Raw genomic sequence first — 57,671 nt, 5'->3', positions numbered from 1 at the left:
GTCGTGCTCAGGCACAGCCCGTTCGGCCCCGGCGACCAGGCGCACTGCGTGGCGGGACTCACCTCGCCGCGCCCGTGGCCCGGCGTTCCCGCGCCCGCGCTGCGCTCCCGGCTGGCCATGCTCGTCACCCGCCTCGCGGAGCGCACCGGAAGGCCCGCGACGGCGGTCGCCACCGAGTGGTTCCTGCGCTACCTCGACGCGGTCGTACGGCCGGTGCTGTGGCTCGACGGCGAGGCGGGCATCGCCCTGGAAGCGCATCAGCAGAACACTCTCGTCCTGCTCGACGCCTCCGGCTGGCCCTGCGGCGGGCGCTACCGAGACAACCAGGGGTACTACTTCCGCGAGTCGCACCGCGCGGAGCTGGAACGCCAGCAGCCGGGCATCGGGGCCGACAGCGACACCTTCGTCGCCGACGAGATCGCGGACGAGCGGATCGCCTACTACCTCGGCGTCAACAACGTCCTCGGCCTCATCGGCGCCTTCGGCTCCCAGCGGCTCGCGGACGAGCAGGTGCTGCTCGCCGCGTTCCGCCGCTTCCTGGCCGCCGCCGCGGGAGGCCCCAGCAGCCTTCCCGCCCGGCTGCTGGACGCCCCGGAACTGCGCAGCAAGGCCAATCTGCTGACCAGGCTGCACGGAATGGACGAACTCGTCGGACCGGTCGACACCCAGTCGGTCTACATCACCATGCCCAACCCGCTGACCGTCTGAGCGGACCGTCCGGCCGCGCGTCCGTCCCCGGTCCTCGCCCCCGGACCCGCACCGGATCCCCGCCGGGAACCGGCCCGGACTCCCGACGAGGATCGGACCCCGCTCAGGAGAGGAAGGAGCTTCCGTGACACCCGCCGACTCCAGCACCGAGGACACCCTCGACCTGAAGCTGCCGCCCGAGGTCCTGGCCCTCTTCGCCGCGACGGCGTTCGACGCCGCCGAACCGGATACCGATGACCCGGCGGGCGCCGCGAGGCCAGGACTCCTCGGCGCGGCCGCCTCCTGGCCGGCCGTCGAGACCCCCGCAGGCTCCTTCCGGCTGGTGCCGGTCCGCGTCGACCGCGACCTGCCGCTGCTCACCCGCTGGATGAACGACCCGGCCGTCGCCGAATTCTGGGAGCTGGCCGGCGACGAGCGCGTCACCGAGCGGCACCTGCGCGGCCAGACCGAGGGTGACGGACGCAGCGTGCCCTGCCTCGGCGTGCTGGACGGCACGCCGATGAGCTACTGGGAGATCTACCGCGCCGATCTGGACCCGGTCGCCCGTTTCTATCCGGCCCGGCCGCACGACATCGGCGTCCACCTGCTCATCGGCGGCGTCGCCGACCGGGCACGCGGCCTCGGCGGCACGCTGCTGCGCGCCGTGTGCGACATCGTTCTGGACCACCGCCCCGGCTGCCCACGAGTGATCGCGGAACCCGACCTGCGCAACACTCCCTCCGTCGCCGCCTTCCTCACCGCGGGCTTCCGCCTGTCCGCGGAACTCGAACTGCCCGGCAAGCGGGCGGCCCTCATGATCCGCGACCGTTCGCTGCGCCACCGGCTCTGAGCCCGGCCGGCAACGCCTGCGCCCCGACACCGCGTCCTTCGGGCGCTGCCTCGACGGCGGTTCCCCGAACCCTCCTCACCCCTGCCTTCCAGGTCACCAGGTCCCCACCGCAGGAGCCCCACTGTGCTCACCCCCTCCGTGTCCGACTCCGCCGCCTGGCAGCACGCGGCCAGGCGCCTGCTGGCCAAGATGCTCGCCGAGTTCGCGTACGAGGAGGTGATCGTCCCCGAACCGGAGCCCGCCGAGGGCCCGACCGCGTACCGGCTACGGCTCAGCCCGGACGTGACCTACCGCTTCCGCGCCCGGCGCGGCGCGTACGGCAGTTGGTACGTGGACGCGGACAGCGTCACGCCGACCGGTGACCCGCTGCACTTCCTGCTGCACGGCCACGAGAGCGTGCTCGGCCTGAGCGGCGACACCACAGGGCACCTGATCCAGGAACTCCTCGCGACGCTCCGCGCCGACGTGCGGCTCGACAGCACCGCGCTGACGGCGGCCGAACTCGCCGACCTGGACTACGCCGACCTCGAAGGCCACCAGACCGGCCACCCCTGGCTGGTCGCCAACAAGGGACGTATCGGCTTCTCCGCCGCCGACGCCGCCCGCTGGGCACCCGAGGCGCGCAAGCCGGAGCGCCTGCCCTGGATCGCCGTACACCGCGACCTCGCCCAATACCGCGGTATCTCCACGCTCGCCACCCCCGATCTCCTCTACGCCGAAGAACTCACCCCCGGCACCCTCGACACCTTCCGGCACACCATCGCCGACCGGAACCGCGACCCCGCCGACTACCTGCTGCTGCCCGTCCACCCCTGGCAGTGGGACCAGGTGATCGCGCCGCTCTTCGCCCCCGCGATCAGCGACGGATCCATCCTCCACCTCACCACTGACAACGACCTGCGGCTGCCCCAGCAGTCGATCCGCACCTTCCTCAACACCAGCCGCCCGCACCGGCGCACCGTCAAGCTCCCGCTGTCCGTCCTCAACACCCTGGTCTGGCGCGGCCTGCCCACCGAACGCACGCTGGCCGCCCCGGCCGTCACCGCCTGGGTGCGGGGACTGCGGGACGCCGACCCCTTCCTGCGGGACGAGACGCGGGTGATCCTGCTCGGCGAGGTCGCCTCCGTCACCGTCGAACACCCGCAGTACGACCGGCTGCCCACCGTCCCGTACCAGTACCGCGAACTGCTCGGCTGCATCTGGCGCGAGCCGCTGGCCGCCCATCTGGAACCGGGAGAACACGCCCGTACCCTCGCCGCGCTGCTGCACACCGACCCGAACGGGCGATCTTTCACTACCGAACTCGTCGACCGGTCCGGTCTCGCGCCCCGCGTCTGGCTGCGCCACCTCTTCGCGGCGCTGCTGCCGCCCCTCCTGCGTTTTCTCTACCAATACGGCACGGTTTTCTCCCCGCACGGCGAGAACACCATCGTGGTCTACGACGAGCACGACATCCCGGTACGCCTCGCGGTGAAGGACTTCGTCGACGACATCAACGTTTCCGCGGACCCACTTCCCGAACACGACGGCATGCCGGACGACGTACGCCAGGTGCTGCTCACCGAACGGCCCGAATTCCTTACCCAGTTCATCCACGCGGGCCTCTTCATCGGGGTCCTGCGCTATCTCGCGCCCCTGTGCGAGGCACAACTGGACGTGCCCGAAGCCGAATTCTGGACCCTGGTGCGGGACGAGATCGTCCGCCACCAGGAGCGCTTTCCCGAACTCAAGGAACGTTTCGCCGCCTTCGACCTCCTTACGCCCCGCATCGACCGGCTCTGCCTCAACCGCAATCGGCTGCACCTCGACGGCTACCGCGACCGGGCACAGCGCCCGCACGCCGCCGTGCACGGCACGGTCGCCAACCCCCTCCACCTTCCCCGTCCCTGAGGCGCGCCGCGGCCGAGCCGATACGATCCGAGCACGGGGACCCGGTACGGAATCCCGTACGGAACGCGTACGGGAATCACCGCGGAAAGGTGGGGGCGGCCATGCGGGAGGCAACGGGCGCCGAACCCTGCCCGGAGTGCGGTACGGCCGTGCGGCCGGGACAACTGCTCTGCCAGGGCTGCTTCGTGCCCTTCTCGCTGATGGCCGCGGCCCGCGCCGCGCAGACCCCGCCGCAGGGAGCCGCCCCCGAGGCATCCCCGGAACCGACCGCGCTGCTGCCGAGCGCCCACGGCGCCGACTCCGAACACACCCGAGTGATCAACGTGATCCCCGGAGCGCTGCCCCGACCCCTGGAGACGCGCAGGGACGCACCGCCGCGGGCGCTGCGACTGCGGTTCCCCAGCGGCGAGATCGTCGCGGTGGAGCCGGCCAACTCGATCCGGCTCGGCCGCGACCCGAAGCACTGCCCCGCCGTGCCCTTCCTCGCCGCGCACGACAATCTGTCCCGTATCCACGCCATGATCGGCGTCGAGCCCGACGGCTCCGCCTGGATCTCCGACGAGAGCTCCACGAACGGCACCTTCGTCCACGGCTACCGGCTCGCGCCCGGCGAGCGGGCACCCGTACGCCCCGGCGACACCCTCCGGCTCGCCGCCGACGTCACCGTCCGCGTACTGCTCTGACCTCCGCGTAGGCGGCGATGCAACGGGCCAGCGGGTGCTCGGGGCCCAGCGCCTGCGCGGCGTCGGCCGACAGCTCCTCGAAGCGGCGGACGACGGCGGTCGTGCCGTTCAGACCCTCCAGGGCCCGCGCCCGGCCGAAAAGCGCCGCAAATGGTGCGGCCTCGTTTTCCGCACCCTGGCGCGCGATGTGCTGGAGCGCCTGCCAGTAGCGCTCGTCCGCGTCGGTGAACCGGTCCGCGGCGAGCAGCCCCTCGGCGTCCTCCAGTAGCGCCCACAGCACATGGCCGGCGCTCTGGTCCAGCACCGTGGGACTGCGCCGTACGGGAGCGGGCCGCATCAGCGCGCGCAGCCGCTCGGCCACCTCCCCGGCGTCGGCGGGCCGGTCGTCCGGCTTCTTGGCGAGCATCCGGTGCACCAGGCGCGCGAGTCCGGCGGGCACCTCGGGGCGCCGCCGCTCGATGGGCTCCGGCGCCTCGTGGACGTGCATGTACGCGTATCCCACGGATGTCCCGGCCGAGAAGGGCGGTCCCTCGGCGAGCATCGCGTACAGCACACAGCCGAGCGAATAGAGGTCGGACCGCGCGGTCACCTCGGCGCCGCGCGCCTGCTCGGGCGAGAAGTACGGCGGCGAGCCCATGACCGCCCGCGGATCGGTGTACCGCGTGGCGCTGTCGTCGCGGTGCGCCACCAGGCCGAAGTCGCAGATCTTGACGACGCCGTCCGGGAGAAGCATCAGATTCTCCGGCTTGATGTCCCGGTGGACGAGCCCGCGCTCATGCGCGTGCCGCAGCCCGGCGCTGATCTGCGCGCCATAGGCGATGACATCGGCCACCGGCAGTCCGCCGCGGTCCAGCAGCACTTGGCGGAAGTCCGCGCCGCGCAGCAACTCCATGACGATGAACGGCCTGCCCCGGTGCTCGCCCGCGTCATGGACGGTGGCCACATTGGGATGGCTCAGCGCGGCGGCGGCCATCGCCTCCCTGCGGAACCGACCCTGGCGCTCGTCACGCTCGCCGTCGCCCCAATCGGCGCGCAGCGTCAGCACCTTCACCGCGACACGCCGCCCCAGACTCCGGTCGAGAGCCGCGTAGACCTGCCCGTACCCGCCGCCGCCCAGCGACTCCTCCAGGAGGTACCGGTCGCTGAGGACCGTACCGATCCCGATCTCCCCCGACACGTCGTCCTCGTCCCCGCTCGTTCGCCGTCGCGGCCCGGTTCACCCGGGCTCCTGCCCCGGCGGCCACGGTACGGCCATCATGGTGGGACCCGCCGCGTCCGCGCTCACCCGCGGTCCGACGGTACCTTCCGCCGGGTCCTCCTCGAAGACGAACTGACGGCCGCTGGGCAGCAGTTCCAGCCGTTCGTGCAGGACGACGGAATCCCCCTGGCGCAGATGCCACAGCGCGCCGTGCGGCAGCGGCACCAACTCGTCACCAGTGGGGCGGCGGCGCCGCACCCAGGTGCCGTTCGCACTGCGCTCGTCCACCACGCTCAGCCCTGTGCCGTCGTAACTGACCATCACATGGGTACGGCTCACCGACTCGACCTCGGTGTCGTCGATCCAGGCGCCGAGGACGACACCGCCGTCGGCGGGCGCCCGGCCGACCGCGAGCGGCTCGCCCGCCGTCACCATGAAGCGGCCCCGCACCGTCCCGTCCATGACCACCTTCACCTGCGCGCGGGACGGACGGGGACCCGCGTCCGCCAGGGGCAGCCCGTGCGTCGGGCAGAGAACCTGGGATTTCCGGCGGCGGGGGAGCGCGGTGCTCGGCCGGTCGGCGGCGCCGAACAGCGGGCAGTCGGCCTCGGGACAACGCCAGTCACGGCTGAGGACCGCCCGGTGCGCCGACCGGTCCCAGCGCCGGTACACGCCCGCCTCCAGGAGCAGCCCTTCCTCCTCCTTGCGGGAGACCTGCCACTCGGGAGGCACCGGCATGATCCGCGGCCGTACGCCGATCACGCCGTCCGGCTGGAGGAAGGGCCGCAGGAAACGGTCCCGGTTGCCGGGAATCCACGGATAGGCGCGGTGGAAGTCCAGGAAATTGTCCGCGCTGACCACCCGCAGCTCCAGCGCGTCGGCCAGCTCCAGGATGCGGTCGTCCGCCCTCGGCAGGACCTCCAGCAGCCCTTCGAGATACCAGCGGTCCAGGCGCTGCCGCTCCTCGGGCGTCAGACGGCCGTCGGTCAGCAGGGAACGGTCGGTGATCGCGTACACCTGGACGGCGGGATCGCGGGTGAATTCCGCCAGTGCGTCCAGCAGACCCGACAACCGGGCCAGATCCGCCGCCCGTTCCCCGCCGAGCGCCGGTTCACGCACCACATTCGCGACGTCGATCACATATTCCGCGGCGGAGGCATCCAGAGTCAGGCGGCGCTCGAACGGCATGTGTCCAGAAGCTATCACCGCCCGACTTGAACGGTCCGCCGAACGATCCGCGGCACCTGGCGCGGACGGCGATGTCAGTGCGGCCCTCTAGGCTTGCCTCCCTATGACTGCCACGCCCCCACCCGCGCTCACCGACCTGCTGCACGCCGCCGTCACCGCCGTCGGAGGTGTCGAGCGGGCCGGTCAGGTCACCATGGCCCAAGCCGTCGAGGCCGCCGTGGACGACCAGTCCCATCTGCTCGTCCAGGCCGGTACCGGCACCGGAAAATCGCTCGGCTATCTGGTGCCCGCGCTCGCCCACGGCGAGCGCGTGGTGGTGGCCACCGCCACCCTCGCGCTCCAGCGCCAGCTCGTCGAGCGCGACCTGCCGCGCACCGTCGACGCCCTGAAGCCGCTGCTGCGCCGTGAGCCGCAGTACGCGATGCTCAAGGGCCGATCCAACTACCTGTGCCTGCACCGCCTGCACGAGGGCGTGCCGCAGGACGAGGAGGACGGTCTCTTCGACCCCTTCGAGGCCGCCGCGCCGACCAGCAAGCTCGGCCAGGACCTGCTGCGGCTGCGCGACTGGGCCGACGAGACCGAGACCGGCGACCGGGACGGCCTCACCCCCGGCGTCTCCGACCGCGCCTGGAGCCAGGTGTCGGTCACCTCGCGCGAGTGTCTGGGCGCCACCAAGTGCGCCTACGGTGCCGAGTGCTTCGCCGAGGCCGCCCGTGAGCGCGCCAAACTGGCCGACGTGGTGGTCACCAACCACGCGCTGCTGGCGATCGACGCCATCGAGGGCGCCCCGGTGCTGCCGGGCCACGAGGTCCTGATCATCGACGAGGCGCACGAACTGGTCTCCCGCGTCACCGGGGTCGCCACCGGCGAGCTGTCCCCGGGCGCCGTCAACCGCGCGGTCAAGCGGGCGTCCCGGCTGGTCAATGAGAAGGCCGCGGACGCCCTGCTCACCGCCGCCGAGGGCTTCGAGCGCGTGATGGAGTTGGCCCTGCCGGGACGCCTGGAGGAGATCCCCGAGGATCTGGGGTACGTCCTCGCGGCGCTACGCGACGCCTGCCGCCAGGTCATCACCGCCATCGGCGACACCCGCGACAAGTCCGTGCAGGACGAGGACGCGGTCCGCAAGCAGGCACTCGCCGCGGTGGAGCACATCCACGGGGTCAGCGAGCGGCTGGTGCTCGGCTCCGAATTCGACGTGGTGTGGTGCGAGCGGCACGACCGGTACGGGGCCTCGCTGCGGGTCGCCCCCCTGAGCGTGTCCGGGCTGCTGCGCGAGAAGCTCTTCACCGAGCGCTCGGTGGTGCTCACCTCCGCCACCCTCAAGCTGGGCGGCGACTTCAACGGGGTGGCCGCCTCGCTCGGCCTGGCCCCCGAGGGCACCGAGGGCGAGGACGTCCCGCAGTGGAAGGGCATCGACGTCGGCTCGCCCTTCGACTACCGCAAGCAGGGCATCCTCTACGTCGCCAGGCACCTCAACCAGCCGGGCAGGGACAGCAACCGCGAGGACATGCTCGACGAACTCGCCGAGCTGATCGAGGCGGCCGGCGGCCGTACCCTCGGGCTGTTCTCGTCCATGCGCGGCGCCCAGGCCGCCGCGGAGGCCATGCGGGGCCGCCTGGACCACCCGGTGCTGCTCCAGGGCGAGGAGACGCTCGGTGAGCTGATCCGTACGTTCTCGCAGGACGCCAAGACGTGTCTGTTCGGGACGCTCTCGCTGTGGCAGGGCGTCGATGTGCCGGGTGTGAACTGCCAGTTGGTGGTGATGGACCGGATCCCGTTCCCGCGGCCCGACGACCCGCTCATGAGCGCCCGGCAGAAGTCGGTCGAGGAGCACGGCGGCAACGGCTTCATGGCCGTGGCCGCCACCCACGCGGCCCTGCTGATGGCACAGGGCGCGGGACGGCTGATCCGGGCGATGGGCGACCGCGGCGTGGTCGCCGTACTCGATCCACGGCTGGCCAACGCCCGCTACGGCAGCTTCCTGCGGTCCTCGATGCCCGACCTCTGGTACACGACCGACCGCAATCAGGTCCGGCGTTCTCTGGCGGCGATCGACGCGGCGGCGACGGCGGCGGTCGTCGGCTGACAGGACGGGGACAGGACGGGGACAGGGCAGGGACAGGACGGGGAAAGGGCCGACCGGAGCGGGGCTTCAGGCTGGCGGCTGACAGGGGAGTCGTACGGCTCAGTCGACAGGAGGACGGCCGCTCAGCGGGCATGGCGGGGCCCCGGAACCGGCGCAGAGGTCCCGGGGCCCGTTCGTTGGGGTCGGTCAGACCCGGCGGAGCACCGCCACCACTTTGCCGAGGATCGTCGCCTCGTCACCGGGGATGGGCTGGTACGCCGCATTGTGCGGAAGCAGCCACACATGGCCGTTGTCCCGCTTGAAGCGCTTCACCGTGGCTTCGCCGTCCAGCATCGCGGCGACGATGTCCCCGTTCTCCGCGACGGGCTGACGGCGTACCGTCACCCAGTCGCCGTCACAGATCGCCGCCTCGATCATCGAGTCGCCGACCACCTTGAGCACGAACAGCTCGCCGTCGCCGACCAGTTGGCGGGGGAGCGGGAAGACGTCCTCGACCGACTCCTCGGCGAGGATCGGGCCGCCCGCCGCGATCCGGCCGACGAGCGGCACATACGAGGCGGAGGGCTTGCCCGCCGTGTCGGTGGGCTGCGGGTGGCCGCCGTCGGAGCCGCGGACCTCGTACGCGCGGGGACGGTGCGGGTCGCGGCGCAGGAAGCCCTTGCGCTCCAGGGCCATGAGCTGGTGGGCCACCGAGGACGTGCTGGACAGGCCGACGGCCTGGCCGATCTCGCGCATGGACGGCGGATATCCGCGACGCTGCACGGAGTCCCTGATGACCTCGATGACGCGGCGCTGCCGCTCGGTGAGCCCGGAGCTGTCGGCACGAATACCGGGGGGCCGCCCGGGGAGCGATCGTGCGGGCTTCGGGCTGTTGTCTTCGCCTGTCACGTCCAACGGGCCGATCCGATCCTGGGAGCGGTCATGGGCGGTCAATGTGGCGCTGTCTGCGGTGGTGGTCACGGCGGCCCCTTTTCGATGTTCTCCCACCGCATGGACTGCGGCCGGCCCGCTTCGCAGTCGCGGGCAGTTAGTACAACGGTAGTGGGTTTCGAAAGGTTGCGCCAAACACACGTTCGAGTGAATCTGCGTAAATCCGCTGACGTGATCAAGGTATCGGGTGTATTGGTCGAATGGAAGTTCGATTATCCACGGCCTGCCGAGCGTCCCGGGGGCTCCGTGCGGCTCAGTCTGCCACCCGTGCCCCGGCGGCGGGCCGTCACGACACTTCCCCTAGGCTCGCCTCCGGCCGCAAGTGCGACACGCGGAGCGACGGTGTTTGCCCGCCGCCCCCAGATCTAGTGGTTGTATATGCACCAGCCACCACCCGTAGTGGTTTCGCGGGGGGCCGGCGGCCGCAAACTCCGCGGGATCGCCTATGCTTGGGACTGCTTCGAGGGGCCGGCAAGGCTCCCCGAAGGCCATTTTGTCGTGCGCTCACCGCGGGTTAGGAAGGGAGCCGGGAACCATGCACTGCCCCTTCTGCAAGCACCCCGACAGCCGCGTCGTCGACAGCCGCACCACCGATGACGGCACCTCGATCCGCCGCCGTCGGCAGTGCCCGGACTGCGGTCGCCGTTTCACCACGGTCGAGACCGCGTCACTGATGGTCATCAAGCGCAGCGGAGTGACCGAGCCCTTCAGTCGCAGCAAGGTGATCGCGGGCGTGCGCAAGGCATGCCAGGGCCGCCCCGTCACCGAGGACGCCCTCGCCCAGCTCGGGCAGCGCGTCGAGGAGGCGGTCAGGGCCACCGGCAGCGCCGAGCTGTCGACCCACGACGTGGGACTGGCCATACTCGGTCCGCTTCAGGACCTCGACCTGGTCGCGTATCTGCGCTTCGCCTCGGTCTACCGGGCGTTCGACTCGCTCGAGGACTTCGAGACGGCCATCACGGAGCTGCGCGAGCAGCTGCCACCCACCACTCCCGGCGGGCTCGACGAGGACCTCGGAGTCCCCGCGCCCGCAGTCGCCGCCGACTGAGCGGAACGGCGGGGACCCACAGATTTGCCGGAGCGCCAGGTGCGCCGAGGCGGCAGACATCACCGTGTTGCGGGAAGATCCGCGCACATTAGGGCGTTTTCGCCCGTATAGGGAGGCGGAATGACAGAGACGACGAGCGGCCCGGCACGCGGTTCCCGTACCAAGGGATCCAAGGCGAGCAAGGGTCTGCGCATCGAGCGCATCCACACCACCCCCGGCGTGCATCCGTACGACGAAGTGGTCTGGGAGCACCGTGACGTCGTCATGACCAATTGGCGCGACGGCTCGATCAACTTCGAGCAGCGTGGCGTCGAGTTCCCCGACTCCTGGTCGGTGAACGCGGTCAACATCGTCACCAGCAAGTACTTCCGCGGCGCGGTGGGCAGCCCCAAGCGCGAGAAGAGCCTGAAGCAGCTCATCGACCGAGTGGTGCTCACCTACCGCAAGGCGGGCGAGGACCACGGATACTTCGCCTCCCCCGCGGACGCCGAGATCTTCGAGCACGAGCTGACCTACGCGCTGCTGCACCAGGTGTTCAGCTTCAACTCCCCGGTGTGGTTCAACGTCGGCACCGCTCAGCCCCAGCAGGTCTCCGCCTGCTTCATCCTGTCCGTCGACGACTCCATGGAGTCGATTCTCGACTGGTACAAGGAAGAGGGCATGATCTTCAAGGGCGGCTCCGGCGCCGGCCTGAACCTCTCCCGGATCCGCTCCTCCAAGGAACTCCTCTCCTCCGGCGGCAACGCCTCGGGACCGGTCTCCTTCATGCGCGGCGCGGACGCCTCCGCGGGCACCATCAAGTCGGGCGGCGCCACCCGCCGCGCCGCCAAGATGGTCGTCCTGGACGTCGATCACCCCGACGTCGAGGCGTTCATCGAGACCAAGGTCAAGGAAGAAGAGAAGATCCGCGCCCTGCGCGACGCGGGCTTCGACATGGACCTGGGCGGCGACGACATCACGTCGGTGCAGTACCAGAACGCCAACAACTCCGTCCGTGTGAACGACGAGTTCATGAAGGCGTACGAGTCCGGCTCGAAGTTCGGGCTGCGCGCCCGGATGACCGGTGAGGTCATCGAGGAGGTCGACGCCAAGGCGCTCTTCCGCAAGCTCGCCGAGGCCGCGTGGGCCTGCGCCGACCCGGGCATCCAGTACGACGACACGATCAACCGCTGGCACACCTCGCCGGAGACGGGCCGGATCACCGCCTCGAACCCGTGCAGCGAGTACATGCACCTCGACAACTCGAGCTGCAACCTCGCCTCGCTCAACCTCATGAAGTTCCTGCGCGACGACGGCAAGGGCAACCAGTCCTTCGACGCCGAGAGCTTCGCCAAGGTCGTCGAGCTGGTCATCACCGCGATGGACATCTCCATCTGCTTCGCCGACTTCCCGACCCAGAAGATCGGCGAGACCACCCGAGCCTTCCGCCAGCTCGGCATCGGCTACGCCAACCTCGGCGCGCTGCTGATGGCGACCGGCCACGCGTACGACTCCGACGGCGGTCGCGGCCTCGCCGGCGCCATCACCTCGCTGATGACCGGCACTTCCTACAAGCGCTCCGCCGAACTGGCCTCCGTCGTCGGCGCGTACGAGGGCTACGCCCGCAACGCGGACGCCCACAAGCGCGTCATGAAGCAGCACTCCGACGCCAATGGCGCCGCCACCCGCGTGGACGACCTGGACACCCCCGTCTGGGCAGCGGCCACCGAGGCATGGCAGGACGTCGTCCGGCTGGGCGAGAAGAACGGTTTCCGTAACGCGCAGGCGTCGGTGCTCGCACCGACCGGCACCATCGGCCTGATGATGGACTGCGACACCACGGGCGTCGAGCCGGACCTGGCCCTGGTCAAGTTCAAGAAGCTCGTCGGCGGCGGCTCGATGCAGATCGTCAACAACACGGTGCCCGCGGCCCTCAAGCGGCTCGGATACCAGGCCGAGCAGGTCGAGGCGATCGTCGCCCACATCGCCGAGCAGGGCAATGTGATCGACGCCCCCGGTCTGAAGCCCGAGCACTACTCGGTCTTCGACTGCGCCATGGGTGAGCGCGCGATCTCCGCCATGGGTCACGTACGGATGATGGCCGCCGCCCAGCCGTTCCTGTCGGGCGCGATCTCCAAGACGGTCAACCTGCCGGAGACGGCGACCGTCGAAGAGGTCGAGGAGGTCTACTTCGAGGGCTGGAAGCTCGGCCTGAAGGCGCTCGCGATCTACCGCGACAACTGCAAGGTCGGCCAGCCCCTCTCGGCCAAGAAGAAGGACGAGAAGCCGGCCGAGGCCGCCGCCGAGGCGCCCGCCGCAGTCGAGAAGGTCGTCGAGTACCGTCCGGTCCGCAAGCGCCTGCCCAAGGGCCGTCCCGGCATCACCACGTCCTTCACGGTCGGCGGCGCCGAGGGCTACATGACGGCGAACTCGTACCCGGACGACGGCCTCGGCGAGGTCTTCCTCAAGATGTCCAAGCAGGGCTCCACCCTCGCGGGCATGATGGACGCCTTCTCCATCGCCGTCTCGGTGGGCATGCAGTACGGCGTCCCGCTGGAGACCTACGTCTCGAAGTTCACCAACATGCGCTTCGAGCCCGCCGGTCTCACCGACGACCCGGACGTACGGATGGCGCAGTCGATCGTCGACTACATCTTCCGTCGCCTGGCGCTGGACTTCCTGCCCTTCGAGACCCGCTCCGCGCTGGGCATCCACTCCGCGCCCGAGCGGCAGCGCCACCTGGACACCGGCTCCTACGAGGCCGCCGAGGAAGAGGTCGACGTCGAGGGCCTGGCGCAGTCCGCGCCGCGCGAGGTCCGCGAGGCAGAACCCCGTAAGCCGCTGGCCGTGGCCAAGCCCGAAGCGGGCGCGGCGGCGGTACCGGCGCCCAAGGAAGCGCACAACTCCACGGAACTGCTGGAGATCCAGCTCGGCCTCAACGCCGACGCGCCGCTGTGCTTCTCCTGCGGCACCAAGATGCGCCGCGCGGGGAGCTGCTACCTGTGCGAGGGCTGCGGATCGACGAGCGGTTGTAGCTGACATCCGGGCGCGGCCTGTTTGTTGAACTGACTGGTCAGGGCGGTGGGGGGGGGGGGGGGGGGGGGGGGGGGAGGCGCCGCCCCCCCCCCCCCCCCCCCCCCCCCCCCCCCCCCCCACCGCCCTTTTCCGGCCCTTCCGGTCCCTCACGCGATTGCCTCCCCCGCACAGGGACGATCTCCGGCGTCAACGCCACTACGATGGCGCGGTGTTGGTGAAGTGGATGCGCTGCGGGGTTGTGGATCAGGCGGGGTTCGACCGGGGGCAGCGCAGGTGGGCGGCGCTCAAGGACCAGCCCGGCTTCCGAGGGCAGGGCGGCGGCTGGAGCCGTGCCCAGCCCGGAATGGCGCATCTCTTCGCCTTCTGGGACAGCCGGCGGTCCTACGACGCCTTCATGGCCGGGCCGCACGACGGGATCGCCGCGTCGCAGGGCGACACCTACGAGATGCTCGCGGTGAATCTCTTCGAGCACCGGCTGGACGTCAAGGTCGGCTTCGAACCGACCTTCGCCGACGTCGATGTCCTGCGCGTCGCCCTGTGCAAAGTGCGGCCGGACCGTGTCGACCACTTCACATCGATGCAGCAACGGGTGTGGAATCCCGCCATGGCGGGTTCTCCCGGCATGCTGCGCGGCGTCTTCGGCCAGGGTCCGGGAAACGACTTCCTGGTGCTGTCCATGTGGAATTCGGCGACGGAGCGCGGTAAATACCGCGAAGGAGCGGTGACGCGGCTGTCGGAGCGCGCCGAACTCGACACCGATGTGGTGTCCGTGGCGGGTGACGTGGTGGATGTGGTGCAGGGGTGGACGGTCTGAGAGCGGATGGCTCGGGTGACACGGGTGGTGCCGACCGCGCGCCGGATATAGGCGGCGCTGTCACGGGTGGGGTGGAAGCCACCGCTGTGACAGCAGTGGCGGCCGACGATACGCAAGCCCTTTCCCCGCACCAGGTGCGGCTTTTCGGGGCCGCTTATCGGATGCTCGGATCGGCGTGCGCGGCGGACGAGGCCGTACGGCACGCGCTCACCCGTACGGCCGACACCGGCGCGGGCGACGCGCTGCCCGAGCTGGTCCGCGAGGTCTTCGGCGCGATACGGGCCGTGCCCGAGCAGGCGGCGCGACACCGGCGTGAAGCGCACGCGGGCTCCTGGCTGCCGGAACCGGTGCTCACCGAGGGCGGCGCCCTGGGCGCCCTGGGCGCCCTGGGCGCTCTGGAGACGGTCGAGAGCCGGGAATCGGTGTCCATGGCGCGGCTGGTCGCGCTGGAACGCCTGTCGTCGGCCGAGCGGGCCGCGTACGTCCTGCGGGAGACCTTCGGCTACGGGTCGGCGGAAACCGCCGTCGTCCTCGGACTGCCCGAAGTGCAGTGCCGCGCCCTGCGGCGCCGGGCACGGCAACGGGTGCGGGAGTCCGCCACCGGCGTTGACCTGCCCTGGCCGCAGCGGCGGCAGCTGGCCGAGGACCTGATGCGGGCCGCTTCGCACGCGGACCAGCAGGCGCTGGCGGAACTGCTCGCCGACGACGTGGTGGCCTGGTCGGACGGCGGCGGTGTCCCCGGGACGGCCCGGCGTCCCGCCCTGGGAGCCGCCAAAGTGGCCCGTTTCCTGGCCGGACTGATCAGCCAGGCACCGGCGGGAACGCGCGGCCAGATCGTCGAGATCAACGGCGACGCGGCGGTGCTGGCGACGACCGGGGATGTCGTGGTGGCCGTCGTGGCACCGGAGTTCGGGCCGCAGGGGCTGGTCGGCATCCGCACGGTGGCCGATCCGGGACGACTGGTGTTCCTCAACCGACAGTGGGCGCGGCGGGGGTTGCGGCGCTGACCGGTGCCTGCTCTTTCGCCTGCGCGCTCACCTGCTCGTTCGCCGATGAGGCCGCGCCTGTGCTCGCGTCTACGCTTGTGGTCGCCCGTGCCCCGGTGGGTCCGTCCGGCCTCAGCAGCTTTGCCAGGGCGGTGGTGATCTGTTCCCCCAGACTCGCGTCCACCGGCGCGTGGTGGCTGATCAGCCGGTACCACATGGCGCCGAAGGCGAAGTCGACCGCGAGGTCCAGCGTCCGGTCCTCCCCGGCCAGTTCACCGCGCTCTACCCCGCGGGCCAGGAGCGCGCGGAGCGCCTGCCGCCGGGGCCCGATCACCGTGGACTGGAGTCGCTGTGAGAGGTCCGGGTCGTGCTGGGCATCGGCCATCAGTCCGACCAGGGCCTTGCCGGTGAGTTTGCGGGTGAGCACGAAGGTGGCGTCGAGCAGCGTACGGACGTCGCGCAGCGTGTCGCCGCTGTCGGGGTCCAGGTGCTCCGCCTTGCGCAGACCCAGGTCGCGCAGGGCGTCGAGCAGGACGTCCTGCTTGGCGGGCCACCAGCGGTACACGGTCTGGCGGCCGACCCCCGCGTTCTCCGCGATGCCCTTCATGGTCAGGGCCTGATAACCGCCGTCCTGGCAGAGCCGCAGGGCCGCGTCGAGCACGGCGCGGCGGGCGGTCTCACTGCGGGGTCTGCCCCGCGCGGGTGTCTCGTCCACGAATCCACTTTACAAGGCATGGTGTCTCGCATACTCTTAACGAGTCAGCATGTCTCGTAAATGGAGCTCGCAATGAACGAACGCGTTGTCGGCGGCCGGGGGGAGCGCCCCGAGGGCAAGGCCGAAACCGACTCCCGGCGGACGATCCTGATCACCGGTTCCACCGACGGCCTGGGTCGCTGGCTCGCCATACGCCTCGCGACCGACGGAGCCCGTGTGCTGATCCATGGCCGCGACGCCCGCCGGGCCGAGGAGGTTCGCGACGCCATACGGGAGGCGACGGGTGAGGACCGCGCGGAGGTGCTGCTCGCCGACGTCTCCGATCTCGGGCAGGTCGACCGGCTCGCCGACGAGGTGCTGGCCCGTGCCGACCGGCTGGACGTGCTGGTCAACAACGCGGGAATCGGGACCGCCTCGCCGGGCGGAGCGCGGGAGGCGGACGAGCACGGCGTGGAGCGGCGGTTCGCGGTGAACTACCTGGCGGGGTACCGGCTCACGCACCGGCTCCTGCCCCTGCTGACGGCGTCGGCGCCGTCCCGCATCGTCAACGTCGCCTCCGCGGGTCAGCAGGCGATCGACTTCGGCGACCCGATGCTGACCAAGGACTACGACGGCGGGCGGGCGTACACGCAGAGCAAGCTCGCACAGGTCATGTTCACCTTCGACCTGGCCGAGGCGTTGAAAGGCACCGGTGTGACGGTGAACGCGCTGCATCCGGCCACGTACATGGACACCACCATGGTCAGAGAGGGAGGCATAGCGCCGTGGAGCTCGGTGGAGGAGGGCGGGGAGGCGACCTTGCGGCTCATCGAAGGCACCGATGTCGGCACCGGCCGGTACTTCAACGGCACCCGGGAAGCCAGGGCCGACCGGCAGGCGTACGACGGGGACGCCCGACGTCGGCTGCGGGAGCTGTCGGAGGAGCTGACGGCGCGACTGTGAGGCGGATGACCCCCGGATCAGCGCGCCGGACCGACAGTCGCGCAATAGGCTGATCGTCATGGGACGCCCTCGCCGCATTGTGCTCATCCGGCACGGCGAGTCCCAGGGAAACAGGGACGACACCATTTACGAGCGGGTGCCGGACCACGCCCTGGAACTCACCGCCACCGGCCTTCAACAGGCGAGGGAGGCGGGAGCGGGCTTGCGTGAGCTGTTCGGCGAGGAACGGGTTCAGGCATTCGTCTCTCCGTACCGCCGCACCTGGCACACTTTCCGGGCACTGGGGCTCGACCCCCGGCTGACCCGGGCCAAGGAGGAGCCGCGCCTGCGGGAACAGGACTGGGGAAACTGGCAGGACGTCGAGGACATCCAGCGGCAGCGCAAAGCCCGCGACGCCTACGGCCACTTCTTCTACCGCTTCGCGATGGGGGAGAGCGGCGCGGACGTCTACGACCGGGTTGGGGCCTTCCTGGAGACGCTGTACCGCGCCTTCGACAAGGAGGACTTCCCGCCGAACGTGCTGGTGGTCACCCACGGGCTGACGATGCGGTTGTTCTGCATGCGCTGGTTCCACTGGACGGTGGAGGAGTTCGAGGCGCTGTCCAACCCCGACAACGCCGAGACCCGCACACTCCTGCTCGGCCCCTCCGGCGGCTATACCCTGGACCGGCCGTTCGCGCGGTGGCGGACGCCCGGCCCGCCTGGCGGCGGGGAGTGGTGAAGTCGGCCGGTGACTTTGGGCACACGGAGATTGACCGGGATTGAACACGATGTCAGAGTTTCCGACGCCATGACCCCTCACACTACTGAAACCGACCGCGCCGCGCGCGCCGTGGCCAGCCTCCGCGGGCTGGCCGTGGGCGACGCCCTGGGCTCCCAGTTCTTCGTCCCTGCCAACTACCCGGCACTTCAGAACGGCCAACTGCCACCCGGCACATGGGAGTGGACGGACGACACGGAGATGGCCTGCTCGGTGGTCTCGGTGCTGATCAAGCACGGACGCGTCGACCAGGACGCCCTGGCCCACTCCTTCGCCGAGCACCACGACTTCGACCGCGGCTACGGCCCGGCTGTCAACCGGATGCTGCGGCTGATCCGCCAGGAAGGCGGCGACTGGCGGGAACTCGCGGCCGGCCTGTTCAACGGGCAGGGCTCGTGGGGCAATGGCGCCGCGATGCGCGTTGCGCCCCTTGGTGCCTGGTACGCGGGTGACGCCGTCCAGGCCACCCACCAGGCGGAGATCTCCGCCTACACGACGCATCAGCACCGTGAGGCGGTCGTCGGGGCCATGGCGGTCGCCGCCGCGGCGGCCCTCGTCGCCGACCCCACGGGACCCCAGGCCCCGTCCGACCTTCTCGGGGCGGTTCTCGACCTCGTACCGCGGAGCGCGGTGCACGCGGGCATCCGACGGGCCAGGGACATGCTCGACTACGCGGACGTCGCCACGGTGGCCGCCGTGCTGGGCTGCGGGCGGCGCACCAGCGCCCATGACACCGTGCCCTTCGCCCTGTGGGCGGCGGCCCGCCATCTCGACGACTACGAGCAGGCGTTCTGGACCACCGCCAGGGCCGGTGGAGACGTGGACACGACCTGCGCGATCGTCGGCGGCATCGTCGCGTCCCGGCCGGGCGGCCAACCGCCGGTCGACTGGCGGGAGCGGACCGAAGTCCTCCCGGACTGGGCGTTGTCCGACTGACCGACCACCGTGGGACGGCGTGAAGCAGCGGGGTAGGCTTGGTACTGCCATGCCGTACGAACCACCCACCCACAGCGTCGAACGCTCCCTTCGTGCCACCCTCGGGGCGCGGACCGTGGCGGGTGTGGACGAAGTCGGCCGCGGCGCCTGGGCCGGACCCGTCACCGTGTGCGCCGCTGTCACCGGACTGCGTCGCGCGCCCGAGGGGTTGACCGACTCCAAGCTGATCACCCCCAAGCGCCGGGCCCGACTGGCCGCCGTCCTCGGCGACTGGGTCACCTCCTACGCCCTCGGGCACGCCTCACCCGAGGAGATCGACGACCTCGGGATGACGGCCGCGCTCCGGCTGGCGGCTGTACGGGCGTTGGAGGGACTGCCGGAACGGCCGGACGCGGTGATCCTCGACGGCAAGCACAATTACCTCGGCGGTTCCTGGAAGGTCAGGACCGTGATCAAGGGCGACCAGTCCTGCGTCGCGGTCGCCGCCGCGTCCGTCATCGCCAAAGTGCAGCGGGACACGGCGATGGCCGAACTCGGCGCGGACTACACGCCGTTCGCCTTCGCCGACAACGCCGGATATCCGTCGCCTGTTCACCGTGCGGCCCTGGAGGAGTTGGGGCCCACCGCGCAGCACCGGATGTCGTGGTCGTATCTGGACGCGCTGCCCCGCTGGCAGCACCTCAAGAAGGTCCGTCAGCCGGTCGAGTCAGGGGAACAACTCGGTTTCGATTTCTGATCCACACGCCACCCCCCGCTGCGCATTCGTGCGGCATTTGATAGACATCAACTCATGCCTCTCATCCCCGAGGAGCCTCAGATTCACGAGAGCGTCCCGGGTCCCCGTACAGCTCCGGCCACCGGCCGCAGTGCGTCGACCCCCCGTCCTGTCCCCGGTCCGCCGCGGCCCGCAGCGCCGCGTCCCGCGCCGCCTAGGGAAGCCGCCGCAGGCGTCGGTCCGGGCCGTCACGGCCCCGCCCGTCCCATCGGTACCCCTGGTCCCGCCGCACCCTCCGGCCCGGTGACCCCGGCCGCGACGGCGGTTCCTCCCACCGTGCCGCAGCAGCGCGCCCAAGAGCCCGCCGCCGCCCAGATCCAACTCATCCCCGCGCCGACCGACGGTGCGCTCGACGCCGCCGACGAGACGGTCGACCTGCTGCTTGACACGGGTCGGGCACCCGGCGAGATCCTGGTCCTCACCACCGGTGACCAGCACCCGTGGGCGGCGCACGAACTCACCTTCGGCGAAGCGTCCTACTGGGCGCAGTACGACGCGGCCGACGACGTCTTCTACGCAGACATTTCCGCCGAACGCACCACCGGGCGACCGGTCGTGGTCGTCGCCGTCAACGGCGGCGGCGACGACACGCTGCCGAGGGCGCTGGCGGGCGCACTGGCCAACGCGGGCGTCCTGCTGATCGTCTGCGGCGACCCGGCCAGGGTCAATTCCCTGCTGGGCGCCAGCGCCTGACCGTCAGCGCGCGGCCGCGCGGCGAAGAGCCTGCGTCGTCCCTCCGGGGATGCCGTGCGCCGCGTCGCCCGGCCGCCGCGACCAGGAAGCGGCGTTCGGTGTGCGGCCGACGCGGTTCTCGCCGATGACATTCCAGCCGTCGGCGGTCAGGGTGACGTACGACCCGGAGCGAAGGCCGTGCAGGGTGCAGGCGTCACGCAGCCCCCACATCCACGCCCCGTCCTCCTCGGTCCAGCCGGGACCACCGTCCCGGCAGACCATCAGGACAGCGGTGCGTACCGGTTTGCGCAGTCGCAGATCGTGCGGGATGACGCGGCGCAGGTGCGAGAGCAGCGCATTGCGCCGCTCCCAGCCGTCGACCACCCCGCTGCGGGCGGTGAAGGAGGCGCTGGCCCGGATCCGGCCGTCCGGGTCGTACACCGCGATCACCGCGGTGGACGGGGACGGCAGGTGCCGAGCGTGCAGGTCCTTGATCACGTCACGCGGATTGGCCAGCAAAGGTACGCCGATGCCTGCCCATTCGGCCGGCTCCAGAGTGCGCGACGCGAGGGAAGTTGCGGCGGAGGACGTCTCCGGAACGAAGCCGATGGTCACGGTCCTCCTTTCATGGATGCACCCGTAGACCGGGCGCGGGCGCACGCCGGTCAGATGGCTCGATGAGCCGATAGGGGATCCGGCATCAATTCTCGCTCCCGTATTGCCCCGCGGCAACGGGCAATTGAAGCCGCCGACCGGTATGGACCTGTCCGCCGCTTAGATCCTGTCCCGTCCGGCGCCTCGCCACGCACATTCACCCCTGAACGGCCAGGACCAGCGGGAAGACAGCCGTCGCACCGGCCCGCCGCAGCAGCCTGGCCAGGACCGCCAGTGTCCAGCCCGTGTCGGAGAGATCGTCGACCAGCAGCACGGGACCGGGATTCGCCTGAAGGGCCGCGGCCAACTCCTGCGGCACGACGAAAGCCCCGTGCAGGGCGCGTACCCGCTGTGCGCTGTTACTGCGCGGTACGCCGCCCGGGTCTCCCTGATCCGCGTACTCGACCTGGCCGAGCAGGGGCATTCTGCCGACCTCGGCGATACGGGTGCTGAGCGATTCCACCAGCACGCCGTGGCGGCGAGAGGCGACACCGACCACGCCGACCGGGCGTGCGGGGGCGTCCGGCGCGCCGCTGGCCCAACCGCCGGGCCCCTTGGCCCAGTCGGCGAGCACCTGGATCACGGCGTCCACCGCTTCCGGCGAAACCGGCTGGTCGACGGCTCCTTCGGCGAACAGCGGCCGCAGCCGGTTGCCCCACCCGATGTCGGACAGACGGCCCAACGCCCGCCCGGTGGACGCCTGTTCCGTCGCCGGAATACGCCCCTTGAGCGCGACGCCGATCGCCTCGAGACCGGTCGGCCACATCTTGCGTGCTTCCAGCTCGACTCCGGGGCGCCCGAGCGCCGCGCGTGCCGCGTCCAGCGCGGCGCTCGACACCTCCAGAGGGAAGCGCGCGCCCGCGCAGTTGTCGCAGCGTCCGCAGGGCGCGGCCTGCTCGTCGTCCAACTGCCGGCGCAGGAACTCCATCCGGCACCCTGTGGTGGTCGCGTAGTCCCGCATGGCCTGCTGCTCGGTCTCGCGCTGGCGGGCCACCCACGCGTACCGCTCGGTGTCGTACGCCCACGGCTGCCCGGTCGCCGTCCAGCCGCCGCGCACCCGGTGCACCGCGCCGTCGACGTCCAGCACCTTCAGCATGATCTCCAGGCGGGAGCGGCGCAGATCGACGCGGGTCTCCAGCGCGGGGATGGACACCGGGCGGTCGGAGGCCGCGAGTACTTCCAGGGTGCGGCGCACCTGCTCCTCGGGCGGGAAGGCGAGCGACGCGAAATACCGCCAGATCGACTCGTCCTCGCGCCCGGGCAGGAGCAGGACCTCGGCGTGGTCGACGCCACGTCCGGCGCGGCCCACCTGTTGGTAGTAGGCGATCGGCGACGAGGGCGATCCGACGTGCACGACGAATCCGAGGTCGGGCTTGTCGAAGCCCATACCCAGGGCCGAGGTGGCCACGAGTGCCTTGACACGGTTGGCGAGCAGATCCGCCTCGGCCGCCTGCCGGTCCGCGTTTTCCGTCTTCCCCGAGTAGGAGGCGACGGGGAAGCCGCGCTGCCGCAGGAACGCGGTGATCTCGTCGGCCGCCGCCACGGTGAGGGTGTAGATGATGCCGGAGCCCGGAAGCGTTTCGAGGTGGTCGGCCAGCCAGGCCAGCCGGTGGGCGGCGTCGGGCAGTCGCAGCACGCCGAGCGACAGGCTCTCGCGGTCCAGCGGCCCGCGCAGGATGAGGGCGCCTTCCTGATCGGCCCCGGTGGCGCCGGTGCCGAGCTGCTCCGCGACGTCGGCGGTCACGCGGGCGTTGGCGGTGGCCGTGGTCGCCAGCACGGGGACGCCGGGCGGCAGATCGGCGAGCATCGTCCTCAGCCGTCGGTAGTCCGGGCGGAAGTCGTGACCCCAGTCCGAGATGCAGTGCGCCTCGTCGACGACGAGCAGGCCGGTGGTGGCGGCGAGCTTGGGCAGCACCTGATCGCGGAAGTCCGGGTTGTTGAGGCGTTCCGGGCTGACGAGCAGGACATCCACTTCGCCCGCCGCGACCTCCGCCTCGATCTCGCCCCACTCCTCGGTGTTGGACGAGTTGATCGTGCGGGCCCGGATGCCCGCGCGTGCGGCGGCTTCCACCTGGTTGCGCATGAGGGCCAGCAGCGGCGAGACGATGACCGTCGGGCCGCTGCCCCGCTCGCGCAGCAGCGCCGTGGCCACGAAGTACACGGCCGACTTCCCCCAGCCGGTGCGCTGGACGACCAGCGTTCTGCGGCCGTGCGCGACCAGCGACTCGACGGCGAGCCACTGGTCCTCGCGGAGCCGTGCGGTGCCCGGCTCGGCGCCGACGAGTCGGCTCAGTACGGTGTCGGCCGCGGAACGCAGCGCGGTGGGGGTCTCGGTCATGCCCCCATGCAACCTGATCGCACCGACATCGCGCCAACCCCGCTCCGTGGCCTGTGGATAACTCCACCGAAAGTTATCCACAGGTTTTTGGGGGGTCTGGTGTGATTCGCGCGATTACGGCATCGTCGATCTCATGACACAGAGCAACGAGATTCAGCACGGAGAGTCATCATCCGAAGCGGCCGACGTCAAAGTCACCTTGCGCGGGCCCGCCGACCTGGCCGACGCATTGCCGTACTTGATGGGTTTTCATCCCAGTGACTCCGTCGTGCTCGTCGCACTGCACGGCGAGCACGGCCGCTTCGGCGGCCGACTGCGACTGGGCCTGCCGGAGGACCCGAGTGAGTGGCCGGAGACCGCCGACCAACTCGCCGACTGCCTCGTGAGGAACAGCACCAGGCGCGGTGGGCGACCCGACGCCATCGTGCTGTTCCTGTGCCGGGACCCGCGTGAAGGGGAGCGCGCTTCGGCCGTGATGGAAAGGCTGAGGCCGCTCGCCCAGCGGATCCGGGTGGCCTGCGGGGCGCTGGACGTGCCCGTCGTCGAGGCGTTGTGCGTCTCGGCCGGCCGTTGGTGGTCCTACTGCCGCCCCGCGGAGACCGTCCCGGCGGAGGGAACGGTCCTGGCTCCGCCCGGCCGGTCCACGATGGCGGCGGCCAGCGCCTACGCGGGAATCCCGGCGCCGGGTTCGCTGCGGGACATGGAAGCCAGGCTGAAGCCGTCCGAGGCGCGGAATCGTGATCACGAGATCGCCCTCGACGCGGCCTGCGCCGAATTGGTGCCCCGCATGCTCGACGACGGTGGCTGCGAGAGCGTCCGGCAGCGAACACTCGCCCTGGCCCGTGCGGCACTTGAGAAGTTCCGCTCCGCGCCGCGGATCGACGATCCCGCGCGTGCGGACCGGCGGGACGACCGGCTCCTCTCCGACGACGAGGGCGCGGCGGTCATCCTCGGTCTCCAGGACCGCACGGCACGCGACCGCGCCGCCGAATGGATGGAGCCCGAGCGAGCGGACGCCGCCCTTCGACTGTGGCGGGCGCTCGCCCGGCGCTGCGCAGGACCGTACGCGGACCATGCCGCGGCCCCGCTCGCCCTGGCGGGCTGGGTCGCATGGTCCTCGGGGGACGAGGCCGAGGCGCGGGTCGCCCTCGGCCTCGCGCTGGACCTCGAACCCCACTACACCTTCGCGCGGTTGCTCCACCACTCAGTCAACGAGGGTCTGGACCCTGAGCTGTTGCGGCGGAGCCTGCGGCAGGAGCGGCGGCAGCGCGTGATCGCCTCGACTACAGCTCGCCGCGGGCCAGTCGGATCAGCCGGTCGAGGACCCGGCCGCCACTCACCCGGAGACCGTCGTGTTCGAACTCGTCGGTGACCCAGGTCCGCAGCCCGCGCACCGCACGCGCGGTGGCCAGCGAGTGGGCGGTGTCGACGTACATGTCGTCGTGGTAGATCGCCGCCGCCACCGGAATCTCATTGGCCGCCAACTGGCGGGTGTCATAGAGGTCCGGCCACTTCTCGCGGCGCGCGACAAGCTCCGCCGTCTCGCGCAGTGGTGCGAGCGCCGGATCGGACGTGAACATCCACGGATGGATGCTCTCTCCCGTGAACAGCACGGGAGCGTCCCCTGCCAGCGCGCGCTCGGCGTCGAACCGCGGGAATTCACCACGGACGGCCTCGGCGGCCCAGCCGGTGCCGTGAGGAGAGACGGACCCCTGTCCGTAGACCGACTCGTGCAGCACCGCGTAAAGGGGATTCGCGGCGAAGGACAGATGCTGCTGGACCTGGGAGAGAAAGGAGTCGGAGAAGACGGGACCGGAGGGACCCGTCACGAACGCGTACTCCAGCAGGTAGTGCAGGGTGTGCGAACCGGTGCCGGTGCCGAGCATGAGACCGAGGGACTGGAACGCCTCAGGTGTGAGGCGGCCTCCGCCGGGCAGCGACACCGCCTCGTCGCGCAGGCGGCGGACGATGGTGCGCACCGTCTCGACGTCTTCGGGGTAACGGGCGTAGTGACCGGCGTTCTTGCGCTCGATGCGGGGATAGGCGGCGCGGTAGACGGCCTCGGCGGTCACATCAAGACCCGGCAGGCCGCCCGTGACGAACACCTCCCGCAGACCTTCGGGCGCCGACGACAGATAGGTGACCGCGCAGAAGCCGCCGAAACTCTGGCCCAGCACGCTCCAGCGCGCGTCCTCTCCGAGGAGCTGACGCCTGATGAATTCGCAGTCCCGGACGATCGAGTCGGCCCTGAAGTACGACAGGTAGTGCGCCTGGGCGGCGGCGTCGCCACGGGTGGGCAGCGTCTGGCGGGTGGCGGGCGTGGAGCGCCCGGTGCCGCGCTGGTCGAGCAGCAGCACCCGGAAGTCGTCGAGCGCGCGCGGCAGCCAGCCGTCCCGTCCCAGCGGGCGCGGCGAGCCGAAGCCCGGACCGCCCTGGAGATACAGCAGCCAAGGCAACGACTCGCGCTCCCGGCCCGCCGCCACGACCTCGCGGGCGTAGACCTCGATCCGCTCCCCGTCCGGGGAGGAGTGATCGAGCGGTACGGCGAACGTGTGGTCGGTGATGACGGTGCCTGGCTGGCGGTGGACGGTCATGGAGTCTCTTTTCGGGGGTGCGGGCCGTGCGGGGAGCCGGGGCTCCCGTTCAGGAACGGTAGACGGGCCGTGACCTGTGCGCTCGGCGGGGCGTTCACCCGGCGTGCAGCACTCTCCCGGAAGACGAATCCCGTACGAGCGGGCGGCGGCTTCGGCCGTCGCCCGGGCCGCGCGCGCGGCGAAGGCCGGAGCCCGGTGAGCACGCCGCCGGTCGTCGTACCGCGCCGGGCGGCACCCGGCCCGGTACCCGTCCACGACGCCGTCATCTGCGTGGCGGCGCCGGCCCTCGCGGTGTCCGCACAGCACGGGCAGATGCGCGGCGACGGTCTGGACGGCTTCTACCGCGACGGCAGGCGACTGCTGAGCCGCTGCGAGCTGACGGTCGCGGGAGCCGAACCGGTGACCGTGCAGGCCAGGCTGCTCGACGCGGGACGGGCACGTTTCCTGGCGGTCGTCCGGACACCCGGCGACCGTGGCCCCGACCCGGTCGTCACGGTGGAGCGCGTCAGGACCGCCGAGGGCGGTGAGCGGATCACGTTCGCCAACGCGGGGCCGGTACGGGTGGCGCTGCCCGTCGAGATCGCGTTCGGCACTGATCTCGCGGCGCTCTCCGCGGTGGCCGCAGGGCAGCCCGGGTCGGATCTGACGGCCGGCGTCAGCGGCTCGGGGCTGCGCTGGTCGAGCGGCGGGGGATCGGCGCGGGTCACCGCGACTCCCGCGCCGGACGCGGCGCTGGGCGCGTCGGGACTGCTGAGGTGGGACCTGGAGGTGGCGCCCGGAGCGGCACGGACGATCGAGCTGCGGGTGGAGCCGGCATCGGCGGCCACGACGGCGGGCAGCGCGCGGGCACCGGTCGGCGACAGACCGCCGCCGATGTGGGCCGACGCGCGACTGGAGGGCGACGACCCCAGAGCCGGTGTCCTGCTGGACGCCTCGCTCGGGGACGCACAGGCCCTGCTGCTCCGCGCGCCGGAACATCCCGCCGACCTCTACGTCGCGGCCGGGGCGCCCTGGCGGATGGGGCTGGCGCCCGCGGACGCGCTGTGGGCGGCGCGGATGCTGCTGCCGTTCGGCACGCGGCTCGCGGCGGGCACGCTCCGCATGCTGGCCAGGTTGCAGGACCCCGCGACGGGCCGTGTGCCCGGAGTGCCGCGGCACTCCGGACCGCACCTGCCGCCGTTGGATTCGGGCGTGGAGGCGACGCTGCTCTTCGTGACCGTGCTGGCCGAGGCCCGACGCTGGGGGCTTCCGGCTCGCGAGGTGGAGCCGTTGCTCCCGGCGGCGGAGCGGTGCCTCGGCTGGATGCGGGCGGCGACGACGGATTCCGGCCTGGTCGTGGACCCGTCGGCGGAGGGTCCGGCGCGGGCGGAGGTGCAGGCGTACGCGTATCGCGCGGCGGTGCAGGGTGCGGATCTGCTCGACGCCCACGAACGGAGTGGGGCGGACGGCTGGCGGGAGTACGCGGCGGCGCTGCGGGCGGGCTTCCGGCGGGGATTCTGGCTGGAGGATCCGGGCGGTGGGCGGCCCGCGCTGGCGCTGGCCGCCGGGGGAAGACCGGTGCCGGTGCTGTCCTCGTCGCTCGCGCACCTCCTCGACACCGGGCTGCTCGGCGAAGGGGCGCTCGCTCCCGGGTTGTTGGACAAGGGACAGATGGAACAGCTCGGCAAGCTGTTCGCCGCGCCGGACATGAACTCCGGCTGGGGTCTGCGGACGATGTCGGCGAAGACGCCCGGCTTCAGCCCCTTTGGCCACCGCGGAGGTGCGGTGCGCGTCCATGAGACGGCGCTCGCCGTGTCCGGCCTCGCCGCGGCGGGGCTGGAGAAGGAGGCGTCCGCGCTGGTGGGCGGGGTGCTGGACGCTGCGGCGGAGTTCGGACTGCGGATGCCGGAGATATACGGGGGCGAGCAGCGTTCTGCGGGCGGTGCGCCGTGCCCGCACCCCGTGGCGTGCCGTCCGGCGGCGGTCGCGGCGGTCGGGGCCGTCCATCTGCTGACGGCGCTCGCCGGGGTGCGGCCGGACGCGCCGGGCGGCACGGTGGCGGTCCGGCCGATCAGCGCCGCGCCGCTGGGAGCCGTGCATCTGACGGGGTTGCGGGTCGCGGAGCAGCCGTTCTCCGTTCGGGTCAGCCGTCTGGGGATGGCCATGATCGAGGAGGCGGCGCCGGGACTGCGCCTCGGGACCTGACCATGGGCGGGGACCGAGCGGGGAGGGACGGGAAAACGTATCGATCCGATAGGGATCAGGCTCCCGATCCGGCTGATTATCGTCAGGCAGACGACTATGATCGCGCCATGTCGCCCTACGACCCGTCGGCTTTCCCGCCCTTCGCCGTCACCGTCGACCTGGTCGTGCTGACCGTGCGACATCACGCGCTGTGCGCACTGTCGGTAAGGCGCGGCGAGCCGCCCTTCCAGGGGCGGTGGGCGCTGCCCGGCGGATTCGTCCGCGAGGACGAGGATCTTTCCCAGGCCGCGGCGCGGGAACTGGCCGAGGAGACGGGGCTCCGGGCGCAGAGCGGCGCTCATCTGGAGCAGCTCGCCACCTACGGGGATCCGCAGCGCGATCCGCGGATGCGGGTGGTCAGCGTCGCGCATCTGGTGCTCGCGCCCGACCTGCCCGCCCCCCGGGCGGGCGGTGACGCTCGCAGCGCCCGCTGGGCGCCGGTCGGGACGTTGCTGGGCGAAGGGGGACAGGAGCACGCGGGGGAGACGGCGCCGCTCGCGTTCGACCATGCCCGGATCCTGGGGGACGGGGTCGAGCGTGCGCGGTCGAAGATCGAGTACTCGTCGCTGGCCACCGCCTTCTGCCCGCCCGAATTCACGGTGGGGGAGCTGCGGCGGGTGTACGAGGCGGTGTGGGGTGTCGCGCTCGACCCGCGCAATTTCCACCGCAAGGTGACCGGCACGGTCGGTTTCCTCGTGCCGACCGGGGGGACGACGACCCGTCAGGGCGGCCGTCCCGCGCAGTTGTTCAGGGCGGGCGGGGCCGCACTGCTCAATCCGCCGATGCTGCGGCCCGAGGTGTAGAACCGGCTCCTTCCGCAAAACGCCCATTTGCGGAGCTATGGTGCAAGAGTGATCCAGGCCATCGGGTTGACCAGCATGCCCCGCCGCAACGCCCCGCCCGCCGTCACCGACCTCACGTTCGACATCAGGGCCGGTGAAGTCACTGGCCTGCTCGGTCCCGCCGGATCGGGAAAGTCCACCGCCCTGCGCCTGCTGCTCGGGCTGGAGGGCGGACGCGGCGCCACCCTCGTCGACGGCCGGCCGCTGCGCGACCTCCCCCACCCCGCCCGGGTCGTCGGCGCCCTCCTGGGTGACGTGCCCGGACATCCCGGACGCACCGCCCGAAGCCACCTCCGCATGCTCTGCGCCGCCTTCGGACTGCCCGCCGCCCGCGCCGACGAGGTGCTCGACCAGGTCGGCCTCGCCGAGGTCGCCGAACAGCGGCTCGGCACGTACTCGCTGGGCATGGACCGCCGTCTCGGTTTCGCCGCGGCCCTGCTCGCCGACCCCCGCGCGCTGATCCTGGACGACCCGGTGCGCGAACTCCCGGCCCGCGAAGCCGCCTGGGTGCACGCGCTCGTACGACGGCACGTCGCCGCCGGGGGCGCGGTTCTGCTCACCGGCCGCGACACCAAAGCCCTCGCCCGGACCGCCGACCACGTGATCGCGATCGACAAGGGGCGCCTGGTCGCGGACCAGTCGGCCGCGCACTTCGCCCGCACGAGGATGCGCCCGTACGTGGCCGTCCGCTCGCCCTACGCCGAGCGCCTGGCCACGCTGCTCACCGAGGACGGCGCCGAGGTGATCGCCGCGACCGGCAGCCGTATCGCCGTCTACGGCACCACCTCGGCCGCGGTGGGGGAGACCGCCTACCGCCACGGCATCCTGCTGCACCACCTCGCCGACGAGAGCGGAAACGGCGTCACAACCCCGGACGTCACCCCCCGGGCAGAAGGCGGCGTGGCGGCCGCCGTACCGCCCGCCCTGCCGCAGCCGCGGCGGCGTCCGGCACGGCAGCACGGCCCGGTCCGGCCGCTGCGGTACGAACTGCGGCGCGCCTTCGGGGTCCTCACGCCGTGGCCGATCGCCGGAGCGGCACTGGTCGGCTCGGTGCTCGGCACGGTCCTGATGGCACGCACCGGGGCTGTGTCCGTACCGCCGTTGCGGTTGATCTCCGGATGGGCGGTCCGGCTGCCGCTGCCCGCGGCGGCCGTGGGCGCGGGCGTGCTGGGCGCACTCGCCTACGGGCAGGAGTTCCGCTACCCCGCCCTCGCGCCGGGGTACGGCCCCGAGCCGCGGGTCCTACGGCTGCTCGGCGCCAAACTCGCCGTGAGCGGAGTCTGCGCGCTGCTGCTCGCCGCGTTCGCCGCCGTCGCCGACACCCTGGCACTGCGGCTGACCCTCGGCCCGGGAAAGGCGCCGGATCTGACGACGCTTCCTGCCGCGCTCGGCGGCTGGGCGGCGCTCGCCGTCGGCTGCGCCTGGGCGGGGGTGCTCGCGGCGGGCGTGTTCCGTACCACCGCGCTCGGTGTGGCCGCCGTCCTCGCCGTACCGCTGCTGGTCGCTCCGGCCGTACGGGGACTGTTCGGTGGGCCGGTGGCACGACAACTCGCTGCCGCGGGCGGAGCGTTGTGGTCGGTGGTCAGCGGGGTCTCGCAGGGCGGCGGCGGAACGGTCGAGGGACTGCTGCGCTTCGCCGCCCAACCGGTGGTCTCCGCGCTGTCGTTGTCACTCACCGTGCTGGTCTGCGCCTATCTGGCAACCGCGTTGCGCGGACGGCGACGCTGGCGCCGCCCAACTGCCCCACGCGTCAGCCGAACTGCGCCGCTTACCAGCAAGAAGGGATGATTCATCGCCATAAAACGTCAATTATGAGGTGATGAGCGCTCACCCTTTCGTGTGCTTTTCAGCAAAGCCCTCAAGGCGCGCATCGGCATCGCCGACAAAGGATGCGTGAGTACCCTTGCGCACACCATGATGACCGCGGCTCGTTCTGCCGACTCCGGAATCGCCGGATCGGGCGAGCTGGACCGCTATTCGTACGCCGAAGCCCCTGGCACCGACCGACCTGGACTGACGTCCTGGGAGGGCATGGAACCGGATATGAACCGGATGGGCCGCCGGGCCGGCGGCAGCCGTGGCCGGGGACTGCACGGACAACTCGTCCAGCAGCTCGGACAGATGATCGTCTCCGGCGATCTGGGCGCCGACCGCCCGCTGGTCCCCGAGGAGATCGGCCAGCGCTTCGAGGTCTCCCGCACCGTGGTGCGCGAGTCCCTGCGCGTGCTGGAGGCCAAGGGCCTGGTCAGCGCCCGGCCCAACGTCGGAACCCGGGTCCGCCCGGTGAGCGACTGGAATCTGCTCGACCCCGACATCATCGAATGGCGCGCCTTCGGGCCGCAGCGCGACGACCAGCGCCGCGAACTGCTCGAACTGCGCTGGACGATCGAGCCGCTGGCCGCCCGGCTCGCCGCGGGCCACGGCCGCGAGGACGTACAGCAGCGCCTCGCCGACATGGCGGAGATCATGGCGCACGCCGCCGCACAGGGCGACGCGCTGACCTTCTCCAGGGCCGACGCCGAATTCCACGCCCTGCTCCTCCAGGTCGCGGGCAACCGGATGCTGGAGCACCTGTCGGGGATCGTCTCCTCCGCGCTGCACGTGTCCGGCGGCCCGGTCACCGGCTGCGACCGCCCCGGCGACACCTCGGTCGGCCTGCACCAGCGGATCGTCGAAGCGCTCGCCGAGAGCGACGGCGGCACGGCGGAGGCGGCGATGCGCCAGCTCCTCACCGTCCTGCCCGAGCAGCCCGAGTCCGCTCCCGCCGACCACGTCGTCCCCGGTCCGCGCGAGCAGCACTGACCGTGTCGCCCTCCGCCGCGGGCCCCGGAACACCTGGGGTCGGCGGCGGTCCCATGTGGTCCCCCGTGGCTCTCCCGGCCGCTCTCCCGCGCCCTCGGACGGCCGGACGGGTCATGTGTCCGGATTTATGACCGATCTGCACGATTTAGGGTGTGACTCGGGCCACGTAGGGTGGGCGTAACGCTTGGCGAGGCAGCGCGATGACTTAAGAGGTGGCCACGGCACAAGGAATATTCAGCGACGATTTTGACGCTGAGTGGCTGTGCGGTTCCACCGAGTCGTTCCCATCGTTCCGAGAGGTTGTTCGTGTCGGCCAGCACATCCCGTACGCTCCCGTCCGAGATCGCCGAGTCCGAGTCTCTGATGGCGCTCATCGAGCAGGGTAAGGCCCAGGGGCAGATCGCCGGCGACGACGTGCGTCGGGCGTTCGAAGCGGACCAGATTCCGGCAACCCAGTGGAAGAACGTTCTGCGCAGCCTCAACCAGGTCCTCGACGAGGAGGGTGTGACGCTGATGGTGACTGCCGCTGAGGCGCCCAAGCGCACCCGTAAGAGCGTCGCAGCCAAGAGCCCGGCGAAGCGTACTGCCACCAAGACGGTCGCCTCCAGGGCGACCCCTGTCAAGAAGACCGCTGCGCCCAAGGCTGCCGCCCCGGAGGCGGAGGCCGAGGCCGAGACCACGGTGGAGCCATCGGTGGAGGCGGAGAGCCCAGTAAGGAAGGCGCCGGCGAAGAAGGCCGCCGTCAAGAAGACCGTTGCCAAGAAGGCCCCCGCCAAGAAGGTGGCGGCCAAGAAGACGGCCGCAGGCGAGGACGAGGCCGTCGACGCGGAGGAGACGGTCGAGGAGGCCGCCGCGGGCAAGGGCGGCGAGGAGGAGACCGAGAAGTCGGAGTCCGAGAGCTTCGTGCTCTCCGACGACGACGAGGACGACGCGCCCGCACAGCAGGTCGCCGTCGCCGGTGCCACCGCCGACCCGGTCAAGGACTACCTCAAGCAGATCGGCAAGGTCCCGCTGCTCAACGCCGAGCAGGAGGTCGAGCTGGCCAAGCGCATCGAGGCCGGCCTCTTCGCCGAGGACAAGCTGGCCGCGGCCGACAAGCTCGCCCCCAAGCTCAAGCGCGAGCTGGAGATCATCGCCGAGGACGGCCGCTGGGCCAAGAACCACCTGCTGGAGGCCAACCTCCGCCTCGTGGTCTCGCTGGCCAAGCGCTACACCGGTCGCGGCATGCTCTTCCTGGACCTGATCCAGGAGGGCAACCTGGGTCTGATCCGCGCGGTCGAGAAGTTCGACTACACCAAGGGCTTCAAGTTCTCCACCTATGCCACCTGGTGGATCCGGCAGGCGATCACCCGCGCGATGGCCGACCAGGCCCGCACCATCCGTATCCCGGTGCACATGGTCGAGGTCATCAACAAGCTGGCCCGCGTGCAGCGCCAGATGCTCCAGGACCTGGGCCGCGAGCCCACCCCGGAGGAGCTGGCCAAGGAACTCGACATGACCCCCGAGAAGGTCATCGAGGTCCAGAAGTACGGCCGCGAGCCGATCTCCCTGCACACCCCGCTGGGCGAGGACGGCGACAGCGAGTTCGGTGACCTCATCGAGGACTCCGAGGCGGTCGTGCCGGCCGACGCGGTCAGCTTCACGCTGCTGCAGGAACAGCTCCACTCGGTGCTCGACACCCTCTCCGAGCGGGAGGCGGGCGTGGTCTCCATGCGCTTCGGCCTCACGGACGGGCAGCCGAAGACGCTGGACGAGATCGGCAAGGTCTACGGGGTCACGCGCGAGCGGATCCGGCAGATCGAGTCCAAGACGATGTCCAAGCTGCGTCACCCGTCGCGGTCCCAGGTGCTGCGCGACTACCTGGACTGACCCGGCCGGGCTGACCCGACGTCATTTCCGCGGAGTTCTCCGGAGTCCTTCGGGCCTCCGGAGAACTCCGCGGACGTCTTTCGGGCGACATGGCCTCTTTGCGGATGCGGCGTCCGGCCCTATCGAGCACTCTGGGTGTCCAGAGTGCTCCACAGGGTCAGGAGGCCGCATGCGTTTCCCCTTCCGTGCCGTGACCGGTCGTCGTCGTGCTGTGATCGGCGGTCTCGCGGCGGCGCTGTTGCCGGTGCTGGCCGTCCCGCTGGCCGCGCCCGCGACCCCGGCCGCCGCCAACGGCGTCGTGATCGGTGGCAACCCGGCCAGCACGGACAGCACGCCATGGGTGATGGCCCTGGCCAGCCGTAAGCGCTTCGGCTCCGGCAGGTCCGGCCAGTTCTGCGGCGCGGTGGCCGTCGGGCCTCGTACGGTGATCACCGCGGCCCACTGCTTCGGCCGTGAGGCGCTCGGAGCGAGCGACTGGCACCAACTGCCCGACCTGCGTGTGATCGCCGGTCGTACGGACCTCAGCGGCGGTCGTGGGCAGGAACTGGGCCTGTCGCAGGTGTGGGTCAACCCCGGCTTCGACTCGACGACGAACTCCGGCGACATCGCGGTCATCACGCTGGCGACAGCGCTGCCGAAGGGCGCCACGATCCCGATCGCGGACTCCTCCGACGAGCAGGACTACCGGGCGGGCACTCAGGCGCAGGTCTACGGGTGGGGTGACACGACCGGCCGCGGCACGTACTCGAACACGCTGCGTTCCGCGACGGTCACGGTCTTCGCGGACACGGTGTGCGCGCAGGCGTATCCGGGGAGTTTCGACGGCACTTATGTGCGCGCCTCGATGATGTGCGCGGGTGCCAAGGGCGGCGGCCGGGACGCCTGTCAGGGCGACAGTGGCGGCCCGCTGGTCGTGGGGGACCGGGTCGTCGGTCTGGTCTCGTGGGGCAGTGGCTGCGCGGAGGCGGCCTATCCAGGGGTCTACACGCGCGTCTCGGCGATGGCCTCACTGGTGGCGGCGCACAGTAGCTGAGCGCTGGCGCAACGCGGTCGAAGGCTGGCAGAAACCAGCTGAGCTGCGGGCCGCGGTTGAACGGAAGACGGCGGGCGGACACCCCCTGGAGGGGTCTGTCCGCCCGCCGACTCGAATTCGTCGCTGATGCGAAGTGTCAGCGCTCGTCTTCTCCCGCCGTTGCCGGGGTGTCGGTCAGCCGTCCGGTCTCGTCCTGTATTTCCGAAGCGATCTTCTTGAGCTCCGGCTCGAACTTGCGTCCATGGTGTCCGCAGAAGAGCAGCTCACCACCGCTGATGAGGACAACGCGCAGGTATGCCTGAGCGCCGCAACGGTCGCAGCGGTCTGCCGCTGTCAGCGGACTCGCGGGGGTCAGAACAGTAGTCACGTCGCCTCTTCTCTAGCTCGACGAGCTGTCGTACCAGGGTCAACATCCAACCAGGCCGAAAACGTTCCCGCTCTCAGCTTTTCCTCGAAAACCGACCTCGGGGTGACTGGATGTTACCGATTGGCGGCGAATAGGAGTCAGTTGCGTCAGATGTCGCTTATGGAGCTGTTGTCCGGACTTGCTCCCGGCTGGCTTGCCGGTTGTTGCTGAGGACGTGCCCGGAGCCTAAATGGTTCATGCCTCTTTGGGAACGTGACATGTGTATCACTCGCGCGGGTTATCGAACGCATGCTCGAAGAGGGCTAGCATGGAAGCCGGGACGAGGGCCGTGTTGAGGCCCGGATACCGGGTCGCGGCGCTGTCACCCCTCCCGGCATCGGTACCCTCTCACCGACACGGCTGAAAAAAACTTCAGAACATTCCTGATCGAGGAGCTGCCCGCGTGACCGCCGAAACATCCGTGCCGTCCTCTGCGCTGCTGACGGGTGCAGATCGCGACGGCTCCAACTACACCGCGCGGCACCTGCTCGTCCTCGAAGGGCTGGAAGCGGTTCGCAAGCGGCCCGGTATGTACATCGGGTCAACAGACAGTCGCGGTCTGATGCACTGCGTCTGGGAGATCATCGACAACTCCGTCGACGAGGCGCTCGGCGGTCACGGCGACCGCATCGAGGTCATCCTGCACGAGGACGGCTCGGTCGAGGTCCGGGACAACGGCCGCGGCATCCCGGTGGACGTGGAGCCCAAGACGGGCCTGTCCGGCGTCGAGGTCGTCATGACCAAGCTGCACGCCGGCGGGAAGTTCGGCGGCGGCTCGTACGCGGCTTCCGGCGGTCTGCACGGTGTCGGCGCGTCCGTGGTGAACGCGCTGTCGGCCCGGCTGGACGTCGAGGTCGACCGCAACGGCGCCACGCACGCCATCAGCTTCCGCCGCGGGGTCCCCGGGATCTTCACCGAATCCGGCGCGGAGGCGCCCTTCGACCCCGCCAGCGGGCTCACCAAGGCCAAGCGGGTCCCCAAGACCCGCACCGGCACCCGCGTGCGCTACTGGGCCGACCGGCAGATCTTCCTCAAGGACGCCAAGCTCTCCCTGGACCACCTGCACCAGCGCGCCCGCCAGACCGCCTTCCTGGTGCCCGGCCTGACCATCGTGGTGCGCGACGAGCGCGGCATCGAGACCGACAAGCCCGTCGAGGAGGTCTTTCACTTCGACGGCGGCATCAGCGAATTCTGCGAGTTCCTCGCCCCCGACAAGCCGATCTGCGACGTCCTGCGCCTGTCCGGCAGCGGCACCTTCAAGGAGACCGTGCCCGTCCTCGACGACCGCGGCCACATGACCCCCACCGAGGTCACCCGCGAGCTGGGCGTCGACATCGCGCTGCGCTGGGGCACCGGCTACGAGACGACCGCCAGGTCCTTCGTGAACATCATCGCCACCCCCAAGGGCGGCACCCATGTGACCGGATTCGAGCGCTCCGTCACCAAGACGATGAACGAGGTGCTGCGCTCGGCCAAACTGCTGCGCGTCGCCGAGGACGACATCGTCAAGGACGACGCCATGGAGGGCCTGACGTCGGTGATCACCGTGCGTCTGGCCGAGCCACAGTTCGAGGGCCAGACCAAGGAAGTGCTCGGCACCTCCGCCGCAAACCGCATCGTGGCCAATGTCGTCGCCACCGAACTGCGCGAGTTCCTGACCTCCACCAAGCGGGACGCCAAGGCCCAGGCGCGCGCCGTCCTGGAGAAGACCGTCGCCGCCGCCAGGACCCGCATCGCGGCCCGGCAGCACAAAGAGGCGCAGCGCAGGAAGACCGCGCTGGAGACCTCCTCGCTCCCCGCCAAGCTGGCCGACTGCCGCAGCGACGCCGTCGACCGCAGCGAACTGTTCATCGTCGAGGGCGACTCGGCACTGGGCACCGCCAAACTGGCCCGCAACTCCGAGTTCCAGGCGCTGCTGCCGATCCGCGGCAAGATCCTCAACGTCCAGAAGTCGTCCATCTCGGACATGCTCAAGAACGCCGAGTGCGGCGCGATCATCCAGGTCATAGGAGCCGGGTCCGGCCGCACCTTCGACATCGACCAGGCCCGCTACGGCAAGGTCATCTTCCTGGCCGACGCCGATGTCGACGGCGCCCACATCCGCTGCCTCCTGCTCACCCTTTTCCAGCGCTATATGCGTCCGATGGTCGAACAGGGCCGGGTGTTCTCCGCCGTCCCCCCGCTCCACCGCATCGAACTCGTCCAGCCCAAGAAGGGCCAGGACAAGTACGTCTACACCTACTCGGACAACGAGCTGCGCCAGACCCTCCTCGACCTCCAGCGCCGCAACGTCCGCTACAAGGACAGCATCCAGCGCTACAAGGGCCTCGGTGAGATGGACGCCAACCAGTTGGCCGAAACCACCATGGACCCCCGCCACCGCACCCTGCGCCGCATCAACATCAGCGACCTCGAATCCGCCGAGCAGGCCTTCGACCTCCTGATGGGCAACGAGGTCGCCCCCCGCAAGGAGTTCATCACCAACTCCGCCACGACCCTGGACCGGTCGCGGATCGACGTCTGACCTGCGGCCGGGCCGGGCGTCAGGGGGTTGTTGGGTTCTGGAGGGTGCGGCGGAGGCGGGCGGCGGGGGCGGGGCGGTCGGCGGCGGTGAGGAGTTCTATGAGGCGGGAACCGACGCGGTGGTGGAGGGCCGGGCCGCCCTGAGGGGAGATCGCGTAGAGGTCCATGATCTCGGTGGCCTCGTCGAAGAGGGTGAGGGCTTCGTCGAGGCGGGGGTCGGCCGGGGTGACGCGGACTTCCGCGGCGATGAGCAGGGCGCCCGCGAGGCGGTGGAGGGCCAGGGGGTCCTTCTCGGTCATGCGGCGGCAGACCATGACGCACTCGTCGGCTGTGTCGGTGGCCTCGGCGAAGCGGCCCGTGACCATCAGCGCGCCGAGCAGGACGCCGAGAGCCTCGGCCAAGGTGTGCTGTTCGGCGATCGCCTCGCGGGCGCTGACACGGCGGAGGATCGCGACGCTCTCGTAGGCCGCGGTCAGGCTCTCCTCCAGGCGTTGGGCGACGAGCAGGCGTACGGCGAGTCCATTGAGCCCGTCGGCGAGTTCGCGCTCGTAGGCGGCGGGATTGACCCTTGCGAGGTCGCGGTAGAGCTCGACGGCCTCGTGGGCCAGCGGGACGCTGTCGGGATCGCCGACACGTTCGAGGGCGGCGGCCAGGTGATAGAGGGCGTTGGCTAGGGACATGGCGTGGGCGGACGGGTCCTTCGCGTGCAGACGGCGGCGCAGGGCGACGCTCTCCCGGCCGTGTGAGACCGCCGACCGCGGACGGTCGATACGCAGGTGGCACACGCCGAGGGCGGCCAGGGCGGCGGAGAGGTTCGACTCGTGCTTGCCGGGCTCTTCCCCGGCCAGCGCGCGCAGGAGCGTCACGGACTCCTCCAGGGCAGCCGTCGCGTCGTCCCAGCGCTGCGCGTACGACAGATCCCGTCCGATACCGAGCAGGCCGCTCGCCAGGTCGGGGCGGTACTGCTCGTCGTACGCGGCCAGCCTGCGCTGTACGGCGACGGCTTCCTCGGTGGCGGCCAGGGCCTCCGCCCGGCGCCCGACCTCGCCCAGGCGGTCCGCGTACGCCTTGAGGGCGAACGCCAGATTGCCTTCGACCACGGGGACGAGCGAGGGATTGGGGACGCCGTCACGGGCGATGGCCCGGAACTGGGCCAGGACGGCCTCGGATTCGGCCAGCGCCTCCTCCAGCCGACCGGCGTGGTGGAGGCGGACGCCGTGCTCGTGCCGCTCCGCGGCCTGGTCGTTGGGGTTTCTGGCGCGCTCCAGGCGGTGCGGGAGCAGCCGGGTGCTGACGGCGGCGATTCCGGGGTCCAGGTCGGGACTGCGCCGGTTGAACGGCGGGAAGAACATCGCGACGGCTTCGAGGAGTTCGGGGCTGATGTCGTCAAGGGCGGCGAGCGTGGCCAGCGCGGCGCTGCCCCCGACGACGGCGAGTTGAGGGGCCGTGCCGAGCAGCGGGAACAGATGGAGGGGGCCGACGTGGGGCCAGCGCTGGGCGGCGGCGGTCAGAAAGACCACGGCGCGCGGCATCCAGCTTCCGGTGACCGCGTCGCTCACCACGTCGGTGCCGCTGAGCATGGCGCTGACGGTGCGCCCGGCCCAGTCCTGGGCCGGGTAGTCGGCCCTGTGGCCGGGAAGGGTCAGCGCCAGGAAGTCCTCGGCGAGCCGGTCCGGGTACAGCGGTTCCAGGACGGTGTCGCGGTCGGCCTCGGCCGGTGGGTAGCAGACCGCGTGATCCGCGAGGATGCGATCGGCCGGCAGCCGGACCGCGAGGTCGCTGATGGCCACCCGCCCCTCCTCCGGGCTGACCGGCCCGGTGAGCGCCGCGGTGAACACGGTGCGGTTCATGAGCGCGGGCGAGGTGCGGAACGCCGGTGCGGACGGGGCGATCTCGTGATCCGGGTCACCGTACAGCCGCGCCCAGTGCAACTGCTCCCGGTCCAGCAGATAGCTGGACAGGCCCGCGAGGTCGGTGGGCGCGCGCAGCCCGTGGGCGTCGGCGTCCACGGCGACCAGGGCGGCCATGTGCACGGCCAGGGTCAGGCCGAAGGCCGCGTCACCGAGCGGAGCCGGTGCCGCGATGCCGCCGGGGGAGACGCCGTAACGCGCGGCGAAGCTGTCGCGGGCCACGGCGAACATCTCGGACCGCGGGGACGCGGCGGCGCCGTCACCGCCGACCTCGTCGGACAGCGGCGCGAGCCGTTGCAGCGAGGTCCTGGCCTGCTGGTTCGCGAGAGCGGCGCGCACGCTCGGCCAGACCTCGTCGCCGCGGGCGATCAGCAGCACTCGGGCGCCGCGCCCGCTGTCGCGGTGCACCAGCGCGTTGCCGAACAGCCACATGAGATGGGTCAGCGGCCAGCGGTCGGCGTAGTCGACGACCAGCAGCACACCCGCGTCGCCCCGGTCGCGGAGGTCCTGACTGCCAGGAGGCGGCAGCACGCTCCCCGGTCCGTGGGTGGCGGTGACGACCTGCCAGCCCTCGGCCAGCGACTCCTGCGCGAAGCGGTCCGCGAGACGGGTCTTGCCCTGTCCGCCCGGCGCGCACAGCCACTGCACGGCGAGCGGACCGCCGCCGTCGCGCCAGCGCCGTAACGCGGTCAACTCGGCGGTGCGTCCGGTGAACTCCACTACCCGGAAACGCGCGTTGAGCATCCGGCTCGGTACATTCAGCAGAAAGCCGTCGTCCGGCAGGACCGGCGGCTGCCAGCGTTGCAGCAGGTAGACCGGGACGCCGTCGCCGAACACGTGGATGTCCGCGCCCACGACCCCGTAGGCGAAACCGCTCTCGGCGCGTACGGACTGGCTCACGCTCCCGCCTCCCCACCGTGCGGTGTCCGGCGCTCCACGTTCCGCTGGCCGATTTCCGACACGGTGCCCTCCCCGTTGTCCGACGATCCGATCGCCGGTCGCTGGAAAAGCGTACGCAGCGCCGCAGCCCGGACGCAGGGGATCCGCTCACCGGGCGGGCACTCGGACCGGCTCCGGACCGGCGCGTTCGCCCGGAGCACGGGGGCGTTGGTGGAGGGGGCTCCACCCGGGGGTGGAGAGGGAGATTCAACCCCCGGTTTGATCCGCTGAGCTGGGGGTTTCCGTAGATTCTGAGATGTCGGCGAACCCGTCGGCCTCGTGGGAGTCGCTTTACGGAGGCGTCCGTCATGTCCGGTCTGATCGATGCGCTGGTGATCGTGGCGGTCATCGGTGTGGTGGTCACCCGCCAGTTGCGGCCCAGGAAGGTCACGGGCGGTCGGCGGTGGTGGCTGATACCGGCGGTGCTGGTGTTCATGTCGCTGTGGCAGCACGGGCTGATCGACCCGGAGCACCGGCAGACGGCGGTCGCGCTGCTGGCCGTGGAGTTGGTGGTCGCTGTGGGGATGGGGTTGGCATGGGCGTGGACCACGCGGTTGTGGACCGAGAGGGACGGGACGGTCTGGGCGCAGGGAGGGAAGGTCACCGTCGCGGTCTGGGCGGCCGGGGTCGCGGTGCGGATCGGGCTGTACGGGGTGGGCACGGCGATGGGGGTCCACCAGGACAGCGGCTCGTTCCTGATAGCGCTCGCGGCCACGCTGCTGATACGCGCCGGCGTGCTCGCCTGGCGGGCCCAGAGCGTGGCGCCGTCGTACCGTACGGCCTCATGAGCGGTTGGACGTCCTGGCCTTCGAAGGAGGCGCTGTCCCGCGAGAACCGGTCGTCCGCGCGGCGGGCGTTCGGCCGGGGAGTGCGGCTGCTCTTCGCCGCCGCGGCGCTCTGGGGGATCCTGGCCCGCACGGACCTCAACGGGTGGCTGACCGCGGCGTCCGTGCTGGGGCTGGCAGCGGCGGCCGTCGCGGTGTGGGCGTTCTTCCGGTTCACGCTCGAGCACCGGGCGGCGCCGTCCGTCGCACTGATCGCACTGATGCTGGGCGCCGCCTTCGGGCTGCACGCGGTGGGCGCCGATGTGCCCGCGACGCTGCTGTGGTGCGGCTGCGCGGTGCTCGGGATGGAGCGGCTGCCGCTGGCCGCGGCGGCGCCCCTCACCGGTACGGCGCTGGCCGCCTACGCACTGGTCGGCGACTCCGGCGGCTGGCTGGTCACGTCGCTGACGGTGGCGGGGCTGGGGCTGATCGGGTACGTCGTGCGGCTGGACGCCGAGGCGCGGGGGAACACGCAGCGGCTGCTGGTCCAGGAGCGGGCGGCGCGGGCGGCGGAGGCCGAGTCGGCGGCGTTGGCGGAGCGGGCCCGGATCGCACGGGAGATCCACGATGTGCTGGCGCACAGCCTGTCGGCGCAGACGGTGCACCTGGAGGCGACGCGGCTGCTGATCGAGCGGGGCGTCGAGCGGGACGTGGTGCTGGGACGGGTGATCGCGGCCCGGCAGATGGCGCGGGAGGGGCTGGCCGAGACCCGGCAGGCGCTGTCGGCGCTGCGCGGGGAGATGGCACCGGTGGAGGACTTCCTGCGGGAGCTGGTCGCCTCGGAGGGGGCGGACCTGGAGGTGGAAGGGGAGGCGCGGTATCTGCCCGCGGAGGCGGGGTTGGCGGTGCGGCGGGTGGCACAGGAGGCGATGACGAATGTGCGCAAGCACGCGCCGGGGGCGAAGGTCGCGCTGCGGCTGGAGTACCGGAGCGAGGAGGTGGAGTTGGAGTTCCGGGACTTCGGGAGCAGGACGCCTGTGGATAACTCTTTGAGGGCATCCGGATCGGGCTACGGTCTTCTGGGGATGCGGGAGCGCGCGGAGCTGCTGGGCGGCGCGCTCGACGCCGGACCGGCCGAGGAGGGCTTCGTGGTGCGCTTGCGGGTGCCCGCGTGACGCGGGTGGTGGTCGCGGACGACCAGACGGTGGTGCGTGAGGGAATTGTGATGCTGCTGGGGCTGCTGCCCGGCATCGAGGTGGTGGGAGCGGCGGCCGACGGGGAGGAGGCGGTACGGCTGGTGGGGGAACACCGGCCGGAGGTGGTGCTGATGGACCTGCGGATGCCGCGCTGCGACGGGGTGGAGGCCACGCGGCGGATCAGGTCGCGGTATCCGGGGACGCAGGTGGTGGTGCTGACGACGTTCGCGGACGACGGCTCGCTCTTTCCCGCGCTGCGGGCGGGGGCGCGGGGATATCTGACCAAGGACGCGGGAGGGGAGGAGATCGCGCGGGCCATCGCGGAGGTGACGGCCGGGCGGGCGGGGCTGTCGCCCGCGGTGCAGGGCAGGATGCTGGACGCGCTGACCGGGGCGGGCCCCGAGCGGCGGCCGGAGGGACGGGGGAGCGGACCGGGCGGATCGGGCGGGGCGGGAGAGCCGGGCCAAGGGGCGGCGGGACGGGGGGAGTTGCCGGACGGGCTGACGGCCCGGGAGGCGGAAGTGCTGGCCTTGGTGGCCGAAGGGCTGTCCAACGCCGAGATCGCCGCGCGGCTGCACGTGAGCATGGCGACGGTGAAGACGCACATCAACAACCTGTTCGCCAAAACCGGGGCGCGGGACCGCGCACAGGCGGTCGGATATGCCTACCGGCACGGCATCACCTGATGGGGTGAAGGTTTCTACTTGTTCGTTCTGGATCTTCCCGCTCTGTCCATGATTGGGCACATCGGCCGATCGGCCGATGGAACGAGGAGTGTTCGGTGGACAAGCACGACGGGGGCGACCCCGGGGCGCTGCGGGTGAACGACCCGTGGCAGGACGCGGCGGACGCCGGTCTCTGGGTCCCGGATCAGACGGCCCCCGACCCCGCGCCGGGGCGGACCCGGCCCGAGGGCACACCGCAGGCGGGCCAGGACGGACGGCCGGTGGACCGGTCGGCGGTGTATCTGGAGGTGCAGGGCAGCGCGGCGTTCCAGGAGGTGCGCGACCGGTACCGGAGCTTCACCTTCCCGGTGGTGGCGGGCTTCCTGGCCTGGTACCTGCTGTACGTGGTGGCGGCCACCACGGCACCGGGCCTGATGGGACATCAGGTCGCGGGTGACGTGAATGTGGCGATGGTCGCGGGGCTGGCGCAGTTCGCCACGACGTTCCTGCTGACGTGGGCCTACGCCCGGCACGCGCGGCTGCGCAGGGACCGGGCGGCACTCGATCTGCGCTGGACGCTGGCGACCAGGACCGGGCAGGAGCGGGTGCGTTGAACAGCGGTCGGTTCAATGGCGGGTATCTGGCGGATTCGGCCGGGGAACATCAGGGCCTCGCGATCGTGCTGTTCACGATCTTCGTGTCGGTGACGCTGGCGATCACGGCGTGGGCGGGACGGCGGCGGAGCTCGTCGGTGGAGTTCTTCGCCGGGGGTCGGCTGTTCACCCCGATGGAGAACGGCCTGGCCATCGCGGGCGACTACATGTCGGCGGCGTCCTTCCTCGGCATCTCCGGGCTCATCGCGCTCTTCGGGTACGACGGCCTGCTGTACTCGGTCGGGTTCTTCGTCGCGTGGCTCGTGGTCCTCATGCTGGTCGCCGAGTTGGTGCGCAACTGCGGGCGGTACACACTCGCCGATGTGCTCTCCGCGCGGATGAGACAGCGGCCGGTGCGGATCGCGGCGGGCACGTCGTCGGTGGTGGTGTCGATCCTGTACCTGGTGGCGCAGATGGTCGGCGCCGGGAGCCTGGTCGGGTTGCTGCTCGGCGGGCACGGCGCGGCGCGCACCTGGACGGTGGTCGGGGTCGGCGCGCTGATGGTGTTCTACGTGTCCTTCGGCGGGATGCGGGCGACGACGTGGATCCAGATCGTCAAGACGGTGCTGCTGATCGGCGGCACGGTGACGCTCACCGTGATGGTCCTGGTCCGCTTCCACGGCAATCCGGGGAGTCTGCTGCACGCCGCCGCGGCGGGCAGCGGGCACGGCAACGCCTTCCTGGCTCCCGGGCTGAAATACGGCGGGAGTTGGGCGTCGAAGCTGGACTTCATCAGCCTCGGCCTGGCGCTGGTGCTCGGGACGGCGGGCCTGCCGCACATCCTGTCCCGCTTCTACACGGTGCCCACGGCACGCTCCGCGCGGCGGTCGGTGGTCTGGGCGATCGGGCTGATCGGCGCCTTCTACCTGATGACGATCGTGCTCGGTTTCGGAGCGGCGGCGGTCGTCGGCACCGACACCGTCCGCTCGTCCAACGCCGCGGGCAACACCGCGGTGCCGCTGCTCGCCGAGATCCTGGGCGGCGGGGAGGGGACGACAGGGGGCACCGTGCTGTTCGCGGTGGTCGGCGCGGTGGCCTTCGCGACGATCCTGGCCGTGGTCGCGGGCATCACCCTGGCATCGTCGGCCTCGGTGGCCCACGACCTCTACGCCACGCTGCGCCGCCGCCCCGTCGCGGAAACGCAGGCACGGCAGAACAGGCGCGCCAAGCGCGAGGCCGCGGCCCCCGGCACCGCGCGGGTCACCGCCGACGCGGTGGAGGAAGGGGCGATGGAGGAGGACGAGGTGCGGGTGGCCAGATTCGCGGCCGTCGGGATCGGCGCCGTCGCCATCGGGCTCAGCCTCTTCGCGCAGGACCAGAACATCGCCTTCCTGGTCGGCCTCGCCTTCGCCGTCGCCGCGTCCGCGAATCTGCCCGCCCTGCTCTACTCCCTGTTCTGGCACCGGTTCACCACTCGCGGCGCGGTCTGGTCGATCTACGGCGGCCTCGTACCGGCCCTGCTCCTGGTGGTGTTCTCGCCCGTCATCTCCGGCAGGCCCGACGCGCTCTTCCCCGGCGTCGACTTCCACCTCTTCCCGCTGGAGAACCCGGGCCTGATCTCCATCCCGCTCGGCTTCCTCGCGGGCTGGCTCGGCACCCTGCTGTCGCCGGAGGAGGCGGACGCGGGGAAGTACGCGGAGACGGAGGTGCGTTCGCTCACCGGCGCCGGGGCCGCGTAACGGCGGTTCAGCCGGTGGCGGCCCAGGCGTAGCGGTGTTCGGGACGGCCCGTGTCGCCGTATTTGAGGGTGAGGCTCAACCGCCCCGCCTGCTCCAGGTACTTCAGGTAGCGCTGGGCGGTGGAGCGGCTGAGCCCGGCGCGTTCGGCGACCTCGTGGGCGGACAGCGGGCGACCCGCCTCGTGCAGGACGCGGCGGATCAGGTCGGCGGTCGGCGCGGAGTGCCCCTTGGGCAGTTCGGCCGAGGACGCGCCCGCCGTACGCAGGGCGCCGAAGATCCGGTCGACCTGCTCCTGCCCGGCCTCGCCGCGCCCGCCCACCCCCTCCAGGGTTCGGCGCAGCGCCGCGTAACCGTCCAGCTTGGCCCGCAGACCGGCGAAGCTGAACGGCTTCACCAGGTACTGCAACGCGCCGAGCCGCATCGCCGCCTGCACGGTGGCGACATCACGCGCCGCCGTCACCATGATCACGTCCGCGTGGTGCCCGTGCTGCCGCATCCGGCGGACCAGCGTCAGACCCGTCTCGTCCGGCAGGTAGTGGTCGAGCAGCACCAGGTCGATCCGGGTGCGCTCCAGCACCGACAGCGCGTGCGCCGCGGTGTGGGCCCGCCCGGCCACCCGGAAGCCCGGCACCTTGCCCACATAGGCCGAGTTGATCTCCGCCACCCGGAAGTCGTCGTCCACCACCAGTACGTCGATCATCGCGCCGCCTCCCCAGCCGCGGAAAGCACTCCTCCGGCCAGCGCCCCACCGGCCAGCACTCCTCCGGCCAGCGCCTCGGGCAGCACCACCGTGAACACCGCGCCACCGCCCGCCCGCGCCGTCACCCGCGCCAGACCCCCGTACCGCTCGGCGAGCCTGCGCACCAGCGCGAGGCCCAGACCGCGCCCCCGGTGCGGCGGACGTTCCTTCGTCGACCAGCCCTCGGTGAAGATCAGTTCGCGCGCCTCCGGCGGCACTCCCGGCCCCGTGTCCGACACCCGCAGCAGCAGGGTCGTGTCGTCCTCGGCGCGCAGTTCGACCTCCACGAAAGGCGCGGCGGACATCGCCGGGGACACGCGGTGCCCGGCGGCGGCGTCCAGCGCGTTGTCGATGAGATTGCCCAGCACCGTCACCAGATCGCGCGGGTCCACCACCCGGTCGGGCAGCAGCGTGCTCTGCGCGACCCGCAGCGACACCCCGCGCTCCGCCGCGATGGCGGCCTTGCCGACCAGCAGCGCCGACACCAGCGGATCGTGCACCCGGTCCGCGATCACCTCGGCCGACGCCCGATGGGTGTCGGCGACCTCCGCGACATAGCCCACCGCCTCCTCGTGCAGGCCCAGTTCCAGCAGCCCCAGCACGGTGTGCAGCCGGTTGGCGTGCTCGTGGTCCTGGGCGCGCAGCGCGTCCAGCAGCCCGTGGGTGGAGTCCAGTTCGCGGCCGAGCAGCTCCAGCTCCGTACGGTCCCGCAGCGTCACCACGGCCCCGCCGTCACCGGTCGGCATCCGGTTGGCGACCAGTACCCGGCCGCCGCTGACCGTCAGCAGATCCGCGCCCTCGACCCGCCCCGCCAGCACGTCCGTCGTACGGCCAGGCGGCAGCAGCTCGTCCAGCGGCCGCCCGGTGGCCTCGCCGTCACCGGCGCCGTCGAGCCCGAGCAGCCGCTGCGCCTCGTCGTTGACCAGCCGCACCCGCCCCTGCCGGTCCAGTGCGACCACACCCTCGCGGACGCCGTGCAGCATCGCCTCCCGCTCGTCGAGCAGCGCCGATATGTCGGCGAAGGCCAGCCCGTGCGTCGCCCGCTGCAACCGCCGCGAACCCCACACCGCCGCCAGCACGCCCACGCCCAGCGCCGCGCCCGCGTACATCAGCAGACCCGGCACCAGGCCGATCGCCCGGTTGAGGATGCCGTCGTACCTGATGCCCACCGACACCGCGCCCACGATCCGGTGGGAGGAGTCGTACAGCGGCACCTTGCCGCGGGTGCTGCGCCCCAGCGTGCCGCGGTCGATCTGCATGATCTCGTCACCGGCCAGCGCCACGCTGGGATCGGTCGAGACGGGTTCGCCGATCCGCTTGGGGTCGGTGTGCGACCACCGGATGCCGTGGGTGTCCATCACCACGATGTAGAGGGCCTTCGTGGCGATCCTGACCCGTTCCGCCTCCGCCTGCACCGGGCCGTCCGGCGTCGGCCGGGACGAGACCACGGCCCGCGCGACCTCGGGATCGACGGCCACGGTCTCCGCGATGGCCAGCGCCCTGTGCATCGCCTCTTCGTCGAGCTGGTGGCTGAGCGGCGCCAGGAAGAGTCCGGTGGCGAGCGCCGTGACGCCCGCCGTGATCGCCAGTTGCACCAACAGGACCTGCGCCGAGACACGGCGCGGCCATCCGATCCGCATCGTGGGGCTCCTCCGCATTCCAACCGGTCCGCCGACAGTCGCGGCGGCCGACCCGCGTCCCCACCCCACGCGTACGTCGACAGCCCTGTCGTCAACGCAAGGTAAACCCCGCGGAGCCGGATGGGCAGACTCCGTTTCGCTTTCGTTGTGCGCGGGCGAGCAAAACGAGCAGAAGACCGGCTTGCGCGCAGAAGGCTCCTTGCGCCCACAAGACTGCCGCCGCCGCGGTGGTCGCTCCTAGCCTCCACCGCCATGAGCAGCGAAACGAGCCCCGCCATCGAGCTGCGGGGGGCGAGCAAGGCGTTCAGGACCCCGTCCGGCGCCCTGCACACCGCCGTGAGAGACCTGGACCTGACCGTGGAACGCGGTGAGTTCGTCGCGGTCGTCGGACCGACCGGCTGCGGCAAATCGACGACGCTGACCCTGGTCAGCGGCCTGGAGGAGCCCACGGAAGGCGAGGTGCTGGTCTCGGGAGAGGCCGTGAACGGCATCAACCCCGGCGTCGGCTTCGTCTTCCAGCAGGACGCCGTCTTCCCCTGGCGGACCGTGCTGTCCAACGTCATGGCCGGGCCGCGCTTCCGCGGTGTCGGCAAGGCCGAGGCCAAGGAGCGGGCCCGCGACTGGCTGGCCCGCGTGGGCCTGACCGCCTTCGAGGACCGCTATCCGCACCAGCTCTCCGGCGGCCAGCGCAAGCGCGTCGCGCTCGCCGCGACCTTCGTCAACGACCCCGACATCCTGCTGATGGACGAGCCGTTCTCCGCGCTCGACGTGCAGACCAGGGCCCTGATGTCCGACGAACTCCTGGAGCTGTGGTCCGGTACCGGGTCCTCGGTGGTGTTCGTCACCCACGACCTGGAGGAGTCCATCGCACTGGCCGACAAGGTCGTCGTGATGACCGCGGGGCCCGCCACCGTCAAGGAGGTCTTCACGATCGACCTGCCGCGGCCCCGCAAGGTCGAGGAGGTCAGGCTCCAGCCGCGCTTCGTGGAGATCTACCGCGAGATCTGGTCGTCGCTGGGCGAAGAGGTCCGCATCACCCGCGAGAGGAGCGTCGGACATGCCGCCTGAGTCCGCAGCCCCGGCCGCCCCCCGGACCGGGGCCGCTCCCGAGGACGCCGTCCCGGCCGGGCCCGGCGCCGGCACCCAGCGCACCAAGGCCCGCGCCCGCGCCGTCCGCAACCGCACCCTCCTGGTGTACGCCAGCCGCCTCGCCGTCCTCGTCCTCGTGCTCGGCCTGTGGGAGTGGTCGGCCCGCACCGGGGTCATCGACCCGTTCAACTTCTCCATGCCGTCCAAGATCTGGGACCAGATCCGGCAGTGGACGATGCACGGCACGCCGCAGGGCCCCCTGGGCGAGCAGATCTGGTACACGCTCTACGAGGCGCTGTACGGCTGGGTCATCGGCGTCGCCGGCGGTGTGGTGCTGGGCATCGCGCTCGGCCGGATCCCCTTCCTCTCGGACGTCTTCGGCCCGTACGTGAAGGTGCTCAACGCGATGCCGCGCATCGTGCTGGCGCCGATCTTCCTCATCTGGTTCGGCCTCGGTCCGGCCTCCAAGGTGGCCTCCGCCGTCGTCCTGGTCTTCTTCCCGGTGTTCTTCAACGCCTTCCAGGGGGCCCGCGAGGTCGACCGCAATCTGGTCGCCAACGCCCGCGTCCTCGGCGCGAGCAACCGCCGCGTCACCCTCCAGGTGGTGATCCCGGCCGCCACGTCGTGGATCTTCACCAGCCTGCACGTCAGCTTCGGCTTCGCCCTGATCGGCGCGATCGTCGGCGAGTACATCGGCGCGACCAAGGGCATCGGCCTGCTGGTCTCCGCCTCGCAGGGCACCTTCAACGCCGCCGGTGTCTACGCGGCCATGGTGATCCTCGCCGTCGTCGCCCTCATCGCCGAGGGCCTGCTGACCTACCTGGAGAAGCGGCTCTTCCGCTGGAAGCCCGCCCAGCCCGGCGCCGAACGCTGAGCCGCGGTCGCCCTCCCCGAAATCCCGCGCCCCCCCGCGCGCCCACCCTCCGCTCTCACAAGGACGTGACCATGCGCCAGTACGCCAAGCTCCCGGCATTCGCCCTCGCCGGAGCCCTCGCCCTCACCACACTCACCGCCTGTGCCAACGACGCCGCGTCCGGCTCCGGCTCCGGCTCGGATTCCACCGGGGACGCGGGCTCCACGGCCCCGGCGGCCAAGAACGCCGAGAAGGTCAAGATCATGGTCGGCGGCCTGGACAAGGTCATCTACATGCCCGCCATGCTCACCCAGAGACTCGGCTTCTTCCAGGCCGAGGGCCTCGACGTGACGCTGCTGAGCGAACCGGCCGGTGTGCAGGCCACCACGGCGCTGGTCTCCGGTGACGTGCAGGGCGCCGTCGGCTTCTACGACCACACCCTCGACCTCCAGACCAAGAACAAGATGATCGAGTCCGTCGTGCAGTTCGCACAGGCCCCCGGTGAGGTCGAGGTGGTCTCCACCAAGGCCGCGGGCGACATCACCTCCGCCAAGGACTTCAAGGGCAAGAAGCTCGGTGTGACCGGCCTCGGCTCGTCCACCGACTTCCTCACCAAGTACCTCGCGGTGCACAACGGCCTCAAGGTCAGCGACTTCACGCCCGTCACCGTCGGCGCTGGCCAGACCTTCATCGCCGCCCTCCAACAGGGCTCCATCCAGGCCGGTATGACCACCGACCCGACCGTCGCGCAGATCCTCGACAAGGGCATCGGCAAGGTGCTGTACGACATGCGCACGCCCGAGGGCTCGCGGGAGGCGCTCGGCGGCCTCTACCCGTCCTCCAGCCTCTACATGAACACCGACTGGGTGAACGGCCACAAGGAGACCGTGCAGAAGCTGGCCAACGCCTTCGTGAAGACCCTCAAGTGGATGTCCACGCACACCCCCGAGGAGATCGCCGCGAAGATGCCCTCCGACTACGCGCAGGGCGGCGCCAAGCTGTACGCCGACTCCATCAAGGCCACGCTGCCGATGTTCACCACCGACGGCGTGATGCCCCCCGACGGCCCGGCCACCGTGGAGGCGGTCCTGAAGTCCTTCAACCCGAACCTCAAGGGCAAGAAGGTCGACCTGGAGAAGACCTACACCACGGAGTTCGTCAAGAACGTCAAGTAGCGCCCGGTCATGTAGCGCCCGGTCATGTAGCGCCTGCTCACATAACGCCTGCTCATGTAGCGCCTGCTCACGTAGCGCCTCGCCGTGAGCGCCCGGCGAAGAGCCCTACGGCGCGCGGCCCCCGGCCACCCGCTCGATCCCCGTGACCTCCATCCGGGCGGGTGTGCCGAGGGCCGCGCCGCAGCTCTCCGGGCGCGGCGGCAGCGACGCGACCTGCGCCACCGTCACCTCCCAGACCCGCCCGTCGACGTGCGCCACCCGCACCGCCCAGGCGCCGTCGCCGTCGCCCGAGGGCGCCGGGTCCGTACGCTCCACGGCCTCCACGACCACGGCCGCCGTACGGTCCTCACCGGTCAGCTCCCGTACGGCCAGATCCGCCGCCTGTCCGGGACGGTCCCACGCCGAGCGGCCCCGGCAGCCGTCCAGCACCATTCGCCCGGAGCGCGCCGCCTCCAGTACGTCCTTCGCGTGGTGCGCGTCCACCCGGCCGTACGTGTAGCCGTAGGGCAGGACGAGCATGGTCGGCGCGAAACGGTGTCCGCCGAGGTGGGTGACCTCCCAGACCTCGCTGCCGCCCGAGGCGGTCAGCTCCGCGGCGAGGGGCCGGCCGCGCACCGCGCAGCAGCGGTCCCGCTTGCCGTTGGTGCACACCAGGGCGAGGGGCGCGCCGTCGTACGCGTCGCCGAATCCGTTGTGCGCGCCCGCGCCCAGCGCGGTGAAGTCCAGCGCGGTCAGCTCCGCCGGGTCGGCGACCTCGGCGGTACGGACCCAGGAGGCGCCCGGCGCGGTGTGCGCGAGGTAGACCCGGTGCCGACGCGGAAGGTGCAGGTCGGCGTGTCTGCCGGGGCGGCGGATCAGGGCGACGCGGGTGCCGGTGCCGTCGGCGAGCCGTTCCAGTTGGCGGCCGGTCGCCGGGTCCAGCCGGCTCGCCCCCAGCGCCTTCGCCCCCCACGGGCCCGGCTGCTCGATCAGCAGCCACGTCCGTGCGGTGGCCGCGGTGGCGGCCACCGGTTCGGCGAGGGACGCCGAGGCGCTGGTGCAGGTGCTCACCCGGCTGAGCCTATTGCCTCCCGGCGGCGCCCGATTCCCGGGGCGCGGCGGCCCCCGCCACCGCGCCCGTATCCAGCGACCTGTACGACAGCCTGTACGACAAGCCGCACGCGCCCGTACGACCGGCCCGCGTACGGCCCGGCGCTACACCGGTCCCGCCACCACCGCGACCGGCTTGACCAGCGGCACACCCGAGCCGTCGCGGCGCGGGTCCTTCGGCGGCAGCTCGGCGGGCGTGCCGGTGGGCGTGGCGGCGCGGGCGGGCGCGGGACCCGCCCAGGCCAGCGCGAGACCGACCTCACCGCGCAGGAACCGCTGGCAGCGCACACCGCCGGTGGCGCGCCCCTTGCGCGGATACTGCTCGAACGGCGTCAGCTTCGCGGTGCCCTCGGTCGTGTCGTCCAGCGTGCCCTCGGCGCGCGCGACGGTGAACACCACCGCGTCCACGGCGGGATCGACGGCGGTGAAGGAGATCACCTTGGCGCCGTCGGCGAGCTTGACGCCCGCCATGCCGCCCGCGGGCCGCCCCTGCGGGCGTACCTGCGCGGCCGGGTAACGCAGCAGTTGCGCGTCGTCGGTGATGAAGACCAGGTCCTCCTCGCCGGTGCGCAGCTCCATCGCGCCGACCACCCGGTCACCGTCCTTGAGGCCGATGACCTCCAAGTCGTCCTTGTTCGACGGGTAGTCGGGCACGACGCGCTTGACGACGCCCTGTTCGGTGCCGAGCGCGAGGCCGGGCGAGGACTCGTCGAGCGTGGTCAGGCACAGCACCCGCTCGCCGTCCTCCAGGGTGAGGAACTCCGACAGCGCGGCGCCGCCCGCCAGCGACGGCGCCCCGGCCGTGTCCGGCAGCATCGGCAGGTCGATCACGGTCAGCCGCAGCAGCCGCCCGGCGGACGTCACCGCGCCGATGTCGGCGCGCGCCGTGGTCGGCACCGCCGAGACGATCACATCGTGCTTGGCGCGCTTGGCACCGCCGTCGCTGAAGTCCTCGCCGTTGGTCGTACGGGCCAGCAGCCCGGTCGAGGAGAGCAGCACACGGCACGGATCGTCGGCCACTTCGAGCGGCACCGAGGACAGCGGCGCGCCCGCCGACTCCAGCAGGACCGTACGGCGCTCGGTGCCGTACTGCTTGGCGACCGCGGCCAGTTCGGCCGAGACCAGCTTGCGCAGCTCCGCGTCCGAGTCGAGGATCCGGGTCAGCTCGGCGATCTCCGCGTTCAGCCGGTCGCGCTCGGACTCCAGCTCGATCCGGTCGAAGCGGGTGAGGCGGCGCAGCGGGGTGTCCAGGATGTACTGCGTCTGGATCTCGGAGAGCCCGAAGCGCTCCATCAGGCTTTCCTTGGCCGCCGACGAGTTGTCGCTGGCCCGGATGATCGCGATGACCTCGTCGATGTCGATGAGGGCCACCAGCAGACCGTCCACCAGGTGCAGCCGGTCGCGGCGCTTGGTGCGGCGGAATTCGCTGCGGCGGCGGACGACCTCGAAGCGGTGGTCGACGTACACCTGGAGCAGTTCGCGCAGGCCCAGGGTGAGCGGCTGCCCGTCCACCAGGCACACGTTGTTGATGCCGAAGGAGTCCTCCATCGGCGTCAGCTTGTAGAGCTGCTCCAGGACGGCCTCGGGGTTGAAGCCGTTCTTGATCTCGATGACCAGCCGCAGGCCGTGCTCGCGGTCGGTGAGGTCCTTGACGTCCGCGATGCCCTGGAGCTTCTTCGCGTTGACCATGTCCTTGATCTTCGCGATCACCTTCTCCGGGCCGACCGTGAAGGGCAGTTCGGTGACGACCAGGCCCTTGCGGCGCGGCGTCACGTCGTCCACCGCGACCGTCGCGCGGATCTTGAAGGTGCCCCGGCCCGACTCGTACGCGTCCCGGATGCCCGTCAGTCCGATGATCCGGCCGCCGGTCGGCAGGTCGGGGCCGGGCACGAAGCGCATCAGTGTGTCGAGGTCGGCGTTCGGGTGCCTGATGAGGTGGCGCGCGGCGGCGATGACCTCGCCCAGATTGTGCGGCGGCATGTTGGTGGCCATGCCGACGGCGATCCCGGAGGCGCCGTTGACCAGCAGGTTGGGGTACGCCGACGGCAGGACCGCGGGCTCCTGCTCCTGGCCGTCGTAGTTGGGGGCGAAGTCGACGGTGTCCTCGTCGATCGACTCCACCATGAGCTGGGCCGGGCCGGACATCCGGGCCTCGGTGTAACGCATCGCCGCGGGCAGGTCGTCCAGCGAGCCGAAGTTGCCGTGTCCGTCGACCAGCGGGAGCCGCTGCGAGAACGGCTGGGCCATCCGCACCATGGCGTCGTAGATCGACGCGTCCCCGTGCGGGTGAAGCTTGCCCATCACCTCGCCGACCACGCGGGCACACTTGACGAAGCCGCGGTCGGGCCGCAGCCCCATCTCGTTCATCTGGTACACGATGCGGCGGTGTACCGGCTTCATCCCGTCACGGGCGTCGGGAAGCGCCCGCGAGTAGATCACCGAGTAGGCGTACTCGAGGTAGGAGGCCTGCATCTCGTCCACGACGTCGATGTCGAGGATGCGCTCCTCGAAATCGTCGGGCGGCGGGGTCTTCGCGGTGCGGCGGGCCATCTCGGCGGCTGCTCCTTCATCTGGACGGGCGGACAGGCGATCGGTCGGGCGGTCGGGCGGTGGCCGGTCGGACGATCGGACGGGCGATCAGCCGAACGAACGGACGATCGGACGAGCGATCAGTCGAGCGGTCGGACGGGCACAAGGCTCGGGTGGGACGCCGACCATTGTGGACCGCACTACCGACATCGCGGACCACCACCCGGTACGAGCGTGCCGTGGACGGCACGTTCACCCACGACGCGGCGGGCACGTTCACCCACGGCGTGACCGGGAACTTCGCGGACGGTCGGCTCCCTTGCCTAGAGTGGCAGCACTCTACGCAGTCACGCAGCAGCGACCGGAAGGACAGCTTGCCCATGGGTCACACGGCCACGCCGGAGGCACACTCCAGCGGCCTGACAGCCACCGAGCACCGCCTGGCGAACGGCCTGCGGGTGGTGCTCTCCGAGGACCACCTCACTCCGGTCGCGGCCGTCTGCCTCTGGTACGACGTCGGTTCCCGCCACGAGGTCAAGGGCCGTACCGGCCTCGCCCACCTCTTCGAGCACCTGATGTTCCAGGGCTCTGCCAGCGTCAAGGGCAACGGGCACTTCGAACTGGTGCAGGGCGCGGGCGGCTCGCTGAACGGCACCACCAGCTTCGAGCGCACCAATTACTTCGAGACCATGCCCGCCCACCAGGTCGAACTGGCCCTGTGGCTGGAGGCCGACCGGATGGGCAGCCTGCTCACCGCGCTCGACCTGGAGAGCCTGGACAACCAGCGCGACGTGGTGAAGAACGAGCGCCGCCAGCGGTACGACAACGTCCCCTACGGCACGGCCTTCGAGCGGCTGACCGCGCTGGCCTACCCCGAGGGGCACCCGTACCACCACACGCCGATCGGCTCGATGGCCGACCTGGACGCGGCGTCGCTGGAGGACGCGCAGGCGTTCTTCCGTACGTACTACGCGCCCGGCAACGCGGTGCTGGCCGTGGTCGGCGACATCGACCCCGAGCAGACGCTGGCGTGGGTCGAGAAGTACTTCGGCAGTATCCCCGCCCACGACGGCAAGCCCGCACCGCGCGACGGCTCGCTGCCCGAGGTGATGGGCGGCCAGCTCCGCGAGGTGATCGAGGAGGACGTGCCCTCGCGCGCGCTGATGGCGGCCTACCGGCTGCCGGAGGACGGCACCGCCGACGGCGACGCGGCCGACCTGGCGCTGACCATGCTCGGCGGCGGCGAGTCGTCCCGGCTGCACAACCGACTGGTACGGCGCGACCGCAGCGCCGTCGCCGCGGGCTTCGGCCTGCTGCGCCTCGCGGGCGCGCCGTCGCTCGGGTGGCTGGACATCAAGGCGTCCAGCGGGGTCGAACTGAGCACCATCGAGGCCGCGGTGGACGAGGAGCTGGCCCGCTTCGCCCAGGAGGGCCCCAGCCCCGAGGAGATGGAGCGCGCCCAGGCGCAGATCGAGCGCGAGTGGCTCGACCGGCTCGCCACCGTGGGCGGCCGGGCCGACGAACTGTGCCGTTACGCGGTGCTGTTCGGCGACCCGCAGCTCGCCCTCACCGCCGTCCAGCGGGTGCTGGCCGTCACCCCCGAGCAGGTGCGGGCCGTGGCCGCCGCGCGGCTGCGCCCCGACAACCGCGCGGTCCTCGTCTACGAGCCCACCGGCGGCGACGCGGCGGAGGACGCCACCGACGAAGCGACCGACGACGCCACTGACGAAGCGACCGACGAAGCCACCGAGCAGGAGGGCGAGCTGTGAGCGAGACCGCGGCCGTCATGACGTTCCACCCGCAGCCGCAGGCCGGGGAGCCCCGGCCGTGGGCGTTCCCCGCCCCCGACCGCGGCACCCTGGGCAACGGTCTGACGGTGCTGACCAGCCACCGCCCGGGACAGCAGGTCGTCGCCGTCGAGGTGCTGCTCGACGCGCCGCTGGACGCCGAGCCCGAGGGTCTGGACGGCGTCGGCACCATCATGGCCAGGGCGCTGTCGGAGGGCACGGAGCAGCACACCGCCGAGGAGTTCGCGGCCGAGCTGGAGCGCTGCGGCGCCACGCTGGACGCGCACGCCGACCACCCCGGTGTGCGGGTCTCCCTCGAAGTGCCCGCCTCCCGGCTCGACAAGGCGCTCGCCCTGCTCGCGGAGGCGCTGCTGACCCCGGCCTTCCCCGAGGACGAGATCAAGCGCCTGGTCGCCAACCGGCTCGACGAGATCCCGCACGAGCTGGCCAACCCCGCCCGCAGGGCCGCGATGGCGCTGTCCAAGGAGCTGTTCGCACCGGAGCTGCGCTGCTCCCGGCCGCGCCAGGGCACCGAGGAGACCGTCCGCAGGATCGACGCGGCGGCCGTACGCGCCTTCTACCGGGCCCATGTCCGCCCGTCCACCGCGACCGCCGTGGTGGTCGGCGACCTCACCGGCATCGACCTGCCGCGGCTGCTCGACGACACCCTGGGCGGCTGGAGCGGCTCGGCCGCCAAGCCCCGCCCGCGCCCGGCGATCACCTCGGACGACACCGCGCGCGTGGTCATCGTGGACCGGCCGGGCGCGGTGCAGACCCAGCTCCTCATCGGCCGTACCGGCGCCGACCGGCACGACCCGGTGTGGGCGGCCCGCGTGATCGGCACCTACTGCCTGGGCGGCACCCTGACCTCCCGCCTGGACCGCGTGCTGCGCGAGGAGAAGGGCTACACCTACGGCGTACGCGCCTTCGGACAGGTGCTGCTCGGCTCCGCCGACGGTACGGGCGCCGCGCTGCTGGGCATCAGCGGCTCGGTGGCCACCGAGGTCACCGGGCCCGCGCTCGCCGACACCTGGCAGGTCATCAGGACGCTCGGCGAGGGCGGCCTGACCGACGAGGAGCGGGACGTCGCCGTACAGAATCTGGTCGGTGTGGCACCGCTGCGCTACGAGACGTCGGCGGCCGTCGCGGCCACGCTGACCGACCAGGTCGAGCAGCAGCTCCCGGACGACTACCAGGCCGAGCTCTACGCGCGGCTGGCGGCCACGGGCACGGTGGAGGCGACCGCCGCGGTCGTCAACGCCTTCCCGCTCGACCGGCTCGTGGTGGTCCTGGTCGGGGACGCGTCCGTCATCGCCGGGCCGGTGGGCGAGTTGGGCATCGGACCGGTGAACATCATCACGTAGCACCGGACGGTCGGACCCGCGTCACGCGGGTCACGCACCACCCGGGGGGGGGGGGGGGGAGCGCGCGCGGGCCCCCTGCCAGGGGAACCCGGCAAGCCCCCTCGGGTAGGGGGGTTTTGGGGTTTTTTCCCCCCCGTTGGG

The 57,671-nt window shown here is 71.4% G+C and carries 45 protein-coding genes (1 of these 45 cut by a window edge); 32 read left to right on the top strand and 13 right to left on the bottom strand.

Going from position 1 to position 57,671, the window contains the following annotated elements; genetic code table 11:
• From ACZ37P_RS35940 to ACZ37P_RS35925, 4 genes are all read left to right on the top strand, one after another.
• Window positions 1–708 carry the 3' portion of an IucA/IucC family protein gene (locus ACZ37P_RS35940; protein WP_467350619.1) on the top strand. Its footprint begins 1,128 nt before the window's first position, so the window shows 708 of its 1,836 coding nt (coding positions 1,129–1,836); its start codon lies off the left edge, out of view; the stop codon is at window positions 706–708.
• A 91-nt stretch (window positions 709–799) separates the two neighbouring features.
• On the top strand, window positions 800–1,537 hold the full coding sequence (locus ACZ37P_RS35935; RefSeq protein WP_467350656.1) for a GNAT family N-acetyltransferase: 738 nt from the start codon (window positions 800–802) through the stop codon (window positions 1,535–1,537).
• Between the two features lie 123 nt (window positions 1,538–1,660).
• On the top strand, window positions 1,661–3,427 hold the full coding sequence (locus tag ACZ37P_RS35930) for an IucA/IucC family protein (RefSeq protein ID WP_467350617.1): 1,767 nt from the start codon (window positions 1,661–1,663) through the stop codon (window positions 3,425–3,427).
• 101 nt (window positions 3,428–3,528) lie between these two features.
• Window positions 3,529–4,110 carry an FHA domain-containing protein gene (locus tag ACZ37P_RS35925; RefSeq protein ID WP_467350615.1) on the top strand — a complete coding sequence of 194 codons (582 nt, stop codon included), beginning with the start codon at window positions 3,529–3,531 and terminating at the stop codon, window positions 4,108–4,110.
• Here the strand turns inward: ACZ37P_RS35925 and ACZ37P_RS35920 are convergent.
• Window positions 4,088–5,287 (bottom strand): serine/threonine-protein kinase, encoded by a 1,200-nt coding sequence (locus ACZ37P_RS35920; RefSeq protein WP_467350613.1) that lies wholly within the window; start codon window positions 5,285–5,287, stop codon window positions 4,088–4,090. The genes ACZ37P_RS35925 and ACZ37P_RS35920 overlap by 23 nt on opposite strands.
• A gap of 39 nt (window positions 5,288–5,326) precedes the next feature.
• On the bottom strand, window positions 5,327–6,496 hold the full coding sequence (locus ACZ37P_RS35915) for an FHA domain-containing protein (protein ID WP_355338221.1): 1,170 nt from the start codon (window positions 6,494–6,496) through the stop codon (window positions 5,327–5,329).
• Window positions 6,497–6,599: 103 nt separating this feature from the next.
• Here ACZ37P_RS35915 and ACZ37P_RS35910 point away from each other — a divergent pair, with 103 nt between their 5' ends.
• Window positions 6,600–8,582 (top strand): ATP-dependent DNA helicase, encoded by a 1,983-nt coding sequence (locus tag ACZ37P_RS35910; protein ID WP_355338224.1) that lies wholly within the window; start codon window positions 6,600–6,602, stop codon window positions 8,580–8,582.
• Window positions 8,583–8,768: 186 nt separating this feature from the next.
• Here ACZ37P_RS35910 and lexA read toward each other — a convergent pair whose 3' ends face one another.
• The gene (gene lexA / locus ACZ37P_RS35905) at window positions 8,769–9,542 is read right to left on the bottom strand and encodes a transcriptional repressor LexA (RefSeq protein ID WP_355338227.1); all 774 of its coding nucleotides are present in this window, start codon (window positions 9,540–9,542) and stop codon (window positions 8,769–8,771) included.
• Window positions 9,543–10,047: 505 nt separating this feature from the next.
• On the opposite strand from lexA, the gene nrdR reads away from it, so the two are divergent.
• The 4 genes from nrdR (at window position 10,048) to ACZ37P_RS35885 (ending at window position 15,396) form a co-directional block, all read left to right on the top strand.
• Window positions 10,048–10,560, top strand: a complete 513-nt coding sequence (gene nrdR, locus ACZ37P_RS35900; protein ID WP_366567504.1) for a transcriptional regulator NrdR — start codon at window positions 10,048–10,050, stop codon at window positions 10,558–10,560.
• 120 nt (window positions 10,561–10,680) lie between these two features.
• Complete coding sequence (locus ACZ37P_RS35895; protein ID WP_355338233.1) at window positions 10,681–13,578, top strand: vitamin B12-dependent ribonucleotide reductase; 2,898 nt, start codon at window positions 10,681–10,683, stop codon at window positions 13,576–13,578.
• 205 nt (window positions 13,579–13,783) lie between these two features.
• Window positions 13,784–14,389, top strand: a complete 606-nt coding sequence (locus tag ACZ37P_RS35890; protein ID WP_391049019.1) for a YdbC family protein — start codon at window positions 13,784–13,786, stop codon at window positions 14,387–14,389.
• Window positions 14,390–14,550: 161 nt separating this feature from the next.
• A complete protein-coding gene (locus ACZ37P_RS35885; protein WP_467350610.1) occupies window positions 14,551–15,396 on the top strand; it encodes a sigma factor-like helix-turn-helix DNA-binding protein in 846 nt (281 codons plus the stop codon).
• On the opposite strand, the gene ACZ37P_RS35880 is transcribed toward ACZ37P_RS35885, so the two are convergent.
• Window positions 15,359–16,090, bottom strand: coding sequence for a TetR/AcrR family transcriptional regulator (locus ACZ37P_RS35880; RefSeq protein WP_467350608.1), 732 nt, complete (start codon window positions 16,088–16,090; stop codon window positions 15,359–15,361). The two genes, ACZ37P_RS35885 and ACZ37P_RS35880, sit on opposite strands and share 38 nt — an antisense overlap.
• Before the next feature lie 72 nt (window positions 16,091–16,162).
• Between ACZ37P_RS35880 and ACZ37P_RS35875 the strand changes: the two genes are divergently transcribed.
• From ACZ37P_RS35875 to ACZ37P_RS35855, 5 genes are all read left to right on the top strand, one after another.
• Window positions 16,163–17,032 (top strand): SDR family NAD(P)-dependent oxidoreductase, encoded by an 870-nt coding sequence (locus ACZ37P_RS35875; RefSeq protein WP_467350607.1) that lies wholly within the window; start codon window positions 16,163–16,165, stop codon window positions 17,030–17,032.
• 58 nt (window positions 17,033–17,090) lie between these two features.
• Window positions 17,091–17,753, top strand: coding sequence for a histidine phosphatase family protein (locus tag ACZ37P_RS35870; RefSeq protein ID WP_391049005.1), 663 nt, complete (start codon window positions 17,091–17,093; stop codon window positions 17,751–17,753).
• A gap of 69 nt (window positions 17,754–17,822) precedes the next feature.
• Window positions 17,823–18,728 (top strand): ADP-ribosylglycohydrolase family protein, encoded by a 906-nt coding sequence (locus ACZ37P_RS35865; RefSeq protein ID WP_402713638.1) that lies wholly within the window; start codon window positions 17,823–17,825, stop codon window positions 18,726–18,728.
• Between the two features lie 49 nt (window positions 18,729–18,777).
• Window positions 18,778–19,464: a ribonuclease HII gene (locus tag ACZ37P_RS35860; RefSeq protein ID WP_355338254.1), complete on the top strand. Its 687-nt coding sequence runs from the start codon at window positions 18,778–18,780 to the stop codon at window positions 19,462–19,464.
• Between the two features lie 54 nt (window positions 19,465–19,518).
• Window positions 19,519–20,196 carry a hypothetical protein gene (locus ACZ37P_RS35855; RefSeq protein ID WP_467350604.1) on the top strand — a complete coding sequence of 226 codons (678 nt, stop codon included), beginning with the start codon at window positions 19,519–19,521 and terminating at the stop codon, window positions 20,194–20,196.
• Window positions 20,197–20,199: 3 nt separating this feature from the next.
• On the opposite strand, the gene ACZ37P_RS35850 is transcribed toward ACZ37P_RS35855, so the two are convergent.
• Both ACZ37P_RS35850 and ACZ37P_RS35845 read right to left on the bottom strand, forming a co-directional pair.
• A complete protein-coding gene (locus ACZ37P_RS35850) occupies window positions 20,200–20,790 on the bottom strand; it encodes a hypothetical protein (protein ID WP_355338259.1) in 591 nt (196 codons plus the stop codon).
• Window positions 20,791–20,986: 196 nt separating this feature from the next.
• Entirely contained in the window at window positions 20,987–23,167 is a 2,181-nt protein-coding gene (locus tag ACZ37P_RS35845) for a RecQ family ATP-dependent DNA helicase (protein ID WP_467350602.1), read from the bottom strand.
• 133 nt (window positions 23,168–23,300) lie between these two features.
• Between ACZ37P_RS35845 and ACZ37P_RS35840 the strand changes: the two genes are divergently transcribed.
• Window positions 23,301–24,539 carry a DUF4192 domain-containing protein gene (locus ACZ37P_RS35840; RefSeq protein WP_467350600.1) on the top strand — a complete coding sequence of 413 codons (1,239 nt, stop codon included), beginning with the start codon at window positions 23,301–23,303 and terminating at the stop codon, window positions 24,537–24,539.
• Here the strand turns inward: ACZ37P_RS35840 and ACZ37P_RS35835 are convergent.
• Entirely contained in the window at window positions 24,451–25,761 is a 1,311-nt protein-coding gene (locus tag ACZ37P_RS35835; protein ID WP_401725351.1) for an alpha/beta fold hydrolase, read from the bottom strand. The two genes, ACZ37P_RS35840 and ACZ37P_RS35835, sit on opposite strands and share 89 nt — an antisense overlap.
• 195 nt (window positions 25,762–25,956) lie before the next feature.
• On the opposite strand from ACZ37P_RS35835, the gene ACZ37P_RS35830 reads away from it, so the two are divergent.
• From ACZ37P_RS35830 to ACZ37P_RS35805, 6 genes are all read left to right on the top strand, one after another.
• The gene (locus ACZ37P_RS35830) at window positions 25,957–27,945 is read left to right on the top strand and encodes an amylo-alpha-1,6-glucosidase (RefSeq protein ID WP_467350598.1); all 1,989 of its coding nucleotides are present in this window, start codon (window positions 25,957–25,959) and stop codon (window positions 27,943–27,945) included.
• 107 nt (window positions 27,946–28,052) lie between these two features.
• A complete protein-coding gene (locus ACZ37P_RS35825) occupies window positions 28,053–28,787 on the top strand; it encodes an NUDIX hydrolase (protein WP_188286086.1) in 735 nt (244 codons plus the stop codon).
• A gap of 48 nt (window positions 28,788–28,835) precedes the next feature.
• Window positions 28,836–30,614, top strand: a complete 1,779-nt coding sequence (locus tag ACZ37P_RS35820) for an ATP-binding cassette domain-containing protein (protein ID WP_467350597.1) — start codon at window positions 28,836–28,838, stop codon at window positions 30,612–30,614.
• Between the two features lie 105 nt (window positions 30,615–30,719).
• The gene (locus tag ACZ37P_RS35815; RefSeq protein WP_355338277.1) at window positions 30,720–31,628 is read left to right on the top strand and encodes a FadR/GntR family transcriptional regulator; all 909 of its coding nucleotides are present in this window, start codon (window positions 30,720–30,722) and stop codon (window positions 31,626–31,628) included.
• A gap of 306 nt (window positions 31,629–31,934) precedes the next feature.
• Window positions 31,935–33,497, top strand: a complete 1,563-nt coding sequence (locus ACZ37P_RS35810) for an RNA polymerase sigma factor (protein WP_467350596.1) — start codon at window positions 31,935–31,937, stop codon at window positions 33,495–33,497.
• Between the two features lie 169 nt (window positions 33,498–33,666).
• A complete protein-coding gene (locus ACZ37P_RS35805; RefSeq protein ID WP_355338283.1) occupies window positions 33,667–34,530 on the top strand; it encodes a S1 family serine peptidase in 864 nt (287 codons plus the stop codon).
• A gap of 136 nt (window positions 34,531–34,666) precedes the next feature.
• On the opposite strand, the gene ACZ37P_RS35800 is transcribed toward ACZ37P_RS35805, so the two are convergent.
• Window positions 34,667–34,897, bottom strand: coding sequence for a DUF7455 domain-containing protein (locus tag ACZ37P_RS35800; protein WP_188286081.1), 231 nt, complete (start codon window positions 34,895–34,897; stop codon window positions 34,667–34,669).
• Between the two features lie 442 nt (window positions 34,898–35,339).
• On the opposite strand from ACZ37P_RS35800, the gene ACZ37P_RS35795 reads away from it, so the two are divergent.
• The gene (locus ACZ37P_RS35795; RefSeq protein WP_355338286.1) at window positions 35,340–37,460 is read left to right on the top strand and encodes a DNA gyrase/topoisomerase IV subunit B; all 2,121 of its coding nucleotides are present in this window, start codon (window positions 35,340–35,342) and stop codon (window positions 37,458–37,460) included.
• Window positions 37,461–37,479: 19 nt separating this feature from the next.
• On the opposite strand, the gene ACZ37P_RS35790 is transcribed toward ACZ37P_RS35795, so the two are convergent.
• The gene (locus ACZ37P_RS35790; RefSeq protein WP_467350594.1) at window positions 37,480–40,269 is read right to left on the bottom strand and encodes a hypothetical protein; all 2,790 of its coding nucleotides are present in this window, start codon (window positions 40,267–40,269) and stop codon (window positions 37,480–37,482) included.
• 347 nt (window positions 40,270–40,616) lie between these two features.
• Between ACZ37P_RS35790 and ACZ37P_RS35785 the strand changes: the two genes are divergently transcribed.
• The 5 genes from ACZ37P_RS35785 to ACZ37P_RS35765 all read left to right on the top strand — a co-directional run bounded on the left by ACZ37P_RS35785 (window position 40,617) and on the right by ACZ37P_RS35765 (window position 45,265).
• A complete protein-coding gene (locus tag ACZ37P_RS35785; RefSeq protein ID WP_467350593.1) occupies window positions 40,617–41,096 on the top strand; it encodes a DUF1453 domain-containing protein in 480 nt (159 codons plus the stop codon).
• Complete coding sequence (locus ACZ37P_RS35780) at window positions 41,093–42,247, top strand: sensor histidine kinase (RefSeq protein ID WP_467350591.1); 1,155 nt, start codon at window positions 41,093–41,095, stop codon at window positions 42,245–42,247. Before ACZ37P_RS35785 ends, ACZ37P_RS35780 begins: the two co-directional genes overlap by 4 nt.
• A gap of 50 nt (window positions 42,248–42,297) precedes the next feature.
• Window positions 42,298–42,954 carry a response regulator gene (locus ACZ37P_RS35775; protein ID WP_467350654.1) on the top strand — a complete coding sequence of 219 codons (657 nt, stop codon included), beginning with the start codon at window positions 42,298–42,300 and terminating at the stop codon, window positions 42,952–42,954.
• A 95-nt stretch (window positions 42,955–43,049) separates the two neighbouring features.
• The gene (locus ACZ37P_RS35770) at window positions 43,050–43,547 is read left to right on the top strand and encodes a DUF485 domain-containing protein (RefSeq protein ID WP_355338358.1); all 498 of its coding nucleotides are present in this window, start codon (window positions 43,050–43,052) and stop codon (window positions 43,545–43,547) included.
• Window positions 43,544–45,265 carry a solute symporter family protein gene (locus tag ACZ37P_RS35765; protein ID WP_355338361.1) on the top strand — a complete coding sequence of 574 codons (1,722 nt, stop codon included), beginning with the start codon at window positions 43,544–43,546 and terminating at the stop codon, window positions 45,263–45,265. Before ACZ37P_RS35770 ends, ACZ37P_RS35765 begins: the two co-directional genes overlap by 4 nt.
• Before the next feature lie 7 nt (window positions 45,266–45,272).
• Here the strand turns inward: ACZ37P_RS35765 and ACZ37P_RS35760 are convergent, their stop codons facing one another.
• Together ACZ37P_RS35760 and ACZ37P_RS35755 are read right to left on the bottom strand one after the other, a co-directional pair.
• Window positions 45,273–45,965, bottom strand: a complete 693-nt coding sequence (locus ACZ37P_RS35760) for a response regulator (protein WP_355338364.1) — start codon at window positions 45,963–45,965, stop codon at window positions 45,273–45,275.
• Window positions 45,962–47,644, bottom strand: coding sequence for an ATP-binding protein (locus ACZ37P_RS35755; RefSeq protein WP_467350589.1), 1,683 nt, complete (start codon window positions 47,642–47,644; stop codon window positions 45,962–45,964). The genes ACZ37P_RS35760 and ACZ37P_RS35755 overlap by 4 nt, the downstream gene beginning before the upstream one ends.
• Window positions 47,645–47,896: 252 nt before the next feature.
• Here ACZ37P_RS35755 and ACZ37P_RS35750 point away from each other — a divergent pair, with 252 nt between their 5' ends.
• The 3 genes from ACZ37P_RS35750 (at window position 47,897) to ACZ37P_RS35740 (ending at window position 50,761) form a co-directional block, all read left to right on the top strand.
• Window positions 47,897–48,712: an ABC transporter ATP-binding protein gene (locus ACZ37P_RS35750; RefSeq protein WP_355338370.1), complete on the top strand. Its 816-nt coding sequence runs from the start codon at window positions 47,897–47,899 to the stop codon at window positions 48,710–48,712.
• Window positions 48,702–49,607 (top strand): ABC transporter permease, encoded by a 906-nt coding sequence (locus ACZ37P_RS35745; protein WP_401723839.1) that lies wholly within the window; start codon window positions 48,702–48,704, stop codon window positions 49,605–49,607. The genes ACZ37P_RS35750 and ACZ37P_RS35745 overlap by 11 nt, the downstream gene beginning before the upstream one ends.
• Window positions 49,608–49,678: 71 nt before the next feature.
• Complete coding sequence (locus tag ACZ37P_RS35740; protein ID WP_355338375.1) at window positions 49,679–50,761, top strand: ABC transporter substrate-binding protein; 1,083 nt, start codon at window positions 49,679–49,681, stop codon at window positions 50,759–50,761.
• 105 nt (window positions 50,762–50,866) lie between these two features.
• Here the strand turns inward: ACZ37P_RS35740 and ACZ37P_RS35735 are convergent, their stop codons facing one another.
• Both ACZ37P_RS35735 and ACZ37P_RS35730 read right to left on the bottom strand, forming a co-directional pair.
• On the bottom strand, window positions 50,867–51,811 hold the full coding sequence (locus ACZ37P_RS35735; RefSeq protein ID WP_467350586.1) for a sucrase ferredoxin: 945 nt from the start codon (window positions 51,809–51,811) through the stop codon (window positions 50,867–50,869).
• Window positions 51,812–51,955: 144 nt separating this feature from the next.
• A complete protein-coding gene (locus tag ACZ37P_RS35730) occupies window positions 51,956–54,400 on the bottom strand; it encodes a DNA gyrase/topoisomerase IV subunit A (RefSeq protein WP_355338381.1) in 2,445 nt (814 codons plus the stop codon).
• A 359-nt stretch (window positions 54,401–54,759) separates the two neighbouring features.
• Here ACZ37P_RS35730 and ACZ37P_RS35725 point away from each other — a divergent pair, with 359 nt between their 5' ends.
• Both ACZ37P_RS35725 and ACZ37P_RS35720 read left to right on the top strand, forming a co-directional pair.
• The gene (locus ACZ37P_RS35725) at window positions 54,760–56,148 is read left to right on the top strand and encodes a M16 family metallopeptidase (RefSeq protein ID WP_391048955.1); all 1,389 of its coding nucleotides are present in this window, start codon (window positions 54,760–54,762) and stop codon (window positions 56,146–56,148) included.
• Window positions 56,145–57,530, top strand: coding sequence for a M16 family metallopeptidase (locus ACZ37P_RS35720; protein WP_355338387.1), 1,386 nt, complete (start codon window positions 56,145–56,147; stop codon window positions 57,528–57,530). Before ACZ37P_RS35725 ends, ACZ37P_RS35720 begins: the two co-directional genes overlap by 4 nt.
• Window positions 57,531–57,671 lie beyond the last annotated feature (141 nt).

The sequence above is a fragment of the Streptomyces sp. NPDC024632 genome (genome assembly GCF_055559175.1).
This window is presented reverse-complemented; position numbering and strand designations above follow the sequence as displayed.

Coding starts and splice junctions, on each gene's coding strand:
- ACZ37P_RS35865 (WP_402713638.1), top strand. CDS start 17,823: ATGACCCCTCACACTACTGAAACCGACCGCGCCGCGCGCGCCGTGGCC.
- ACZ37P_RS35760 (WP_355338364.1), bottom strand. CDS start 45,965: ATGATCGACGTACTGGTGGTGGACGACGACTTCCGGGTGGCGGAGATC.
- ACZ37P_RS35855 (WP_467350604.1), top strand. CDS start 19,519: ATGCCTCTCATCCCCGAGGAGCCTCAGATTCACGAGAGCGTCCCGGGT.
- ACZ37P_RS35825 (WP_188286086.1), top strand. CDS start 28,053: ATGTCGCCCTACGACCCGTCGGCTTTCCCGCCCTTCGCCGTCACCGTC.
- ACZ37P_RS35775 (WP_467350654.1), top strand. CDS start 42,298: ATGCTGCTGGGGCTGCTGCCCGGCATCGAGGTGGTGGGAGCGGCGGCC.
- ACZ37P_RS35805 (WP_355338283.1), top strand. CDS start 33,667: ATGCGTTTCCCCTTCCGTGCCGTGACCGGTCGTCGTCGTGCTGTGATC.
- ACZ37P_RS35885 (WP_467350610.1), top strand. CDS start 14,551: ATGCTCGGATCGGCGTGCGCGGCGGACGAGGCCGTACGGCACGCGCTC.
- ACZ37P_RS35725 (WP_391048955.1), top strand. CDS start 54,760: ATGGGTCACACGGCCACGCCGGAGGCACACTCCAGCGGCCTGACAGCC.
- ACZ37P_RS35860 (WP_355338254.1), top strand. CDS start 18,778: ATGCCGTACGAACCACCCACCCACAGCGTCGAACGCTCCCTTCGTGCC.
- ACZ37P_RS35925 (WP_467350615.1), top strand. CDS start 3,529: ATGCGGGAGGCAACGGGCGCCGAACCCTGCCCGGAGTGCGGTACGGCC.
- ACZ37P_RS35845 (WP_467350602.1), bottom strand. CDS start 23,167: ATGACCGAGACCCCCACCGCGCTGCGTTCCGCGGCCGACACCGTACTG.
- ACZ37P_RS35875 (WP_467350607.1), top strand. CDS start 16,163: ATGAACGAACGCGTTGTCGGCGGCCGGGGGGAGCGCCCCGAGGGCAAG.
- ACZ37P_RS35840 (WP_467350600.1), top strand. CDS start 23,301: ATGACACAGAGCAACGAGATTCAGCACGGAGAGTCATCATCCGAAGCG.
- ACZ37P_RS35740 (WP_355338375.1), top strand. CDS start 49,679: ATGCGCCAGTACGCCAAGCTCCCGGCATTCGCCCTCGCCGGAGCCCTC.
- ACZ37P_RS35730 (WP_355338381.1), bottom strand. CDS start 54,400: ATGGCCCGCCGCACCGCGAAGACCCCGCCGCCCGACGATTTCGAGGAG.
- ACZ37P_RS35750 (WP_355338370.1), top strand. CDS start 47,897: ATGAGCAGCGAAACGAGCCCCGCCATCGAGCTGCGGGGGGCGAGCAAG.
- ACZ37P_RS35755 (WP_467350589.1), bottom strand. CDS start 47,644: ATGCGGATCGGATGGCCGCGCCGTGTCTCGGCGCAGGTCCTGTTGGTG.
- ACZ37P_RS35835 (WP_401725351.1), bottom strand. CDS start 25,761: ATGACCGTCCACCGCCAGCCAGGCACCGTCATCACCGACCACACGTTC.
- nrdR (WP_366567504.1), top strand. CDS start 10,048: ATGCACTGCCCCTTCTGCAAGCACCCCGACAGCCGCGTCGTCGACAGC.
- ACZ37P_RS35910 (WP_355338224.1), top strand. CDS start 6,600: ATGACTGCCACGCCCCCACCCGCGCTCACCGACCTGCTGCACGCCGCC.
- ACZ37P_RS35780 (WP_467350591.1), top strand. CDS start 41,093: ATGAGCGGTTGGACGTCCTGGCCTTCGAAGGAGGCGCTGTCCCGCGAG.
- ACZ37P_RS35895 (WP_355338233.1), top strand. CDS start 10,681: ATGACAGAGACGACGAGCGGCCCGGCACGCGGTTCCCGTACCAAGGGA.
- ACZ37P_RS35785 (WP_467350593.1), top strand. CDS start 40,617: ATGTCCGGTCTGATCGATGCGCTGGTGATCGTGGCGGTCATCGGTGTG.
- ACZ37P_RS35870 (WP_391049005.1), top strand. CDS start 17,091: ATGGGACGCCCTCGCCGCATTGTGCTCATCCGGCACGGCGAGTCCCAG.
- ACZ37P_RS35745 (WP_401723839.1), top strand. CDS start 48,702: ATGCCGCCTGAGTCCGCAGCCCCGGCCGCCCCCCGGACCGGGGCCGCT.
- ACZ37P_RS35915 (WP_355338221.1), bottom strand. CDS start 6,496: ATGCCGTTCGAGCGCCGCCTGACTCTGGATGCCTCCGCCGCGGAATAT.